Origin of the sequence: Eubacterium sp. AF16-48, from assembly GCF_003479405.1 — a bacterium.
In the GTDB taxonomy this organism is placed as follows: domain Bacteria; phylum Bacillota; class Clostridia; order Lachnospirales; family Lachnospiraceae; genus Eubacterium_G; species Eubacterium_G segne.
Genome location: NZ_QUHB01000013.1, coordinates 1 through 45206, shown reverse-complemented (window position 1 = coordinate 45206; position 45206 = coordinate 1). Strand labels below are relative to the sequence as shown.

25 protein-coding genes and 1 other annotated feature are annotated in these 45206 nt (G+C 36.4%); of the genes, 4 read left to right on the top strand and 21 right to left on the bottom strand.

The features are described from left to right. Positions 1-287 precede the first annotated feature (287 nt). The 5 genes from purB to gatC all read right to left on the bottom strand — a co-directional run bounded on the left by purB (position 288) and on the right by gatC (position 7063). Positions 288-1718: an adenylosuccinate lyase gene (purB, locus tag DWW68_RS11810; protein ID WP_118589875.1), complete on the bottom strand. Its 1431-nt coding sequence runs from the start codon at positions 1716-1718 to the stop codon at positions 288-290. Positions 1719-1745: 27 nt separating this feature from the next. Continuing rightward, a complete protein-coding gene (gene purF, locus DWW68_RS11805) occupies positions 1746-3188 on the bottom strand; it encodes an amidophosphoribosyltransferase (RefSeq protein WP_347497913.1) in 1443 nt (480 codons plus the stop codon). A 633-nt stretch (positions 3189-3821) separates the two neighbouring features. Further along, positions 3822-5252 (bottom strand): Asp-tRNA(Asn)/Glu-tRNA(Gln) amidotransferase subunit GatB, encoded by a 1431-nt coding sequence (gatB, locus tag DWW68_RS11800; protein ID WP_021952125.1) that lies wholly within the window; start codon positions 5250-5252, stop codon positions 3822-3824. Positions 5253-5263: 11 nt separating this feature from the next. Continuing rightward, a complete protein-coding gene (gene gatA / locus DWW68_RS11795; RefSeq protein ID WP_118589877.1) occupies positions 5264-6736 on the bottom strand; it encodes an Asp-tRNA(Asn)/Glu-tRNA(Gln) amidotransferase subunit GatA in 1473 nt (490 codons plus the stop codon). Between the two features lie 30 nt (positions 6737-6766). Further along, a complete protein-coding gene (gene gatC / locus DWW68_RS11790; protein ID WP_021952127.1) occupies positions 6767-7063 on the bottom strand; it encodes an Asp-tRNA(Asn)/Glu-tRNA(Gln) amidotransferase subunit GatC in 297 nt (98 codons plus the stop codon). 236 nt (positions 7064-7299) lie between these two features. Here gatC and DWW68_RS11785 point away from each other — a divergent pair, with 236 nt between their 5' ends. The 4 genes from DWW68_RS11785 to DWW68_RS11770 all read left to right on the top strand — a co-directional run bounded on the left by DWW68_RS11785 (position 7300) and on the right by DWW68_RS11770 (position 12340). Continuing rightward, positions 7300-8265: a glycosyltransferase family 2 protein gene (locus DWW68_RS11785; RefSeq protein ID WP_118589879.1), complete on the top strand. Its 966-nt coding sequence runs from the start codon at positions 7300-7302 to the stop codon at positions 8263-8265. Then, a complete protein-coding gene (locus DWW68_RS11780; protein ID WP_118589881.1) occupies positions 8266-10575 on the top strand; it encodes a polysaccharide pyruvyl transferase family protein in 2310 nt (769 codons plus the stop codon). It abuts the gene before it with no gap. Positions 10576-10584: 9 nt separating this feature from the next. Continuing rightward, the gene (locus DWW68_RS11775; RefSeq protein WP_021952130.1) at positions 10585-11541 is read left to right on the top strand and encodes a lysylphosphatidylglycerol synthase domain-containing protein; all 957 of its coding nucleotides are present in this window, start codon (positions 10585-10587) and stop codon (positions 11539-11541) included. A 151-nt stretch (positions 11542-11692) separates the two neighbouring features. Then, entirely contained in the window at positions 11693-12340 is a 648-nt protein-coding gene (locus tag DWW68_RS11770) for a phosphoribosyltransferase (protein ID WP_021952131.1), read from the top strand. Between the two features lie 208 nt (positions 12341-12548). Here the strand turns inward: DWW68_RS11770 and DWW68_RS11765 are convergent, their stop codons facing one another. The 16 genes from DWW68_RS11765 to DWW68_RS11695 all read right to left on the bottom strand — a co-directional run bounded on the left by DWW68_RS11765 (position 12549) and on the right by DWW68_RS11695 (position 44863). Beyond that, positions 12549-13094 (bottom strand): TIGR01440 family protein, encoded by a 546-nt coding sequence (locus tag DWW68_RS11765; RefSeq protein WP_021952132.1) that lies wholly within the window; start codon positions 13092-13094, stop codon positions 12549-12551. A 107-nt stretch (positions 13095-13201) separates the two neighbouring features. Further along, on the bottom strand, positions 13202-14692 hold the full coding sequence (glpK, locus tag DWW68_RS11760) for a glycerol kinase GlpK (RefSeq protein WP_118589883.1): 1491 nt from the start codon (positions 14690-14692) through the stop codon (positions 13202-13204). A gap of 232 nt (positions 14693-14924) precedes the next feature. Further along, positions 14925-15710, bottom strand: a complete 786-nt coding sequence (locus tag DWW68_RS11755) for a peptidoglycan DD-metalloendopeptidase family protein (RefSeq protein WP_021952134.1) — start codon at positions 15708-15710, stop codon at positions 14925-14927. Between the two features lie 55 nt (positions 15711-15765). After that, positions 15766-16740 carry a SpoIID/LytB domain-containing protein gene (locus DWW68_RS11750; RefSeq protein ID WP_158576900.1) on the bottom strand — a complete coding sequence of 325 codons (975 nt, stop codon included), beginning with the start codon at positions 16738-16740 and terminating at the stop codon, positions 15766-15768. 141 nt (positions 16741-16881) lie between these two features. Beyond that, entirely contained in the window at positions 16882-17403 is a 522-nt protein-coding gene (locus DWW68_RS11745; protein WP_118589887.1) for a hypothetical protein, read from the bottom strand. Between the two features lie 425 nt (positions 17404-17828). Further along, positions 17829-20306: a glycogen/starch/alpha-glucan phosphorylase gene (locus DWW68_RS11740; protein ID WP_118589889.1), complete on the bottom strand. Its 2478-nt coding sequence runs from the start codon at positions 20304-20306 to the stop codon at positions 17829-17831. An 81-nt stretch (positions 20307-20387) separates the two neighbouring features. Next, a complete protein-coding gene (gene ileS, locus DWW68_RS11735) occupies positions 20388-23546 on the bottom strand; it encodes an isoleucine--tRNA ligase (RefSeq protein ID WP_021952138.1) in 3159 nt (1052 codons plus the stop codon). A 351-nt stretch (positions 23547-23897) separates the two neighbouring features. Next, positions 23898-24126, bottom strand: a binding site (T-box leader). Between the two features lie 602 nt (positions 24127-24728). After that, positions 24729-25517, bottom strand: coding sequence for a hypothetical protein (locus DWW68_RS11725; protein ID WP_021951901.1), 789 nt, complete (start codon positions 25515-25517; stop codon positions 24729-24731). Positions 25518-25633: 116 nt separating this feature from the next. Continuing rightward, a complete protein-coding gene (locus DWW68_RS13520; RefSeq protein WP_021951900.1) occupies positions 25634-25807 on the bottom strand; it encodes a hypothetical protein in 174 nt (57 codons plus the stop codon). A gap of 380 nt (positions 25808-26187) precedes the next feature. Next, complete coding sequence (locus DWW68_RS11720) at positions 26188-28443, bottom strand: NPCBM/NEW2 domain-containing protein (protein WP_118589891.1); 2256 nt, start codon at positions 28441-28443, stop codon at positions 26188-26190. A gap of 43 nt (positions 28444-28486) precedes the next feature. Beyond that, positions 28487-28657 (bottom strand): hypothetical protein, encoded by a 171-nt coding sequence (locus tag DWW68_RS13510; RefSeq protein ID WP_158576898.1) that lies wholly within the window; start codon positions 28655-28657, stop codon positions 28487-28489. A 21-nt stretch (positions 28658-28678) separates the two neighbouring features. After that, complete coding sequence (locus tag DWW68_RS11715) at positions 28679-35506, bottom strand: carbohydrate-binding protein (RefSeq protein WP_118589893.1); 6828 nt, start codon at positions 35504-35506, stop codon at positions 28679-28681. A gap of 258 nt (positions 35507-35764) precedes the next feature. Further along, on the bottom strand, positions 35765-39217 hold the full coding sequence (locus DWW68_RS11710) for a glycoside hydrolase family 76 protein (RefSeq protein WP_118589895.1): 3453 nt from the start codon (positions 39215-39217) through the stop codon (positions 35765-35767). 80 nt (positions 39218-39297) lie between these two features. Continuing rightward, complete coding sequence (locus DWW68_RS11705; RefSeq protein WP_118589897.1) at positions 39298-42912, bottom strand: CotH kinase family protein; 3615 nt, start codon at positions 42910-42912, stop codon at positions 39298-39300. A gap of 221 nt (positions 42913-43133) precedes the next feature. After that, entirely contained in the window at positions 43134-43703 is a 570-nt protein-coding gene (locus tag DWW68_RS11700; RefSeq protein ID WP_118589899.1) for a hypothetical protein, read from the bottom strand. 20 nt (positions 43704-43723) lie between these two features. Next, on the bottom strand, positions 43724-44863 hold the full coding sequence (locus tag DWW68_RS11695; RefSeq protein ID WP_118589901.1) for a hypothetical protein: 1140 nt from the start codon (positions 44861-44863) through the stop codon (positions 43724-43726). Between the last annotated feature and the right edge of the window lie 343 nt (positions 44864-45206).

Below are 45206 nucleotides of genomic sequence, written 5' to 3'. Positions count from 1 at the left end.
AGGTTTCATTTTGTTTCCTCTCTTTCATTTTATATTCTGCATATCGTGTAAATCCACGAATTGCTTCGTTGCTTCGCAACTTGCGCAATTCTGCACACACTCTGTCTTTTACATATCGTGTAAATCCACGAATTGCTTCGTTGCTTCGCAACTTGCGCAATTCTGCACACATGCGGATTTTCAAAATTTTCTTGCGAAAATTTTTTCATCCTTATGTGTTTGCAGGTTGTTAATAAAATAACTTTTCTCAGCGAGCTGGAAAAGTTATTTTATTTCAACCTTTGGATTTACACGTTTATTTCCGCGCTCATTCCAAGTATGTCTTTGTTTGCCTCTAAAATAGGATTTATTTCATTGGCAAGGAATTCGTCTACCTGTTCAGGTGAACGTCCCACATACTTACTTGGATTCATGGTTTTCTGAAGGTCTTCTAATGACATATTGAAAGCTTCATCATTAGCAATAAGTTCAAGGAGGTTGTTATCAAGCCCCTTCTGCTTAACGTTAGCTCCTGCCTCCATTGAAAGTTCACGGATTTTCTCGTGAAGTTCCTGTCTGTCTCCTCCTGCCTTAACTGCATCCATCATAATATTTTCTGTTGCCATAAACGGAAGTTCACTCATAAGTCTCTTTTCAATAACCTTATCATAAACAACCAATCCATCCACAACGTTTAAGTACAAATCTAAAATTCCATCAATTGCAAGGAATGATTCCGGAACACTAAGTCTCTTGTTAGCTGAGTCATCTAATGTTCTCTCAAACCACTGTGTAGCTGATGTAATGGCAGGATTTAATGCTGTAACCATTACATAGTTAGCCAATGAAGCAATTCTCTCGCTTCTCATTGGATTTCTCTTATAAGCCATAGCTGATGAACCAATCTGATTTTTTTCAAAAGGTTCCTCAATTTCCTTTAAGTGCTGTAATAATCTGATATCATTTGAGAACTTGTGAGCACTTGCTGCAATACCTGCTAATATATTAAGAACTCTTGTATCCATTTTTCTTGAATATGTCTGTCCTGATACAGGGAAGCACTTCTCAAATCCCATTTTCTTTGCAATTTTCTTTTCTAATTCTTTAATCTTTTCATGGTCACCCTCAAAAAGTTCAAGGAAACTTGCCTGTGTTCCTGTTGTTCCCTTACTTCCTAAAAGCATCATTCCATCTAATACATAATCTAAATCATCTAAATCAAGCTTTAATTCCATAAGCCATAATGTTGCTCTTTTACCAACTGTTGTAGGCTGTGCCGGCTGAAAATGTGTAAAGGCAAGTGTAGGCTGTGATTTATATTTATCAGCAAACTTAGCTAATTCATTAATTACATTTATAAGTTTCTTTCTAACAAGTTTAAGGGCTTCAGTCATTACAATAATGTCTGTATTGTCCCCAACATAACATGAGGTTGCACCAAGGTGAATAATTCCCTTAGCTTTAGGACACTGCACACCATATGCATACACATGTGACATTACATCGTGACGTACGATTTTTTCTCTTTCCTTTGCAACATCGTAATTAATGTCTTCTGCATGTTCCTTTAACTCGTCAATTTGTTCCTGAGTAATGTTGAGACCTAACTCCATCTCTGATTCTGCAAGGGCAATCCATAATCTTCTCCATGTTTTAAATTTCATGTCAGGTGAAAAAATGTACTGCATTTCTTTACTTGCATATCTCTCTGATAATGGACTGTTATATCTGTCGTTCATAAATCCTCCTTGTTGCGCTTTGCGCTGTTATTTCTGATATACGCCTCTAATATCTTCAGTAGGCGGTTCTAACGGATATTCTCCCGTAAAGCAACCTTTACATATAGCCTGTCCTCCGGACAGTTCCTCTAATCGTTCAACCTTTAAATAACCAAGGCTGTCACAACCGATTACATCTCTTATTTCATCTATGGTTCTATGATTTGCAATAAGCTGATCCTTAGATGGAATATCTGTTCCAAAGTAACATTCACTGATAAATGGCGGTGAACTGATACGCATATGAACCTCTGTAGCTCCTGCATCTCTTACCATCTGCACAATTCTGTCACTTGTGGTTCCTCTTACAATTGAGTCATCAATCATAATAACTCTCTTGCCTTTTACTACTTCCTTTAACACATTTAATTTAACACGTACACTTGACTCCCTGCTTTTTTGCTGTGGCTTAATAAATGTACGTCCCACATAACTGTTTTTAACAAATGCTGTTCCATAAGGTATTCCTGACTGCATTGCGTATCCCATTGCTGCAGCATTTCCTGATTCCGGAACACCAACTACTATGTCTGCATCCACCGGACTGTCCATTGCCAAGAACTTACCTGCCATAATTCTTGAGTCGTAAACATTTACGCCATCAATATATGTATCCGGTCTTGAAAAATATATATATTCAAAAACACATCTTGCCTGTTCATCCGGTTTAAGACACATAGACTTGTCAGAACGTATTCCTTTTTCGTCTATGGTTACTACCTCTCCCGGTTCAACGTCTCTTACAAATTCTGCACCAATAGTATCAAGGGCACAGGTTTCTGACGCAAGAATGTAAGCGTTATCTCTTTTTCCAATGCAAAGGGGTTTAAATCCATATGGGTCTCTTGCACCAATTAATTTTCTAGGGCTGGATACAACTAAAGCATAGGCACCTTTAAGTTTTTTCATTGCATTTACTACTGCCTGCTCAGCTGTTTTGGTTTTGATTCTTTCTCTTGCTATAAGATAAGCAATAACTTCTGAATCGATGGTTGTTTGAAAAATAGCTCCTGTATATGCTAATTCTTCACGAAGTTCATTGGCATTAATAAGATTTCCGTTATGGGCAAGCATCAATGTACCCTTTACATAGTTAAGTACCAATGGCTGTGCATTACCTGGAATGCTGTCACCTGCTGTGGAATATCTGCAATGTCCCACGCCTATATTTCCCTTTAGACTGCTAATATTATTCTGGTCAAAAACTTCATTTACAAGTCCCATTCCTTTTAACAGGTCTACTTTTCTCGGGCCTTTGGTGTCTGATACTGCAATACCACAGCTTTCCTGTCCTCTGTGCTGGAGTGCAAATAATCCATAGTAAATAGTGGAAGCAACATCATTGCCATCAAAATCATAAATACCGAACACTCCACATTCTTCATGAGGCTTATCCGGTTCCCAAGTCATACTAACATCTCTCTGTTCCATTATTTTCTCCCTCAAAAAATAAAAGAGAAGAATGAAAATAAATCTATTTATTTTTCACCTTTCTCCTTCATAAGTCTAAAATATTTTTCAGTTGCGGCTTTGACACCACGCATACATTATAATTCTAAGGTGAAAGAAAATCAATACTGATTTTGAAGGTGAAGATGCATGCGTAAGATGCGTGTTTTTGAAGCGCTTTTGAAGTGGAAGATGCGTGGAAGATGCAAGGGAAATACAAAAGTAATGCTTGATGTGAGGGTTCTGTAATAGTTGAAATTAACTCTAGTGAGGTGTACCGGGCTACTATTGTAGCTGAAATTAACTCTAGTGAGGTGTACTGGGCTACTACATAATAAATAAAATATGAATTTCTACCGGGATTTAACTATAAAATTGCTATTTTCCTGGTTAATTGTCTTGCCCATAACTATAAACAAAAAAAGGATCAAATCCTGCCTAATCGCAGAACTTAACCCTTTTATGTTTTGAACTTAATTCTTTTATAGTCATCCGGGAATGATACAATTTAAAATTCCTATAGATTTTTTAAATTGTCCCTGGCATGGGTTCAATCCAAAACACCTATTACCAGAACACCCTTTCCCTATTCCTCTATTTAATTTGCTGTCTTAATTATAAAAGTTCCTTTAATAATTTATTTACCACTGCCGGATTTGCCTTACCCTGAGTTGCCTTCATAGTCTGACCTACTAAAGCACCAATTGCCTTACCTTTTCCGGAGCGTACATCTTCCACTGCCTTTGGATTTTCCTCAATAACTTTCTTTACTATTTCTCTTAAAGCATCCTCGTCGTTATCCTGCTTCATGCCATGTTCTTCCACGTACTTTTCAGGATCAACGTCTGTCTTAAACATTTCTTCAAAAACTTCTTTTGCAGCGCCTCTGTTGATAACACTATCTTCAATAAGCTTAATAAGCTTTGAGAGATTTGCTGCTGAGAACTTTATCTGGTCAGGATCAATGCCTTCCTCCTTGCAAAGTCTCATTGTTTCGCCCATAATCCAGTTACTTACTTCTTTAGGCTTGTTGCCAAGGGCAACTGTTTCTTCAAATAAATCAGCTAAAGGCTTATACAATGTGATAATATCCGCATCATATTCAGGAAGTTCAAACTCTTCCACATATCTTGCCATTTTTTCGTCCCTAAATTCAGGCTCGCGGGATTTTACTTCCTGAAGCCACTCTTCACTGATAATTACAGGAACTAAATCAGGGTCAGGGAAATATCTGTAATCCTGAGCATCTTCCTTCGAACGCATTGCGTAGGAATACTCCTTTGTATCATCCCATCTTCTTGTTTCCTGAATAACCTTCTCACCTGCTTCAATTAAATCAATTTGTCTTTCCGTTTCATTTTCAATGGCACGGGCAATTGCCTTAAATGAGTTAAGGTTCTTCATTTCAGTTCTTGTACCAAATTCCTTAGCTCCAACCTCTCTGACTGATAAGTTTACATCAGCTCTCATGGAACCTTCATTAAGCTTACAGTCAGATGCTCCAAGATACTGAATAATCAGGCGAAGCTTTTCAAGATAAGCAACAACCTCATCTGCACTTCTCATATCCGGTTCAGATACAATTTCAATAAGAGGCACACCTGAACGGTTTAAATCCACTAATGAGCAATCGTAAAAATCGTCATGAATTAATTTTCCCGCATCTTCCTCCATATGAATTTCATGTATCCTAACCTGCTTAGTTTCTCCATTATCACCTTTGATTTCAACGTATCCGTTAGTACAAATAGGCTTGTACAACTGGGAAATCTGATAGTTTTGTGGATTGTCCGGGTAGAAATAATTCTTTCTGTCAAATTTTCCGTTTCTTGTAATGTCACAATTTGTAGCAAGTCCTACTGCCATTGCGTACTCAACCACCTGCTTATTTAAAACAGGGAGTGAACCCGGCATACCTGTACAAACAGGGCATGTATGTGTATTTGGTGCTCCTCCAAATTCCGTTGAACAGGAGCAGAATATTTTTGTTTTCGTTGCTAACTCTACATGAACTTCAAGTCCAATGACTGTCTCGTATGCTTTCATTTTGCTCCCTCCTAATCTCTTTCTTTGGCAATATCACATCTGTTGTAGTCTCTTGACTGTTCAAATGCATATGCTGCTCTTATTATATTATTTTCCTTAAAGCAGTCTCCAATAATCTGCATTCCAATTGGAAGTCCCTTACTATCCATGCCGCAAGGAACCGAGATTCCCGGAAGACCTGCTAAGTTGACGGAAATAGTATATATATCTCCAAGGTACATTTTAATCGGGTCTGACAAACTATCCCCTAACTTTGGTGCTGTAGTAGGTGCCGCCGGTCCGATAATCACATCATACTTAGCAAACGCCTCATCAAAAGCTTTCTTTATTAAGGCTTTTGTTCTAAGTGCCTTTAAGTAATATGCATCATAATATCCTGAACTTAAAACAAATGAGCCAAGCATTATTCTTCTTTTTACTTCCTCACCAAATCCTTCAGAACGTGTTTTTTTGTACATATTGTGAAGACCGTTATATTCCTTAGTTCTATAGCCATATTTTACTCCGTCAAATCTTGCAAGGTTTGAGCTTGCCTCTGCTGCCGCAATAACATAATATGCAGGAATGGCATATTCAACCAGACTTAAATCAAACTCTTCAACTATGGCACCTTTTTCTTCTAATACCTTTACGGCATTCATTATGCTTTCTTTAACTTCTTTATCAAGACCTTCTCCAAAGTAATCCTTCGGAATACCAATCTTCATTCCCGCCACATCATCAACAAGGGCTGATGTAAAATCATATTTTTCTCTTTTAACTGATGTAGAATCCTTTGAATCATATCCTGCTATTGTTTCAAGAATGGTAGCACAGTCAGTAACATCCTTTGCTACCGGTCCAATCTGGTCAAGAGATGAACCATAGGCAATAAGTCCGTAACGGGAAACTGTTCCGTATGTTGGCTTAATACCTGTTACTCCACAGAAAGAACTTGGCTGTCTTATGGAACCACCGGTGTCTGAACCTAAAGCATATGAACATTCCTCTGCTGCAACTGCCGCACAGGAACCACCTGAAGAACCTCCCGGAACATGTTCCGTATTAAATGGATTCTTTGTTACTCCATAATAGGATGTTTCCGTTGTACTTCCCATGGCAAATTCATCCATGTTAGTCTTTCCTATTATAATGGCACCGGCTTCTTCTAACTTCAAAACCGCTTCTGCCGTATATGTGGGATAAAAATTTGAAAGAATCTTTGAACTACATGTAGTTAAAACATTCTCTGTACACATATTATCCTTTATTGCCACAGGTACACCTGCAAGAGGTGATGTAAGTTTTCCTGCATCAATCTTTTTCTGCACTTCTTCTGTTTTTTTTAAAATCTCTTCCTTATTTAAAACAGTAACATAACTGTTAATGTTTTCCTCCACTGCTTCAATCTGGGCGAATGCATCAAGAACCGCATCTTTAACCTTAACTTCGCCGCTCTTAATCTTCTTTCCCAGTTCAACAGCTGTTAAACTCATTAAACTCATATACAAATCTCCTAATGTTTATAAAAACTATTATTCTTCAAAAGTTTTTGGAACTACAAAAGCACCATCTCTTTCTTCCGGTGCATTCTTTAATATATTGTCCCTGTCATCGCCATTTGTTACAACGTCTTCCCTGAATACATTGCTAACAGGAAAAACATGACTCATAGGCTCAACACTGCTTGTATCTAATTCATTTAACTTATCAATATAGTCAAGCATTTTTCCCATATCTGCTTTTGCTTTTTCCTTTTCTTCGTCAGACAATTCCAGCTTTGCCAAAATTCCAACATACTCAATTGTTTCATCTGAAATGATATTAGCCATCATTACCTCCTTGTACTATGCCCTCCACACAAAAAGGCATAATTTTTACACTTAACTTATATCTTAAAAAATATCTAATCAAATGTCAATTTTAATTAGAAAGAAGTTAATAATAATTAGTAGCATATTCACATCATAATTAAAAATTTGTTACATTGACATTTTTCGTCACGGGACTTATACTAACTCTATCTATGTGATTATGGATAAAAGAAACTATTAATAAGGAGAAAACAATGAAACTTATTATTCAGGTGCCTTGTTATAACGAGGCAGAAACTTTGGAAATCGCTTTAAATGATTTGCCTAAACACATCGACGGTATTGACACAATAGAATACTTAATTATCAATGACGGCAGTGCGGATAATACTGTAGAAGTTGCAAAGAACTGGGGAGTAAACTATGTAGTAAACTTCAAACAGAATAAAGGTCTGGCTAAGGGATTTATGGCAGGACTTGATGCATGTCTTAGAAATGGTGCAGATATTATTGTAAACACTGATGCTGATAATCAGTATTGCGGAGATGATATTGAGAAACTTGTTCGTCCTATCTTAGACGAAAAAGCTGACATTGTAATAGGTGAACGTCCTATTGATAACACGGCACATTTCTCACCTTTAAAGAAAAAACTTCAGCATTTAGGAAGCTGGACTGTAAGAGTTGCATCTCATTCAGATATTCCTGATGCTCCTAGCGGATTTAGGGCATACAGCCGTGAAGCTGCTATGAGACTTAATGTTGTAAATGAATACACATATACTTTAGAGACTATTGTTCAGGCAGGAAGAACAAAGATGGCAATGACATCTGTTCCTATCAGAACTAACCCTGAACTTAGAAAATCAAGATTATTCAGTAGTATGTTTGGTTACGTTAAGCGTTCCACTGTTACTATTGTAAGATCATTTATGATGTACAAGCCTCTTAAGTTCTTTGGAATTATAGGTGGAATCCTTTTTCTTTTAGGTGTTACCCTTGGAATAAGATTCCTTGTATATATGTTTATGGGAAGTGGAAATGGTCACATCCAGTCGCTTATATTAGCAAGCACATTCATTCTTATGGGTGTTCAGACATTTATTATTGCACTTCAGGCTGACAACATTGCCGCTAACCGAAAGATTCTTGAGGATGTACAGTATCATGTACGTAAATTAGATTATGATTCTGAAAAAGACAAACAGGAGCAGAAATAAATGAGAGACGTTTTTATCGGCATTACTGCAGCTTCATACAGTGGTAACAAGGGAGCTGCCGCAATGCTTCAAAGTTCAATAAAGCAGTTGCATGATATTTACGGCGACAGACTTAACATTAATCTTATGTCTGTGTATCCGGGCGAGGACAAAAAGCAGTTGCCTTACGACTTTATTAATATAACTTCTACCAAACCGGAACAGCTTCTATTTATAGCTTTTCCTTTGGCCGTTTTATATAAGCTTTTAAAATGGTGTCCTCCTATAAAAAAACTTATTGCAAAAAATAAAATAATAAAAACTTACTTAAAAACCGATTTGGTTGTAGACGAAGCAGGTATTTCTTTTGTAGACAGCCGTGGATTTGTAATGAACACATACGCTTTTGTATGTGCCGCTGTTCCTATGCTTGTAGGAACTCCCGTTGTTAAATATTCACAGGCTCTTGGTACTTTCAAAAATCCATATAACAAATTTCTTGCTAAATGGATTTTGCCAAAGTTAAAACTTATCTGTGCCCGTGGTCAGAAAACCTATGATAACCTTATGGGCATCGGCGTTAAGGATAATGTAAAGCTCTGCGCCGACGGAGCTTTTTCCATGGAAGACAGTCCATATTGGAATGAGGAAGTAAACAGGGTTTGCAGTGAAGATTCTTTTTACAATGACAATGTTGTGGGGCTTTCCATTAGTTCAGTTGTGGAGAAGAAATGTACAAAAATGGGAATTGCCTACAAGGATACCATGGTTTCTTTTATTAACTGGTTAAATTCTAAAGGATATAATGTTGTTCTAATTGCCAATGCTGCAAGAGTTAACAGTGAAAAGTCAAGAAACAATGACCTGATGGTGGGAGATGCCATTTATGCTGATGTAGCTGACAAGGATAAGGTTCGCTGGTATCACAAGGAAATGGATGCAGAAGAAATCAGGGCATATATCGGAAAATGCCGTTTTCTGGTAGCTTCAAGATTCCATGCCATGATTGGTTCCCTTGAGCAGAAGGTTCCTGTACTTCTTATTGGCTGGAGTCATAAATATCAGGAAGTTCTTGATATGTTTGAGCTGGGTCAGTACGCCATTGACTTTTCTAAATTGGAATTGTCAGAGCTTGAAAAAAGCTTTAACGACTTTGTTTCAGCAGAAGATGATATTCGTAAAAAGCTTGACAAAAATCTTGACAGTGTTCTTGCAAGTTCAAGAAATAATATTAAATACATTAGCGAAATCATTGACGAAATTATGGCAAAGCCTTACAAAAAAGCTAAACTTCTGGATTTTAAAAACCCTGATAAATATATCGGTCCTCATATAGGATGTAAGAAGGGATATGGAACCAATGAGGGAATCAGAGCCAATGCAGCTTCCGGCGGTATGGTTACATCATTACTTTGTAATCTGTTAAAGCACGGAGACATTGATGGTGCATGGGTAACTAAAACTGATTTTGTAAACGGTGAATTATCATACAAGACTTATGTTGCAACTACAGAAGAAGAAATACGCGATGCTTCATCTTCTGTTTACATGACTATTCCTCTTCTAAAACATATTGATGTAATAAAGAATTTTAACGGAAAAGTTGCGGTTGTTATGACACCTTGTATGCTTCGTGGATTAGATGCCATACTAAAAAAGGACGATGCTTTAAGAGAGAAGGTTGTTCTTAAACTTGGATTATATTGCAGTGGTACCCACTCACCAAAAGCTACTACTCTTTCCATGGAGAAGTCAGGCATTCCATCTGAGGATGCTACCCGTCTTTATTACAGACGTGGACATTGGCGTGGTACCTCAAGTGTTATATACAAAGACGGCAGCGAAAAGCAGTTTTCATATTCAAAAACTATTTGTGCTTACAAAAATGCCTACTTTTTTGAAAAAGACAGTTGTATGTACTGTCAGGATCACTATGCTAATTCCAGTGATATAAGCTTTGGTGATATTTGGCTTAAAGAAATGAAGGGCAATCCTATTAAACACACAAGCTGTGTTATCAGAACTCAGAAGGCTTATGATTTTCTTGAACGTGCCATTAAAGACGGTGACATTTATGCAGAGCATATTAGCGACAGAGATATGGTAAGAAGCCAGAAACGTGCTTTAGTATTTAAGTTTAATGCTGCTAAGGCTAAGATGAATGCCGCACTTGATACCTCTGATAAATGTAAATGGAATCACAGGCTTGCCTTCCGTCTTGCAGAAAAGAACAAAAAGTATTCAGAAAAGCACTACGATAAGCTTGCTAAAAAACCAACCTGGTTTATTTACTACTATATGTGCTTTATAAGGGTACTTCTTAGTTTTTAGGAGATTATAATGAAACAATATTTTAAAAATAACAAAGATAAAATTCTCAAAATAAGTAAAATTGTTTTCCTTATTCTTGTAGTGATTTTTCTTGCAAAATATTTTGCCACAAACATTGATGACATTAAGAAGCTTGATTTTAAAATGAACTGGGGTGTTTTTGCCCTGTCAATGATTTTCTATTTTATTTACAAGATAACTCTTGCGTCACTGTGGCATTATATAACTTATTTAAATGATTCATCTATTAAATATAAGGATGCGGTAGTCAGCTATCTTTACTCCATTCTTGGGAAATACATTCCGGGGAAGGTCTTTATGTTAGCTGCACGTATTCCGGCATACGAAAAAGCCGGAGTTAAAATGAGAAAAGTTACTATATGCTTTTTCCTTGAAAACATATGCACTCTCTTAGGAGCTGCTTTTCTCTTTCTTATATCTCTGTTCTTTTTCCCTAATGCAGTTTTAAAGGATTACATGTGGGCAGTTGTTGCTCTTATTGTTGTTTTCTTTATCTGTATTAATCCAAAGATTATTAACTTCTTTTTAAGAATCCTTGGAAAAGCCATTAAGAAGGATGATATGGAAATTCCAATGACATATCTTCAGATGATTAAGGTTGTTGTTTTATTTATTGGTAACTGGCTCATAGTGGGAATGGGATTTTACATGCTTGTTTATTCCATTTATCCGGTTCCAATCAGTGAAGCCCTTTACTGTGGTGGAATTTATGGATTGTCTGCAATAATCGGTATTCTCGCCATTTTCACTGTTTCAGGTCTTGGGGTAAGAGAAGGTATCATTGCTGTTGGACTTGCTCTTATAATGCCTAACAGCTACGTTGTAATCGTATCTATTATTTCAAGATTATGGGCAACTGTGGCAGAGCTTATACTTATTTTCATTGCCTTTATAATAACTAAGATTATGGCTTTTAGGGAAAAGAAAAACATTGCAAGCAAATAAAATTATTTAATACAGATTATATAAAATACTGAAGTGGAATTTTCTCATTTCAGTATTTTTTTCATTGAAAAAAGCTTCTCTTGTATGTATAATATCCTTATAGTTATGGTCGGAATAAAACTAAATATTTACAAGCAGGGAGGACAATTCTATGATTAAAAACAAGATTGTTAAATATTATGCCAGAAAAGACAGAAATATTGCCATTAAGGTAATTAACGGTCATTTTGTTACTACACATTCACACTTAAATTATTATCTGGATATGACTACCATGAAAACCCGTCAGAACGAGGCTGAACGTATCGCCATTGCTCTAAAGGATTACTACAATGTTATGGGAAAACCTATCGATACTATTGTATGCCTTGACAATTGCGAAGTCATAGGTGCATTTCTTGCCAGTGAACTAAGCCGTTCCGGAGTATTATCCATGAACGCCCACAAGACTATTTATGTGGTTACTCCTGAGTTTAATGCCAACGGTCAGATGATTTTCAGGGATAATTTAAAGCCTGAAATTTACGGAAAAAATGTACTGCTTCTTTTAGCTTCTGCCACTACCGGCAAAACAGTAAGAACCAGTATTGAATGTATTGAATATTACGGTGGTATTCTTCAGGGGATATCCGCCATTTTCAGTGCTGTAGATTCCATTGACGGACACAGAATCGATGCTTTGTTCAGAGCTGAGGATATTCCAAACTATGAGGCATATCCATCCCATGACTGCCCTATGTGTAAAGCCGGTCAGTCTGTTGATGCCTTAGTAAACGGCTACGGATATAGCGAAATATAAAGTAAATAATTGTGATAATATAAAAATGCCCAGGTTGTATAAGGCATTGCAATGATAGAAAAAAAGACTTTGACTGTAATCAGACAGAGTCTTTTTCTATGTCTAAAGTCCGCACAATAAAAAATGATGTAGCCCGTGTTATTCGGATTACATCACTCTTTTTAAATATGATATTATTAACTCCCGGAAAAATATATTTTTTATATTTCTACATTAATTTGTCATCATAAACAGCTCTTTCACCGCCAATATATTTTGGTCTTACTCTTGCTGCCAAAACCAGGGCTTCTCCTAACTTATTGTTTTCCAGACGTACCGGAACTGCAACCTTCTTTAAATGCATTCCTATAAGAGTGCCGCCAATATCAATTCCTGCATCAGCCTTTATTTCTTCCACCACAACAGGATTCTTAAATGTCTTATACGCCGTAGTTCCAAAAGAACCACCTGCCTTTGGCTGTGGCACAACGTTAACAATTTCTGCAAAAGGAACTGCTTCTCTCTCCACTACTATTGCCCTGTTAAGATGTTCACAACACTGTGCTGCTAAGTATATTCCCTTTTCTTCCAGCACACTGTACAATCCTTTAAACAATGCCTTGGCAACTTCCAAATTAGAATTGCTTCCTATTTTGTCACCACAAACTTCACTAGAGGAGCATCCCACCACAAGAATCTGTCCTTTTTTTAATTTTGCCTTTTCTATAATTTCATTGGCAATATTTTCTGCCTGCTTTGTAATTTCTGAATACATAATAGCCTCCTCTTTTAATGTATAAAATTCTTCCACATCAAAATACATTATAGCAGTGAATGGTATTATTAATATGCCCAATTTATGCAAAAATTATATTATCAGTTTTAAGATTCTGCGTAGAAAATAGCACAGTCTACAGCCTTTTTCCATCCTGCAATTTTCTTTTCCACAATATTTTCATCCATTTTTCTCTGGAATCTTCTGTCAATTTCCATATTCTCCACTATCTCCGCCTTACTACTCCAATATCCTGTAGCAAGTCCTGCAAGATATGCCGCACCAAGGGCTGTAGTTTCTATTACTTTAGGTCTTGCAACGGTCTTTCCTGTAATGTCTGACTGAAACTGCATTAAAAGATTGTTTGCACAGGCTCCACCGTCAACCTTTATGGAGGTTATTTCATCTCCGAAATCCTGTTCCATTGCCTTTAATACATCATATGTCTGGTATGCAAGAGATTCCAGGGTTGCCCTTACAAAATGCTCCCTTTTAGTGCCTCTTGTTATTCCCACTACCGTTCCTCTTGCTTCCTGTTTCCAATATGGAGCTCCCATACCGGTAAATGCCGGAACTACATACACTCCTCCTGAATCTGAAACCTTTGAAGCCACATCCTCACTGTCTGATGCATTGTCAATCATTCGCATTTGGTCCCTTAACCACTGAATGGATGCACCTGCCACAAACACACTGCCTTCTAAAGCGTACTCTGCCTTATCTGTAGATGCGGCAATGGTAGTAATCAAACCGTTTTTTGACTCTACCGGAGTATTGCCCGTATTCATTAACAAAAAGCATCCTGTCCCATATGTATTTTTTACATCTCCCCTGTTAAAGCACCCCTGTCCGAAAAGTGCTGCCTGCTGGTCTCCTGCCACACCGCTTATAGGAATTTTTTTGCCCAAAATATCCTCTTTAGTATATCCGAAGACTCCGCTGGAAGGCTTTACCTCCGGTAACATATTTTGGGGAATATCAAGAATTTTTAGCAAATCTTCATCCCACTTTAACTGTTTTATGTTAAAAATCATGGTTCTTCCTGCATTGGTGTAATCTGTAGCATGAATTTCACCGCCGCTTAATTTCCACATAAGCCATGAATCAATTGTTCCAAATAAGAGCTGCCCTTTTTGCGCCTTAACCTTTGCTCCCTTAACGTTGTCTAGTATCCATTTAATTTTTGTTCCTGAAAAATATGCATCAGGCACTAAACCTGTTTTTTTTCTTATTTCGTCCTTATAGCCTTTAGCTATTAAATCATCAACTATATCTGCCGTTCTTCTGCACTGCCATACAATTGCATTATATATAGGTTTTCCTGTATCTTTGTCCCAAACCACTGTGGTTTCACGCTGATTCGTTATTCCTATGGCCTCTATATCCTCTCCTGTGGCCCCTGATTCCTTCATTACCTCTTCCATGGTGAGAAGCTGTGTCATCCATATTTCCTCAGGATTGTGCTCAACCCAGCCGGGATTAGGAAAAATCTGTTCAAATTCTTTATTTGCCTGGGCTATAATTCTGCCTTTTTTATCAAATAAAATAGTTCTTGAGCTAGTGGTTCCCTGGTCTAATGCCATAATATATTTTCCCATGTTCATCCTCCGTACATTAATAATCCGTAACAGAATAATTGTAATTCATTTTAATTAATTTGGCAAACTTTAGGCAATAGAAAAAAGCTGCCATATTTGCTTTTTTGCATCTATGACAGCCAAATCTATTTAAAGCAACAGGTAAATACCTTATTGCCTGCTGCACCCTATAAATACAGCCAATAGACTTTTCATAATCTTATTCTATTCAGTTTTTAGTTAAGTGTTACTGTTAATCTTCATAATTAATAAAATTTAACGGGTCAACAGTTTCACCATCTTTAGCTATTCCAAAGTAGACATTGTCTCCTTCTTTTGTGTAATATCTTGTAGGAGAATTAACATAAGCAATTGTCTGACCTGCCTCAACATAATCTCCGGCTGCCACCTCAGGATTTACTATCTGTCCATAGGTTGCAATATACCCATTACCAATTGCCTGATTTATGCATACTCCCAACTCGTCATCTTCATCAATAGCAGTAATAACTCCGGCTGCTGCCGCTTTAATTGCAGTACCCTTAGCACTTTGGATTACAATGCCCGGATTACACTTGTATTCATTTAATGTTGAATAATATACAGTGCTTTCCATATCATAAGGGATTAATATGCTTCCCTCTACCGGCCACAACAACTTACTGTTTTTGTCAAATTTAAGAGATTTTATTTGTGCTGCAGCAGCTTCTGACAAGCCATACATATAATCATCACCTTTGGCATTTGATTCAGTGTTTTCGTCTACTACCTTATTTGCATCTGCTACATTAGTGTCATTTTTTACCGTTCCAAAGTAGCTTTCTAAATCTGCCACACGGTCCCCTTCTGTTGTTGTTTCTTCAACTACATTCTGTGCTGCTTCTACATTTTTATCATCTGCAGTAGTTGCAACGTTTTCTGCTTTTTTTAAATTAACGACATTTCTCTGACCTTTCTGTCCTATAAAATATGTTCCTGTGGCCACTACTGTTAATGCCATCACGCAGACAACGATTGCTGCAATAAATTTCTTATCCATACTCATCACCTCATTGATAGTATGACCGCTATATTACAAATTTATGCAATTAATTTTAATTTTCCACTATAGAAGCATCATAAAACCTTTCCAAAATCTCCTTCCAGGTTTTTCCTTCCCCTGCAAGGCCTGCACCATATGTAAGACTCATTCCAAAGCCATGACCTACACCTTTTGTGGTAATTCTTATCCCCTTTTCATATTCTTCAATAGTCATGTCAGTGGATTGCAATCCCAGAGCCTTTGCAAAAACACCTCCTTCCACAACCGTATCTCCGATTTTTACAATTTTCACATAGCCGCTTTTGTCCCTGTTGCTAATATCAATAAGCCCTAACAGCTCCTTTGTACTAACATTTTTGTCCACAAAAATTTCCTTCTTATCTTTATAGGCTATAATTCCCTGTTCCTTAAGCACATTTCCAAACTCCCCGGTTTCAAAATATTTTATTCCTATGTAATTTTCCTGCTGAATATCATTCCCGCATTTTTCTCTTTTTAAGTATTCATATTTTTTTCCCAGAACTTCACTGCCACTTCTGGTTTGTCCGTTACTGGTTTGATGAAATAGAGGAAGTATTATCTCACCATTACTTTTTAACACCATGCCATTTGTTTTTTTAATAATTCCATATAAGTATTGTGTATTTTCCCTGTAGGGTATGCTTTTTCCCATTCCTGATATGTTACATAATATTCCCCTTATATTTCTCAAATTATTCTTTTTATATTTAGCAAACCACATCTCCCTCAGCTTTCCATAGCTTATATAAGGTAAGGACAATTCCTTTGCATTTATTGAGTCCTTCTTTCCCATTTTATTTATAATATATGTTCTTATTACCACCGCCTGTGCCTTTAATAGCTCCTGAGGGCTGTCAATAGGTAACTGCGCCATTAATACACAGGGAATAAAATATTCTACATCTATTTTTTTTGTAACTGTATCATCAGATAAGATTACATACTTACCTGACAAAACTATATTATTATCATTTTCCGGTTTGCTATTAATCCTGCCTAAAAGCATTGTAAGTATCACCGGAAATAATATAACTAAGGTTCCATACAAAATTACATATTTATTTTTTACTTTAATCTTTTTTCTCCCATATATGTGTTCTTTATAATATATTTGTAATAATGTCAAAAAAGACGTGTACATATTACATTACAAAAGATACTTATTTACCATTTTTTCTAAAATAATCATATTGAGCGGTGAATCTGATGCCTCTAAGGTTATCAGCAGTTTTTCCCCGGGATATATCTCATTTTTCTGAAAACATTCTATTTTCTTTATTGCATTTTTCGCATATTCATAATCATCCATCATTCCAAAATGCTCCAGATAATATTCTTTTTTTGTTCTTACATTGAGTATTTTGAAATCCGGCACCACATATCCATATCCCTTTAAATACAAGGGTTGCTCGTAAACATATGGTATTTTCTTCATATATAATTTATCAGCAATTATCTTTTCAGACTTTGAGCGAACCGCCTCCCCTTTTTCAGTTATTATTGCATTATCTCCACCAATTAAAATATACTTTTCACTTACTTTACTCATGTTTTGTTCTTTTAATTCATTCTGCTCCTGTTGCCATGTAACAGCATATTCTTTATCTGATAATACATAAGGGGTTATAAACATTTTTTTCTTGTGAGAAATATCTTCATACGCCTTCATTGTCTCTTTAAACTCATATTTGTTTAGCATATTCTCTATACAATTCCGATTATTTTGAATAATTGTCCATACCCTTTTTTCATATTCTTTCTGAACAAGCTTCGGAATTATGTCCTTATTACTTTTATTAATATATTGTCGGGTTCCGTCCTCTCTTTGCCAATAATACTGATATGTATTTTTATTTTCAATAGCATAAATACTGCCCTTAGGAGCATATCTTAATTTCTTTTCACATTTACAAAATCTAGAATCCTGTAATTATCCTTATTTCACTTAAAATCAACAGAAACCGGCAGGTAAGCCTCTCATAACACATTTGCCCCAGTATGTAGCATCTCCTCAACCTGCCTTAGCTCACAAAAAAAGATATATGCAGCCCTTAAACACTGCATATATCTTTTTTTATAATTTCATATATTCAATTAGTCCATCTTTACTTCAACTTTTTGAAGATGCCATATATCATCAACATATTCTTCAATTGTTCTGTCAGATGTAAACTTGCCTACATTTGCAACATTAAGTATAGCTGATTTAGCCCAGCCTTCTTCGTTTCTGTAAGCTTCTTCTACCTTCTTCTGTGCTTCTGCATAAGAACGGAAATCCTTTAAGATGAAGTATCTGTCAGCAACACCTGTCTCTTCTTTTGTAAGAAGTGAATTGTAAATAGGTCTGAACAATTCAGGATTCTGTGGTGAATAGAAGCCGTTAATTAACTGCATAAGCACTCTTCTAATATCCATATCTGAATTGAAAATTTCCATTGGATCATATCCGCCGTTATTTTCATAACTAATAACTTCATCAGATGACATACCGAAAATAAATGCATTCTCTGCACCAACTTCTTCAACAATTTCCACATTAGCTCCATCCATTGTTCCCAATGTTAAAGCACCGTTTAACATAAACTTCATATTACCTGTTCCTGAAGCTTCTTTAGATGCAGTAGAAATCTGTTCGCTGACATCAGATGCTGCAAATATAATTTCTGCATTTGATACACGGTAATTTTCAATAAATACAACCTTAATTTTTCCGTTGATTGATGCATCATTATTAATAACATCAGCAACACTGTTTATTAATTTAATTGTAAGTTTTGCAATCTTGTATCCTGCTGCTGCTTTAGCTCCGAAAATAAATGTTCTTGGATAGAATTCCATTTCCGGATGATCTTTAATCTGATTGTACAAATACATAACATGCAAAATATTAAGTAACTGACGTTTATATTCGTGAAGTCTCTTAACCTGTACGTCAAATATTGATCTCGGGTCTACTTCAATTCCGTTATGCTGTTTAATATATTTAGCCAGACGTAATTTATTCTGATATTTAATATTCATAAACTCTGCCTGTGCCTTTTTATCATCAGCATAAATTTCAATTCCCTTAATCTTTGGAAGGTCTGTTATCCAGTCATCTCCCACCTTATTTGTAACCCAGTCAGCTAAAAGTGGATTTGCATGAAGTAAAAATCTTCTCTGAGTGATTCCGTTTGTTTTGTTATTAAACTTCTCCGGCATCATTTCATAGAAATCTTTAAGCTCCTGCTTTTTAAGAATTTCAGTATGAAGCTTTGCAACACCGTTTACTGAATAACCTGCACAAATAGCAAGATGTGCCATTTTAACCTGACCATCATAAATAATAGCCATCTTTGCAACCTTTTCGTGATTTCCAGGATACTTCTGCTCAATTTCCTGACAGAATCTCCTATTGATTTCCTCAATAATCTGGTAACATCTTGGAAGAAGTCTTGAGAACAATTCAATTGGCCACTTTTCAAGAGCTTCGCTCATAATTGTATGGTTAGTATAAGCTACGCACTTTGTTGTAACTTCCCATGCGTCATCCCATCCTAAATAATATTCATCCATTAACAGTCTCATAAGTTCTGCTACTGTAAGAGTCGGATGTGTATCGTTCATCTGGAAAACTACTTTTTCATGTAATTTCTTTATATCATCATGATTTTTCAAATATTTCTTAATTGCTGTCTGAAGTGAAGCAGAAACAAAGAAATACTGCTGTTTAAGTCTAAGTTCTTTTCCTGCATAATGATTGTCATTAGGATAAAGAACTTCTGTAATTGTCTTTGCCAGATTTTCCTGCTCAACTGCTGCCATATATGCACCCTTGTCAAACTCTTCAAGGTTAAAATGTACAACAGGCTCTGCATCCCATATTCTAAGGGTATTTACTACATTATTTCCATATCCAACTATAGGCATATCGTAAGGAACAGCCATTACTGCCTGATATCCTTCCTGAACAAAGAAGTTTCTTCCATCCCTGTATTCAATATTAACGTGACCACCAAATCTTACTTCACATGCATATTCTTCACGTTTAATTTCTAACGGATTAATATGTCTTAACCAATCCTCCGGAATTTCCTTCTGGAATCCATCTTCAATCTTCTGCTGGAACATTCCGTATTTATATCTGATTCCACATCCATATGCCGGATAATTAAGTGTAGCAAGGCTGTCAAGGAAACATGCTGCAAGTCTTCCAAGACCACCGTTTCCAAGAGCCGCATCAGGTTCCTGATCCTCAATAACATTAAGGTCAAGTCCTAATTCCTCAATTGCTTCCTTAATTTCATTTCTGCTTGATAAATTGATTATCATATTGCCCAATGCTCTTCCCATGAGGAACTCCATAGAAAGGTAATAAAGTGTTCTCCCATCCGCTTTATCATATGCCTTCTGTGTAGCAATCCACTGGTCAATTACAATATCCTTTACTGCGTAAGCAACACATACAAACTTATGTCTGTCACTTACTTCGTCTAAAGTCTTACGATAGAGCATTTTTGCCTCATCCTTAACTCTACGCTTAAACTCTGACTTGAATTCTTCCTCTTTACTAACTAAATTCTTACTTGCCATTTTCTCTCCATTTCCAATTAGGGGAACGGTATGCTTTATACACCGTCCCCCTTAATTATAAACAATTTACTGCTCTTTTATTTAAGAGATCTTCTCAACGCCTAAACTTACGTTTTCACCGTTGATATTCCACTCTTTACTATACCCACTCATTTTACCAAATTCTACCTTTTCTGCCAACACTTCTAATTTAATTTCGTCAAGATTGTTGTTAATAATGTCCTCAATTTTAGCATTTTTATCTACATTCACTATAATCTTATCCATTACTTCAAATCCGGCTTCCTTACGCATTGTCTGAATCTTACTGATAACTTCTCTTACAAAGCCTTCTTCAATAAGCTCTTCTGAAAGATTTGTGTCAAGAACTACTGTTACATTGCCATCACTTTCTGAAACGTAGCCTTCAACCTGTGCCATATCTATAAGTAAATCCTCTTTCTCAAGAACCACTTCATTTCCGTCAAAATCAAAGGTCAACGGTTCACCGGCATTTATTTTATCCATTGCTGCATTTCCGTCAAGGTTTGCCAATGCTTCCTTAATCTTCCCTAAGAATTTACCGTATTTAGGTCCTACTGTTCTAAGCTGTGGTTTAAATGAGTAAGATGTAAACGCTCTTACATCCTCAGTAAACTCTACTTCTTTTATATTCAATTCTTCTGTAATTATTTCCTTAAAGAATTCAGGTAATTCAAATCCTGCCTTTACAAACATCTTTCCAATAGGCTGTCTGTTTTTGATATTTGATTTATTTCTGCAGGCACGTCCAAGAACTACTATCTTAAGAACTCTTTCCATGTTTTCTTCTAATTCTTTGTCAATGTGAGCTTCATTAACCTTCGGGAAGTCACAAAGATGAATTGATTCTTTAGCACTCTTATCCACGCTTCTAACTAAGTTCTGGTAAATATCCTCTGTCATAAACGGAATCATAGGTGCTGCTGCCTTTGCCACAGTAACTAAAGCTGTATAAAGTGTCATGTAAGCATTAATCTTATCCTGTGGCATATCCTTTGCCCAGAATCTTTCTCTTGAACGTCTTACATACCAGTTTGACATTTCATCAACAAAATCGTCTAGTGCTCTTGCAGCCTCAGGGATTCTGTAATTTCCAAGATTGTCATCTACAGCCTTAACCATAGAATTCATCTTTGACAATAACCACTTATCCATTACTGATAATTTATCGTAATCAAGAGTGTACTTAGTTGGGTCAAATTGATCAATTTCTGCGTATAATACATAGAATGCATATGTGTTCCAAAGTGTACCCATAAATTTACGCTGTCCTTCTTCCACTGCCTTACCATGGAATCTGTTTGGAAGCCATGGTGCTGAATTAATGTAGAAGTACCATCTGATTGCATCTGCGCCATATTTTTCTAATGCCTCAAAAGGATCAACTGCGTTCCCTTTTGACTTACTCATCTTCTGACCGTTTTCATCCTGAACATGTCCTAAAACAATTACGTTTTTGTATGGAGCCTTGTTAAATAACAATGTTGACTCTGCCATAAGTGAATAGAACCATCCTCTTGTCTGGTCTACAGCCTCTGAAATAAAGTCTGCCGGGAACTGCTGTTCAAATAATTCCTTATTTTCAAACGGATAATGATGCTGTGCAAATGGCATTGCACCACTGTCAAACCAACAGTCAATAACTTCCGGTACTCTCTTCATTGTGCCGCCACATTCTTTACACTTAAAAGTAACCTTATCTATATATGGTCTGTGAAGTTCAACCTTTGCGTCATCCGGATTTCCACTTTTTTCTGCTAACTCTGCCCTGCTACCAATTGATTCCTGACATCCGCAGTCACAGCATTCCCAAATATTAAGTGGTGTACCCCAATAACGGTTTCTTGAAATACCCCAATCCTGAACATTTTCAAGCCAGTTTCCAAAACGTCCTTCTCCAATTGATTTTGGAATCCAGTTAACTGTATTATTATTTGCAACTAAATCATCTTTAACTGCTGTCATCTTAATAAACCATGATTCTCTTGCATAGTAAATAAGTGGTGTATCACATCTCCAACAGTGTGGATAATCATGTTCAAATTTAGGTGCATCAAAAAGCTGTCCCTTAGCATCAAGGTCTTTTAAAACCTCAGGGTCTGCTTTTTTAACAAACAGACCTGCAAAAGGTGTCTCTTCTGTCATTTCACCCTTATCATTTACAAACTGTACAAATGGCAGTTCGTATTTACGTCCTACATTGGCATCATCCTCACCAAATGCCGGTGCAATATGAACAATTCCTGTACCATCACTCATTGTAACGTATGTGTCACATGTTACATAGAAGCCTTTCTTTCTCTGCTTGTCTGCCACCTGCTTAGCGCAATCATATAATGGCTCGTATTCTTTTCTTTCTAAATCAGCACCCTTCATAGTTTCAAGAACTTCGTATGCCGGTGCATCATCTGTAGCTAATTTTCCAAGTACGTTATCTGCTAAAGCTTCTGCAATATAATATGTGTAACCGTCATTAGCCTTAACCTTAATATATGTGTCGTTAGGGTTTACACACAATGCAACGTTAGATGGAAGTGTCCAAGGTGTTGTTGTCCATGCAAGGAAATAAGCATCCTCTCCTACCACCTTGAACCTTACTATTGCTGAACGCTCCTTAACACTCTTATATCCCTGTGCCACTTCCTGTGATGAAAGAGGTGTTCCACATCTAGGACAATAAGGAACGATTTTAAATCCTTTATATAATAATTTTTTATCCCAGATAGTTTTAAGAGCCCACCATTCTGACTCAATAAAATTGTCATCATATGTTACATATGGGTTATCCATATCTGCCCAGAAACCAACTGTTCCTGAGAAGTCTTCCCACATGCCTTTATATTTCCAAACGGATTCCTTACACTGTTTAATGAAAGGTTCCATTCCGTATTCTTCAATCTGTTCTTTTCCGTTAAGTCCAAGTTTCTTTTCTACTTCTAATTCTACTGGCAATCCATGGGTATCCCATCCGGCTTTTCGTGGTACCATATGACCCTTCATAGTCTGGTAACGTGGAATCATATCTTTAATAACACGTGTTAATACGTGACCGATATGTGGTTTTCCGTTAGCTGTAGGAGGTCCGTCATAGAATGTATATGTTTCTCCTTCCTTACGGCTATCCATACTCTTCTTGAAAATGTCATTATCTCTCCAGAACTTCTCTGTCTGTTTCTCCCTCTCAACAAAGTTAAGATTGGTTGATACTTTCTTGTACATTTTGTACTCCTTTCATTTCTATTTTACATAAGACCGTAATGGTCAGCTTTGCTTGGTTTCGGCATTGAGCCTTGCGTACTCATAGACCTTCGGTCTATTTCGCCTGGGGCTTTGCCTCGTTTCTCCAGCATTGAGCCTTGCGTACTCATAGACCTTCGGTCTATTTCGCCGCGGGCTTCGCCTCGTTTCTCCAGCATTGAGCCTTGCGTACTCATAGACCTTCGGTCTATTTCGTCGCGGGCTTCGCCCTATTCCACAGAATAAATAATCAGGGCATTATGCAAGCATATGCCTTGATTATTTATTCTGTGGAGCAAGGCTCATTGCCAACGCGTAAAAGGCTTCCGTCCTGCAAAGGACGAAAGCCTGTAATTTTCGTTTAACCACCTTTAACAGCATACTCGGAATAACCCTTTATATGTGCTCCCTTTAACGGAGGATACCGTCAACGCCTACGAAAATACTTCGGGTTGCAACTCCAGAGTGATTTTCATATATCAGCTACTCATATCCGCTCTCACCATCAACGGACTCTCTTTGATTTTTACTGATAAATTACTGTCTCTATCAAAGTCTTTTTTATTCATATATCAAACTTTATTTTATGATAAAGTTTGATGGTTGTCAACCATATAGTAATATAATTTATTATATATATCAAACAATTAAAACACCCACATAATAAATAATGCAGCAAACCGGGAAAAAGTGATTTTTCGTAAATGTCCCGGTAGGAATCGATACTTCACAGGCTGTAATCAGTGAATTGAGCCAGGAAATCATTGATTTCATGAAAAATTCCCGGTAGAAGTCGCTTCTTCACAGGCTGTAATCAGTGAATTGAGCCAGGAAATCATTGATTTCATGAAAAATTCCCGGTAGAAGTCGCTTCTTCACAGGCTGTAATCAGTGAATTGAGCCAGGAAATCATTGATTTCATGAAAAATTCCCGGTAGAAGTCGCTTCTTCACAGGCTGTAATCAGTGAATTGAGCCAGGAAATCATTGATTTCATAAAAAATTCCCGGTAGGAATCGACACTTCACAGGCTGTAATCAGTGAATTGAGCCAGGAAATCATTGATTTCATAAACATTTTCTGGTAATTTTCATAAAGATTTGCCCATATAATCTTAAGCCCACCTGAACATACACATAACTCTTAACCAAAATCTTATTTCCCCTTAAGGATTTACAACTCCCCCATTCCAGCCATATTCCACAGGTTGCTTTAAATAATAAGGATTTTTCCTGCTTAAAACTTCTGTATTATGAAGTATGTTATTGTATATGTAATTATGCTGATTTTGATTATTTGCCATGTTATTTAAATAGAAATAATTTGCTATTTGTGCTACTGATATGGAACGTACGTTTTCGCTGTATATAATAGCTGTTTTAGCTTCGCCATCGGTATTATATTCTGCCGTAACAAAGGTTCTTATATGAATACTGTTAGCCACAAAATCATTCATCATTTCCATTGTACGCACATAATATGTATTTTCTTTATCATCAATATTCCAGTTTATGGCTATTCCTTTTTCCTCCATATACCCAAATGTAGGACTTAAATTATTTCCATTAAAATTATATTTTTTTATTCCTCTGTACCTAAAGCCCATATTAAGGGATGAATAATCCGTAGGGTCAAGTAATGTATATGTATTATTTAACTTATCTTTACTTTCGTAGCCTGTTGTATTAGGGTCAAGTGTGTATATGGTTCCATATTCCTTTACTTTGTAATCCACACCATTTAAAGTTATAATACTTCCCTTGTTCGGTGCATTTCCCACTACCCTGAAAGCAATGTTTAACTCATCTGTATTGTTAGACATTCTTATTTGAAAACCGGTTATTCCTACTTTAGAGCTTATAAGGGTTTCCTCTGCCTTTACACAATTTCCCATAATTCCACCTAAAGCAATAAATGCTAATATAATAAAAATATTTCCCGCTTTCTTTAACATACTTTATCCTTTCATAAATCCTGTTTTTACAAATTGCGCACCGACATTAATAAAAACATCGATGCGTAATCTAATTGCCTGTTATATATTATATATCACTAAAATATTTTAGTTTATTACATTCCTCCACCTGAATGTGGTAAGTTAGGTAATGTGGTAACTTCCGGAATTGACAAATCCTGATCTGATTTTGTAACAACATCACCATCAATTATATCTACCATGGTTCTTGTATTAACATCAAATCTATTGACAACAATTTCCGGTGTTTCATATTTATTACGTTTCATAATATCATTCTCCTATCATACTATGTACCGCCCCCTCCCTTCGGTCAGCGGCAACTCGTCGGAAACATTTTTATTTTTTTGCTTTTTAAATCAAAAAAACGCACCGGCCTCGTAAAAGTCCAATGCGCTTTCTTTTTAACTTTTTAGTTTATATTCCACTGAGAACATATCCATTCATTTCCTGATGAATCCTTTTTCGTATAGAATTTAACTGAACTATAGCCAAAATCCACGGTTTTAAACAACTCATTAACTATATACATATCCACAAAGGAATCTGTATCAATATATTTAAGAGCGTCATCTGAAGATGTATTTTTCAGTGCTGTTTCAAAATTTGTAAGAGTATTTACCCAATTAGTATATTTAGTAGTTTACTCCTAATAGTTTTTATCAACCAACCATCCGGCATTTCCCATGGAAGCTCTGTCGCAGGTGATTCCATCTCCTGCATCATTAAATTTAATTGTCACCTTAGTGGCACCCTGTGGAACTTCCACTTTAATGTATTGTGACTTTCCGTAGGTTAATACACCTGTAGTTATTGCAGTAGAACCGTCAAAAGATACTTCACATTTAACTGATGCCTTGCCATAGTTAGCATCACTTACCACACTATCATCTATACCTGCAATTCCCATAAAGTATTTTGCATTCTTAGGAACGCTATATTCAAAGTAACCATTGGCATTTGTGGAAATACCATTATCATATTTAACACCTGAAATGCTTATAACCCCACCTCTGGTATTTTTATTTACACTAGCCGGATCACCACTATAGCCTGTAGTAGCACTTAGATAGTCTTTTCCCAAAAATACATCCGGTTTTATATTCATATAATCGTCACCATCCGGTGTATACAGATTGTCATTCCATCCATACACAACCTTAGAATCTCTGTAATATGGATTACCTTTAGTTGTAAAATATCCCGTATACTTTTCTGCCGGAACAAACTGTGCTACGTTTAGAATACTTTTATAAAGATATTCATGGCCTCTGTAATTAGATGCCAGACTCTTTTGATACATGTATGATGCCACCCTTGCAATACATGTAGAAACAGATTTTGTACTGTAAATTATTGTTCCACCTGTTGTTACCACAAAAGCTCTTACATGTATTTTATTTCCCGGGTGAAGGTTATCAATTGTATCCTGCATTGTCTGTACATATGATGAATATGTATCGTCCTTCTCCTTAATGGCATTTTCCGTAGCTGTAGCTGCAAGAGTAAAAGGATTAACAGTTTCTGCTGTTTCATCATTTAAATTGTAACTTTTTAATAATGTTCCTGAAGCTGTAAAGGATGTTCCATCAGGAATACCCTGGTCCGGCTCTATTGTATAAAGAGTTCCAAATTTAGCAACTGTGTAGGAAACCTTTCCAACTGTAATTCTACCGCCAATGTTTGGTGCCTTACATACTGTTCTAAATCCCACTAATCCCTGATTTTCATCTTCCTCAGACCAGTTAGTTTTCATCTGAAAGCCTGATACTGAAACATCATCACTGGCAAGTAAAACAGTTTGTGTTCCGCTAATTTGCTGTTCATCGTTATACACCTTAAGGCTTACATTCTCAATTGTAACATTGGCTGCTTTACTGGCACCATTAATGTAACCCATCATTATTCCGTACAATACATTAGCTGCTGTGCTCTGATTTGCCTGAAACTGTATCTGAACTGTTTTAGTTTCCCCTGCCGAAACATCAACATCCTCCTTAGCAAATACTGTCCAGTCACCACCATTGTTTCCATCACTCTGAATCAAAAGCTGAAATGACTTATCCACATCAGAAGTGATTTTAAATTGCGCCACATACCATTTACCTTCATACAACTGAATATTCTTCTGAACTAACTGTGTTGCCCAGTTATCACCACTTTCATAAGCCGGAATTTCAACTTTTAACTTTCCATTGCCCTGATTAGTGTATTTATTTCCACCATATTCATCCCAATGAGTAACATTGCCTTCCTCAAATTCCGTGTCCTTAAGCAATTCTGTTCCGTCTTTAATTTCCGGCGTTGTAACCGGTTCCGAAACTGTAGTTGTTTCTTCACTTTCCTCTACAACTGAAATTGATGTAAAATCCACTATACATCCATTCGGCATACCACATAATGCAAACACCGCCGTAAAACCTGTCACTCCCGTAATTGTATCTGTTATAGTGTTTTCACCTTCAACTGCCGGATAAATATTATCATTCCTACCTGCTATTCCATCAGGTTTATATAACATATTTCCTGCCTTTGTTGATGTGTACTTTATGGTACATTTATATGTTTTTGCCGGGTCAAGTCCTGACACAGGATAGTGTACCTGTATTGCCCACCTATCATCACCTGTTGTAGCCCCATTTGAGGAGTTAATTTTGATTGCTAAATCATCAAAAGAAGCTCCTTCTCCTTTTATGGATACATCTGTAGGCTGTGCCCATGTACTTGCCTTATATATCTTTGACCATTTTCCCAATGCCTGTTCAACGTTTTTTGTTGTTGAAAGCTGAGTGAATCCGTCTTCATCAGTACCTGCACTTACAGTACCGGGATTCATTGCAAAAGTTGATACAATCATTGATAGCACACAGATAAATGCAATTATTTTTTTATATATTACTTTCATATTTATCTCACTTTCCTATACGTCTTATATGCTAAAAACCGCACTAACCAAGCAAATCTAAGTCCGGAGGAACGTAATTACCACTTATTATATCCACTCCGGCATTCCATCTGTCTCCCGGCTTTTCGTTTCCTGTTTCTAATTCCACCATAACCCTTTTATTAACATCAAACTTGGTAACCAGGATTTCAGGTGTTTCGTATAATTTTCTCATTTTTACTACCTCCGTATCTGATTACTCTTCATCCACATCATAATCTGTTATTATTCCGTTGTTCCAGGAATATTGTGACATTCTGTAGTATCCTGTATAGTATTTGCCCGGTGATTTGTTTACCTCTGTTTTTTCAACTTCGTAGTAAATCCACTGGGACAGAGTATCATATTTTGTGCCTGAAGCCGTATTTAACCTTTCAAGAAGCTCTTTATTATAATCACCAATACTTCCGTCTGTATTGTACTTCTTCATGGCAAAATCTTTATTTGGCACTGAACTTTCCCTCTGACTATACTTATATCCTCCAAGACAATGTACATAATCATACATACTTTTGTAGCATGCATTTACAAGATTATAATCATGACCTTTAGATTTAATATTAAGTTTAACCATCATGGCATTGGCAATTTGTAATCTGTTTTTGTCCATATTTACTATGTTAAGAACGTTATTGTACAGATAGTTATGAGCAGTCTGTGTACTCATTTTCTGATTCTCATAAAGGTTCCGGGCAATTTCGTACATATTAATTGTATATATGTCATTGCCATACTCATACTTATAGTATTTGCCATCTTCCTGATAATCATAATTATCTGCCGTTCCCTCTACAACTGCATATGCACGGTATGTTAAATTCTGTGTCAACATTCCATACATATAGGATGTAGCATAGAAAGTAAGAGCATAATAATTCCAATGTGTATATGGATGTGGGTCGTCCTCTCTTGTTGTCCAGTCTCCATAATATCCACCTGTGGTCTCTTCGTGATAATATATATTATCCTTTATTTTTCCATCTACACCGTCCTTTTCTGCTCCTGCTGTTCCGTCATTGTTCAGATTTGAGGATTTAGGAATCGTCAGATTCTTAACTGCATCTGCTCCTGTTCCCACTGCGTTGGCTGTTCCAAAAATAACTCCTGCCTTTACAACTTTTCTTCTCTTAATTGTATTTTTGCTTACACGGCAAACAACTCTGAATGATGGCGAGAACTCAGCCGGTGCTCCCTTTACATTGCTGACGTTCATCTGATATCCCTGTACTTCTACATCACCTAAGTCTTCACTTGTATTTGTACATAAGATATTTACATCTTTATTAATTGCATTTGTTGTCACTAATGGGTCGAAATTATCTTCAACCTTAGCTTCTTTATTTATTGAAGTATCCACTCCACCCACTGTATAAGTAGTAGAATACCATTCCTCTTTCGTTTCAGTAACTGTTATGGCACATCCGTCATATACAATAAATGAAATACTTTCTCCATCTTTCAAGCTAAATTTGTACTTTCCTTTTTCACTGTTTGTAACAGAAGTATCTGTACACAATACAGCATTTACGCTTTCCATTCCTAATGCAATACCTGCCGTAAAGCTAAAACTCTTTGATAGCTTTTCCTGTTCCCCCATATTTCCTGCAACCTTCTTCTCAATGGTTACTTTGTGGGTTGGCTTATATGTATTTACAAATAACTCGCTGTTATCAGTATTTGGGTTATATACAAAAGCTGTACCACTATATGAAACAGAGGTTTCTGATAATTTAGAAACAGGAACACTATTCACTGTTTTTCCGGCTGTTACCTGTGACAGATAGAATGAAGTTCCAATCATCGTTTTAACCTCTTCCTCTGTTACCGTATATGTCTTTCCTGAATCTAAAACACCTGCTGCTTCAAAAGAAACTGTTGCAAAGAAACTATCTGATGTCTCACCGTCTGCATTATCAATTGCAGTAAAATCACTTTTTGCAAAAGTCTTTGAATACTTTTCAGTATCTCCATCTTTTACGGTAAGTTTTACCTTATAATCATCAGGTATTTCCGTCAGTCCCTCCACTCTTTTGGTAAGGGTAACTATTCCACTTTGATAGTAAAGAATTAATGTATCATGGTCATACGCTACAGTAAATCTTCTGTCATTATTATCAATGTAATATCCCTTTTCTTCTGTACGAGGAGTTGTTCCATCATATATAATGTTTCCTTCTGAATCCCTCTTATATTTTAATATGTTGCTTTCTTTTAACGTGTATTCTGAAAGATTAATGTGATTTCCATCACTATCCTTAACATCTTCCGGAAGAGTATCCGGTATGTCTACTCTGTCATAAGGGGCAACAATACCTGTTGTTGTATATACTTCTTCCCCGTTTACAACATACTTAATCTTGTACTGCTTCTTCTGTTCAAAAGTTACATTGTCAAGAAGGTTACCTATTGTTCTGTTTCCATCTGTACCATCAATAGATACAAAGAAAAATCTTGTTAAATAGTTCTTGTCAGCAACAGGTACTGTATATTTACCACTATTATGTTTCCACTCACCTGCTGTAGCGGTGCTGGTAACTTTCCAAACTGTAGCCTGTACTCCATTATCTAAAGTAATTACCTTTCCGTTCTCGTATTCAGTTGATACTGCATCTGTAACTCCCTGATTTGTAGCAGCAGTAACAATTTTTTCAATTTCAGTATCCTTTGTGTAATTTAAGGCATCATTAGTAGACATTGCCACAACAAGCATGGAGTTTGTTGCTCCATTTGATACCCTTCTTGCTGCATGGTCTAAATCCCAGTAACATTCTGAACCCGGTGTTGTAAGTATATCCTGATATAATGCTCCCTGTTCCTCACAGTTTAATTCTGCGAACTGGTCGCCATGGGAATTATCACCATACATATCTTTTTGTGAAACCGAGAATCCGACCTGCTGTTTTGTCTCACTGTCAGTTCTTAAGTTTCTTCCATTTACAATTTCAATATCATGAGTTGTTTTATGGCGGTTACGGGTGTTGTAATATCCCGGTCCTGTTGTTTTCCAGAATAATCCGTCAAATCCGTTAGGATACTGCTGCTCATCACCATTTGAGTTATATGGGAATCTTGCATCCATTGACTTATCTTTTTCCTCATCATGTGAAAACATTGCAGGAAACTCAAAATCACCGTTTTGAACATCGTTATAATACTGAACATGATAAGGCTGTGACCACTTGCCATTTTCGGCTTTAACTCTATAGTAGTATCCTCCACCTAAGTCATCAGCAACATTTACCCTCGCTCCATTATTACTTATAACCTGTACATCTTTTCTCTTTTCTGATACTGTCTGCCAATTTTTACCATCTTCACTTTTTTCCCATGAATAAGTTGTATCTGAACCTGCATTCTTTACATTAAGGGTACCATTTTTCATAATTGAATCCTCAATGTAAATTCCATGGGAGTTTAGTATTTTAAGATTAAATTTTATTGAAAATACCGGTTTTGCTCCACTTACAGGATATCCGTCAGTTCCAATATCCGAACGATTATATATTCTGCATCCAATCTGTGTAGTTACATAATCACTGTCACCAAAATCCAAATTTTCCGGTAACTGATATTGTACCGTTGCCTGTTGTTTTGCAATATATTTTGCAATATTTTCATCGTGGTTGTCAGCTCCCCACAGAGATGCTCCGCTATTACCATTAGACCAGAATACTTCCTGCTTGTCGTAATCTACGTTTATGTCTCTTGGATTAACATAGAAGAACACATTTCTGTTGCCTGAATCATACACAACCTCATATGTGTCACCTGATAACAGGATATCTCCTGTTACAAGGGATGAATCTATAACGCCTAAAGGATATGTATCACTTACTGAATTTTCGTATTTTGTATCCTGTAATTTTGATACAGGGTAAACACCAAGGGATTTGCTGCCTACTTCATTCCAATAATCAGACTTCTGATTATCCTTAGCCCAAACTTCAAATTCATATAATGATATTCCAAGGGAGGTGTCTGCACATTCATCAACGTACAGTTTAACATACCGTGCTTTAACCTCATCAAAATGAAAACTATATCCTAATATCTTGTCTCCACCTAATCCTGATGCACTACCCGGCTCAGTCCATTGAGAAACATTTTTTAAATCCTTCCAATTTGTTCCATCATTAGATGTTGCAATTTTAAATGACTTAGCATAAGCATTAGAATACTTTAAATCTATACTGCGTAATCCATATTCCCTGCCTAAATCAATTGTATATTCAGGGTGTGTGCTGCCTGCTGTCCATTTAGTTGTATCTTTTCCATCTGTAGCATACTTTGCAGGATTTACGGTACTTGCACTATCACATGTTATATCCTTATTTACTGCCACATCTGTCAGATAACCCGGAACTTTTGTACCATATACCTTTAACTCATATATAGACATTTTCTTATGATAAGAATTCATTTCATTAGCTTTAATTCTTACATATCTTGCCTTTCCAAGGCATGTGTCTTTTGATGTGTACAATACTTTTCCATTATAAGTCCCGTCATTTTTAATATTTTTATCCCCTATAAAATCCTCCGATGAAACTGTTTTTGATGTAACCCATGTTTTTCCATCCTTTGAAGTCTGTATTTCAAAACTCTTTGCATATGCTGTTTCAAACAATACCTCTACACGTTCTATTTCATAAAGGCTTTCTAAATCTACATAAATCCATCCGCCTTCGTTATTATTTGCCCATCTTGTAGAACTGTCTCCATCAACTGCATTATCTGCCGGATAAACTGTTTCGCCCTCTTTTTGTTCACTTTCAGCGTATGCCTTTTTTCCTTTGGCAATGTTGTCATCCTCTATGTCAAAGTAATCAATATTTACCTGCTGCCATGCATTATCTTTGTTGTACAAGATATTTGAAGCACCGGTAATATCAATATAATTAACTCCTGCTTTTAATTCTACAGTTGCTTTTATTTCACCTACACTGTTCCAGCCACCTGTCTTTGGTGCAGAAATACTTTTCCATGCACTATCATCAGAACTGTTTACACGAACATCAATGTTGGTATCGTATTCTCCACCATTTGCGTATCCCACAACTATGTTATAACAACCATCTTCTTTTACATTTACATACTGTGTAAGATATGCACGTCCGTCCTTTGGCCATGTATTCATGCCACCTATAGCTGTTTTTCCTGAATAATTTGAAAATACTTCAAGGCTATATTCACCTGATGCCGAACCTTTAGTATATGCATGGGCATTTTCTGCTTCATGTCTTATATTCATTTCTTCCGGAGTATATGCAAACTTAAACCATCCCAGGTTTACTGAATAACTGTTGGCAATTCTAGGTATTACCTTAAAGTAAATTTTATGGTTTCCATCAGGTATATTTACATCCACCGTTTTGGTTACATAAGCGCTCCAACCTCCTGTAGTGTCGTTACAGTCAAAGGTTGTAACCGGTGCTCCACTCATGGAATCCACATACATTTCAACAGTTCCACCACAATCCGTTGCAACAGAATATGACAGGGTTACTCCTGATGCCTTTCTGTCAAAATATACATCATATTCTGCATATCCTTCGCCTTTTATACCTGTAAGTTTTCCCCCTTCATCTCCTCCAATGTTGCCTGAGGATTTAGGGCCTGCATCTAACTGTACTCCGTTTAATTCTACATTTTCCCTTGAACTGAAAGCTTTTTTGCTGTAATTATTTTCAGAAACATATGAAAGTTCAAAGTTATCTAAACGTACCCATTTCCAATCAGTACCGGTATTAACGGCTCCTGTAATATCAATGGCATTTATTCCCTTTTTAAGTGAAACCGTAGTTGTAAATTCCTTTACCTCATCCCATGAAGAACTGTGGTCTTTTAAAGTCCATGATCTCCAATCTCTGTCAGTATCACCATTTATCCTATAATCAATTCTTGTGTCCTTTCCACATTCTAATGAATACTTTAATTTAAATGTGTATGTACCTGCATTTTTGGCATTAACATATGTGGTAGTGTAGGCTCTGCCATCTGCCTCCCATGTATTTAAACCTCCAATGGCTGCTCCATTTGAGAAATTACCACTACTACTTACTTCCCTGCCATTAGCCGGACCTAAAATTGTCTCATGAGCATTTTCTATTTCATGAGTTCCTACTGCATCCACATAAGGTGATTCAAAATAAAAACAATCTACATTAGCACACCAGTCCTTAGATGTGGAATATTTAAGGTACACCTGATGAATACCTGACGGTATGTTGGCATCTACTGTTTTATATACAAAATTACTCCATTCTGAGCCTGTCTCTGTTACTTCAACAGTTGCCACAGGTGTGCTGTCCATACTGTCTAAATATACATTGACAGTTCCCCCTGCAACTGTACTTTTTGCAGAATATCTTATTGTAAACTTTGAAGCTGCACGGTTAAAGTTAACATTATACATAGTCCAGGTTCCGTCATTTACATGGGCTATATTTCCTGTACCACTTTGACCGTAATCTGTGTTTGTTTCATTATTAATATCTGCATGTTTATCGTCATTGTCCTCTGCCTCAATAACATTACCTGCTATTTTTGTTCCTGAAAAAGCATTCTTAACCTTGGAACTTCCTACCTTTCCTAAAGCCACCTCTGTTGCAAGCTTAGAACAATACTTGGCACCATTCATGGAAAAATAAACATACTCTCTGTCATTTACCTTACATAGGCTTCTATGTGTAGCATGATCTCCTTCCGGGTCACCCTTATCAAAGAATATAACATCAATATAATTTTTAGATACATCTGCATTAATTTCATATTTATACCAGCCTGTATCTCCATCCTTTTCCATAAATGTCGTGTTCCAGTCTCCTGTGTACTGACCGCTTACACTGTCATTGTACCCATGTATTCCTACTCCACTCCAATTTGAAGCATTGTAAAAATACACTGTGGTCTTTACATCTTCTGCAAAGACTTTAGTTAAATCTGTTGGTGTTACTGATGTGAATACCATACAGACTGAAAGGAACAACGTTAAAAATGTTTTTACCCTTTTTAATCCTTTCACTTTTTTCCCTCCTTTAATGATCCAAATTTGTTATCTGCCTATGGCAAACATTTATACATGTTAATTATAAACTTAATTTTTTATTATTTAGAGTGACATTTTTTTATTTCAGGTGTCCTTTTTTTTATGTGTTTTTATTCGTTTTTTAGGTTTAACGTTCAACTCTATTAAGATAGTTTGTAAACTAAATCAGAAAAAAACTGCCATACCGGCTTTGATGTTATCCCGTATGGCAGCTTCATTAAATTATATTAAATTTTAATTTGTTCCTACTAAATCATTTCCCCAGCTGTAATCAACCTCAGCATAATTTGGATTTACAACTTTCAAAATGCTGTTGTAAAGATACTCATGTGCAGTGATTGTATTCATCTTAACATTCTTATACAAAACATCTGCAATATCATATACTGAATAACTCTTAACAGTGCTGTATCTGTAAGTTCCGTCTGACAATTTTGCATAGGCTCTGATTTTGTATTCTGCCGAATACTCTACCGAAGTAAATGAACCAAATAACGTTGTCCTTACAAAATATGTAGCTGTGTCTGAGCTTCCAAATACAGTATCTGTTGTTCCCTGCGATGTGGAATCTAAAGCTGCAACATACTTACTGTCACTGTTTACACGCATATCATCATCAGAGATATTAAAGGTGTTTCCACCTGCTTTATTTACTCCGTAAATTAATCCCCATCCTACAACATTCTTTCCGTCTATTGTCGGTTCTACTGAACCGACAACCCTGCTGCCTTTGCGGGTAGCACTTATCTGATATCCTTCTATTTTAATGCTTCCACTTTCCATAGTCGGTTCCACATAAGCTTCATCGCTAAATAAGAAATAGTCAATATTTCCTACATGTGTCTTTCCACTGTCCGGTGTAAATTTAAGATATACATTATGTACTCCGGCGCTTATTTCAGTTTTCAGCGCAAACTGTTTTTCAACATATGCATCCCAACTGTCCTCAGCTGTTTCTGTAAGATAAAATTCACCGACAGGTGTTCCGTCTAAACTGTCTAAATACAATGAAACCTTTCCGGTAGCAATCTTACCTCTTACTGAATATCTCATTATGATGCTCTTTGCAGTTTTAGTAAATCTTACACTATCGTATCTTGCCCACTCTCCATCATTGGTATTTCCAAGGTATGTATCATAATTAATTGTTCCGTTGAAATCGTCTGTTTTCTCAGCTTCTATTTTTGAGAATGCATCTTTATATGCGCTGTCTACCAAAATAGTTCCATCCGGTACTATCCATTCACCGTTTACAGTTTCCATATGGAATGTCTCCCATGAACCTCCTATACTGTCGGAAGTTGAAAGAATTGCCTTATCTCCACTTGGATCAACTGCCAGATATTTTCCATTGGCAATGGATTTAATGGCAAACTGTTTACTCTTACTTGTATCTGATGCATATCTTTCTATAACGAACTTTTCTCCGTTATAAATTGCTGATGTACTTGCAGTAAGATATGAACCTTCACTTACCATGCATATATATTTTCCGGATATTAATGACTTAAAGGAAACTGTTCCGTCACTGTTCTTAATTATCTTAAACTGTTCCCCTTCATCTCTCTTGTCGCTGGACGCCACAATTGTTGTATCGCTGCTTCCATTTTTACACTTTGCATACTGATTAGATGAATCTGACTTTAAGAAAAAGTATCCCTGGTCATCATTTGTTGCCTTTGCAAATTTAAAATAGTCAAAATTGCAAACATGAGTAGTATCCGCCTTAAATACTACATATACATTTTGTACTCCTGTAATACGTGCCGTATCAATTGTAACTTCTTTCCAATTCTGCCATGTTCCCGTATTTTCAATACTTGCCTTTGCTATAAGAGGACCTGTTGTACTTCCCAGTCTAAATTCAATGGTTCCATTTGCACCTTCTTTTTCGGTACTTCTTGAATACTTGAAAGTCAACTTTGATGCTCCTGCATCTCCAAAATCAATGTTATAGTAAGCAGCATAGTTTCCGTTCATTACGCCTCCTAAACTTCTGCCACCACTAGTTCCACTGGAATTTTCTGAAATAAGTCCCTTACAGTAATCCAAATCTTCCGCTTCAATATTTGAATATGCATCTCTCTCTAAACTATCTGCATATGTAGGAATATTTGCCATAAGTGAAATAGCATTATATGCTGCAAAAGAATCCCATGTAGCATCTTCTGCTGCCTTTTTCTGCCATGAACACTGCATAATTCCCTTTGAATTACTATTCATCCATGCTACTTTTGCATTGTCCTTAAAGAATGAAAGATACTCGCCTTTATTAAAATCTACAATGAACTTTCTCATATATCTCATAAGGATACCACGCATACCTGAAAGGTCACCGGAGTTTGTGTTCTCTTCCTTAAGAATATTATTGTAACAAAGGCCTTTTACCGTATTTGCCATTACATTACATGCATCATCATAATACTGCTGTGTTCCATATTTTTCATAAAGCATAATTGCAGCTCCAAGGAAAGTTCCCTGATTATATGTAGAACGCCAGTTGTTTCCTGGACTATCCCATACATGTCCTGCATCATCACCTTCTCTTACATACAATGAACTGTTTCTCCATGCATCAAATACGCTTTTTGCCTTGGTATAGTAACTTTCATCACCTGTTGCAATTGCAAGATAACAAGCTCCTACTGTGGCAGGACCATTAATACATGATGTGGTTCCGTCACCTCTTCCGCTTTCATGAGACCATCTGATAAGTCCGTCTGTTCTTCCTTCTGTTCCTCTTTTATACATAAAGTCCCAGTTTTTCTTTGCAATATCTAAGTAACTCTGGTCTCCAAATAATAAATATGCTCTTACTGAATCAAGTACAGCCCAGGCTATATCATCATTAAAATCATTATTTGACCAGTAATCTCCGTTTCTTGCTATGAAATCTTTATATGTATTTTGAAACATTTCTTTATAAATAGATTTACCTGTAGTTTCATAACCATCAAGCATAGCTTCCATAACTTCGGCAATTCCCCAGAAACCGCCACCTAAACTGTTATATCCTGTGGTTGAATTTTTTACATAATACTTATTTTTAAATGCCTCTAATGCCTTATCAGCCATTGCCTCTGTAAAGGTTGCATCCTCCACGTCACTTTTCTGGATTCTCCATATCTGACGTGGCTCATAATCTACGCTTTTTGCCTTTGTCCATAATCTGACCTGGGCACCGTCGGTATCCTTTTTATCATCGTCACTAATAATTTCAGCATATTCTTCCTCACCGCTATCATTCTTTACCGCTGAAACAATATAATAACATCCTGCATAGGTTCCTGATGTAATAGGCACCAGTTTCCATCTGTAGTTATCAGAATTATCATTACCGTTTAAATCCATATTATCCCCATTATTTTTTCCGGTTATTTTTATGCTCTTACCGGATACTGCATTGGTAATATTGTAATAATCTCCCGTTTCCTTTAATGTCCATCTTGCTAAATTACTCATTGCATCTGTATTCCAAACTACGCAATTTGCATAAAATGTTGAAAGGTCAGTCTGGGTTATTGCCTTTCCATTATATGCAGATACAATTGTGTAAGTTGCACCATTAGTTATTCCTGAAGTTGCGGCTTTTACTTCAACACTTTGTCCTATGCTAACATTAGGGCAAAATGTAACAATCATGGTTGCAACAAGCAATAATGAAATAAATTTCTTAAACTTATTCATTTTGTACCTCCTTTTTTTATTTTAAAAGAGCCAAATACCCTCCTTCGTATTTAGCTCTTTATGTACTATTTGTGTGCCATTTATTTTACCACTATGTTTCCCCAGTCGTAATCTCCCTCTTTATAACTGCTGTTTACATATTTCAATATTTTAGTATATAAATAGTCATATGAAGACTTGTTGCTTACTAACTGATTCTGATAAATATAATCTGCAATATCGTATACAGTATATGAATCCACATTACTGTAAACTATGGAGCCATCTGCTAACTTTGCATATGCTCTTACATAGTATTTAGCAGTAAATGCATTAGCTGTTACATTATCTGTTCCATCTCCTGCATCACAGCTCATTGTCATTACATAGTATGATGCTGTTTCTGAATCTCCTAACTGAACACTTGACTTTCCTGCATCGGTAGCCATATATCTCTTTACGTAATCGCTGGATGAATCATATGTTAAATCTGATTCACTTATTGGATTGTTTCCATAAACCAGTCCGTAAATAAGTCCTTTTTCGGAAACTTCCTTTCCATTAACTGTAGGCTCTACCTCATATACAACACGCATACCCATATTTCCTGCTATGCCGTTTAATGAAGAGGTCATCTGATATCCTGTAATATCAATGTCTGTACTGATTGTTTCACTTCCCGCTGTATTATAATTAATATTCCACTGGCTGCACATCCATTTATTTCTTGTTTCTAACCAGTTAGTGAGATATTCAACATGTTCATCATATGTATAATTAATGTATGGTGACAATGTACTATATCCATATGGGTAATATTTGTATTCAGCCGAATCCGGTGTTGATTGGCTCCAGCCTGCACCGCCTTCACTTATTGCCGAATAGTTTCTGTCTTTTGATTTTCCCATATAATTCAAGTTAGCATTTATTCTGCTAATTCCTAAAGAATTTTCGCTGTAAAGATTCTGAATCTGTGGCTGCATTGACCTAAATTTTGAAATAACCTTATTTTTAAAGGTACTATTCTTCATTAAGTATCCAAACCACGTATTTACCTGCTGACATCTGAAAGCATCTGTCTTTCTACATTCTTCCACAGATGAATTTCCTGATGACAAATCAAAATCCCACAAAGGCCCTGCATATATAATTGTATTTCCCTTTGCATCTTCCTTTGTATAGAACTTAACTGAACTGTAACCAAAATCAACCGTGTTAAATAATTCATTTACAATATACATATCCACAAATGAATCTACATTTATGCAGTCTAACACTTTGTCTGAAGACGTATCGGTTAATGCCGTTTCAAAAGCTGATAATGTGTTCACCCAGTTTGAATACTTAGCAGTGTCTGTTCCTAAGCCTTCCGGATCCTCCACTACGAATCTTACACCAAGATTTGTTGTATAATATGTAGCTCCTGCTTCTTCTCTGTCAGCCTCTAACTCAAACATCATTTCCTTATCATTTGTTTCATCATAAGAAACTCCTGATCTTCCATTGTCTGCCGGCTCACTTACCAGATATGTTCCCTTAAGCTGTCCGTTAATGTATAGGTCTGCATAATGTTCCTCCGGTGTTGCCACCATTCCCAATTCTTTTCCAAGTTCCATTGCAAGTTTATTTCTGATAAGGGTCTTATCAAATGCATTTGCCAAAAGGCACCACTTTTTAGCTGCCTTAGCACCACTAAATAATGTCTGCTTAGAACTAAAGGATATATTGTAAGCGGCTTTATCTGCCAAAGATGTTGAATTTCCTCTTAATTTAATTGTTCCTGTATCACTTACGGAATTCACACCGTCTTCTCCACCTATAACGGTTATTGTACCCGGTGTTTTACTTTCCTTTGTGATTGTTGGATTAGCATCATCTGTAACTACATAAATTCTTGATATATCGTCCGGGTCTTTACTCATGTCATGAGTTTCCCTCTCTGTAGTAGCTTCTGTTACAGCCTCAGTTGTTTCAGGTACGGTTTCATTCTTTTTAATGTTAACGCTTCCCAGTAAAGTTCCATCCTGTGCATAATATGCCACTGTTGATGTCCCTGAAAGTGCTGTTAAATATACAACCGCTCCTGCACCGTCAATTGCCACTGATTCATTTCCTACTTTATTTCCATTAATTGTAACGTAACCTATGGCTACCTTTGTACTCATGTATATTCCATCTGCATTGGCAAATCCCGGGTGCTGTACATTTACAACAGTAATGTTATCTGCACTTGCATATGAATACATGTTATTTGAATTGTCTACTGTTATCCATTCTTCATCACCTGTAACCGGCTTAACAGTTGTCGGTTCAGGTGCTTTCGTTGTTTCAATTACTGAAGGAGTAGTATCCGTAAGAGTTACATTCTTAAAGTTTAATGTAGTTCCTGCGGCAACTTTTCCTAAATCAAACATAAACTGTACCGTGTCATTGGTAGGTTTAAATGTTCCTGAATAAACATTATCTCCTGATACTAATGTTTTTGTGCCAAAATTAATATCTCCAACTTCATCCTTCATGAAGACCGAAGCTCCTGCCTGATTGGAATTAACTGTTACACTATATGAATATGTGTGTCCCGGTGTAACACTTAATTTCTTTGTATGGGCATTCATTCCCCATTCCTGTCCGCCGCTTGCCGTAACTTTCAATGAAAAATCATTTAAGTCTGAACCACCTTTATATCTTGCTGCAGTTCCTGCCCAAGATGAACCTACATAGTAATTCCAGCTTCCAAGGTTTACAGTATTATCTGATGCACATGTTGTGTATCCGTCATCTACCTGTGTAGGCTGAGTAACGTTTTCTGTCTTTTTATTTATTACAAAGTCAGAATCTGAACCCTGATATACTCTTACGTAGTCAACGTACATAATCGCATTGGAAAAGCTGTCACTTACAGTCTGATACTGGGTAAACGGTGTATTTGGACCTCCAATGGCAAGGTTTAACAAAATATAATGATTTCGCTGAAATTCTTCCATTGCTGCACTTGAAATACTCATGGTTTCATAGCATGTATCATCTACAAACCATTTCATTACATCTCCATACCATTCCACTGAATATCTGTGCCACTGTTCAATACTTCCTATGTAACCAAACTGACCGTTTGTTTCACTTCCTGCATACACATGATTATATGAATCCCATAATGAAGTACCCGGATTCCAATGTAATGTACCAATTGCAGTGTTTTCCGTGTTTCTGTGTTCCATAATGTCAATTTCGCCACAATTAGGCCAGTTTCCATTTTCACCCATCATCCAGAATGCAGGCCACACTCCTGACTGACTGCCATTTTGAACTCGCATTTTGCACTCAATTTTTCCGTATCTTGCAAACTGCTTTCCCTTTGTTGTCAGTCTTCCTGATGTAATCTGTCCATTTTCTCTCTGTGCCTTAATTGCAAGACATCTGCCGTCACTAGACTCCGAATCCCATGATGTATCTGCAATATAAACGTTATTTGTACTTGTTGTGTAATTCTGAATTTCGTTATTTCCCCATCCGCTGTTTCCGGTATCATAATTCCATACAGAAGTATCAACGCCACTTCCTACATTTCCGTTGAAATCCTCAGACCATACTAATTTCCATGATCCGCTTCCCCCTGATGATGTTACCGCCGCATTGACTTTATTAGCCGGTGTAAACTGTATTCCTGCTATTATAACAGCTACAGCAGTAAGCAATGACATAACCTTTTTAAACATATGCCCCCTCCTATTTACATTCTTTTTTATAGATTAACATTTTACAATTTAATACTCAATGTAATATGAAATTTGCTTACCTATTCTAAAAAAAACTTCCCCTCCGAAAATATCTGTTCTTTTTCGGAAGGGAGATTTTACTTTATTTTACGATTGTATTTACCCAATCATAATCTTTTTCTATGTAGTTGTTATTAACATACTTCAAGGTACGATTTTCATTACTTTTTTATTTTCACTTTTTTCACTTTAGACCATTTGCTTGTGTATGTCTTCTTTCCGACTTTCTTCAAAGCTCTTGCTCTTACATACAATTTCTTTTTGTTCTTTAATTTTTTGCTCTTTAGTGTAAAACTTGTTTTCTTTACTGTCTTCTTCAAAACAACTTTTTTGAATTTTTTGCTTTTTGAAATCTGAACCTGATATTTTGTTGCTCCCTTTACTTTTTTAAGAGATATTTTAATCTTAGCTGCCTTTTTAGATTTCTTAGCTGATTTTACAGCAGTTGCCTTAACCTTAACTTTTGTATCATTCTTTTTAGTGGTTGCCTGATTGTTGTTTTTTGTAGGTACAACTGTTGGTAAGTCTCCTCTGTTATGTGTTGTGGTTTCATCTACCGGCAAGTCTCCTGTATTGGATGTTGTGGTGAATAATTCATGCCACGGATTTGTTATTATATCTCCATCATAGTCGCCATTTGCTCCTTTGGCACTTAAAGATAACACTCCAAATGTTCCTAAGGATAAAGTTGCAACTAATGCATACATTGCTATTTTCTTATACAATTTCATTCTATTACTAATCCTCCTGTTTATTTCTTAATTTTTACTCTCTTAGCCTTTGACCATTTTCCTGTGTATACTTTTTTGTTTACAACTTTAACAGCTTTTGCTCTTACATATAATTTTTTCTTATTCTTTAATTTTCTGCTTTTTATAGTAAATTTTGCTTTCTTAACAGTTTTCTTTACAAGAACTTTTTTAAACTTCTTTGATGTTGAAACCTGTACTTTATATTTCTTTGCTCCCTTTACTTTCTTAAGGGATATTTTTACTTTTGCAGATACTTTTTTCTTTGAAGCAGATTTAACCTTTACTCTCTTTACTGTAACCTTCTTAGTAGTTGCCTGCTGTGTAGGCTTTACTGTCGGCTTATTTGTTGGAACTACCGTTGGTTTGTCTGTCGGTACTACTGTTGGTGCTTCCGTTGGTGCCTCTGTTGGGGCTTCCGTCGGTGCCACTGTAGGTGCTTCCGTCGGTGCCACTGTTGGGGCTTCCGTTGGCGTTACTGTTGGGGCTTCCGTCGGTGCCACTGTTGGGGCTTCCGTTGGCGTTACTGTAGGTGCTTCCGTTGGTGCCTCTGAAGGATTTCCTCTTTTAATAACAAATATAAGTTCTCCCTCTGTTTCAAGTTTAATCTTAACTATTGTATATGCATTATCAGGTAATAATGTTGGATTTAACTTAATAATGCCTGTGCCTAACATAGTAATTACACCATCTGCCGGAGCCTGTCCATTAATTGTTACATCTGCATTGGCACCTTCACCCTTAGGGTCATAAAATGAAATCTGTAAAGTTGTTCCTACATCTCCGTACCAGAATGACGCCCCTGTAATAGTTGATTTTACTATTGAATAACCTATTTTAAAATCCGAATTTTCTGCACATATTAAATCCTCATATGTAAGACTTCCAGGATCAATTTTATCTGTATCGTACTTGGTAGTAACTTCCGGCTTACCAGAAGTTGTTGTTTCACCAGGTGTAGGGGCTTCTGTAGTTGGGGCTTCTGTCTCCGTAAACAATTCTCCCCATGGATTCTTTATAATATCACCATTAAATTCTGTTTCAGTTTCTGTTTCCACTGCTTTGGCTGTATAATCTGCCATAGCCGGCATTGAACCTGCCAATACGGTAACTGCACATAATATCGCAATTGTCTTCCTCATTCTTTCCCTCCTGTAAAATATGTAGTGCCTCCTCCCTCCGGTCAGCGGCATTTTATCGGAAACATGTCTATAAGCGAACTTCGTTCGTTTAGTTTCCTATCTGTTCAAAATAATCACATTCATTCTACCATTATGGAATTTAAATAACAAGGTATATTTTTACCATATTATCATTATATATATTGTCCAAATCCACTAAAGAATTACTGCTAATCAGATTTTCTCCGACAAAAAAACAGAGGCAGAAACCCACCTCCGTTTTTATGTAAAGAAACTATTTCAGTTATTTAACTTTAACCTTTTTAGCTTTTGACCATTTTCCTGTGTAAGACTTCTTTCCTAC

Excerpts from the sequence above, each read along its gene's own strand:
- purB (WP_118589875.1), bottom strand. The coding sequence starts at position 1,718 with ATGAACGACAGATATAACAGTCCATTATCAGAGAGATATGCAAGTAAA.
- purF (WP_347497913.1), bottom strand. The coding sequence starts at position 3,188 with ATGGAACAGAGAGATGTTAGTATGACTTGGGAACCGGATAAGCCTCAT.
- gatB (WP_021952125.1), bottom strand. The coding sequence starts at position 5,252 with ATGAAAGCATACGAGACAGTCATTGGACTTGAAGTTCATGTAGAGTTA.
- gatA (WP_118589877.1), bottom strand. The coding sequence starts at position 6,736 with ATGAGTTTAATGAGTTTAACAGCTGTTGAACTGGGAAAGAAGATTAAG.
- gatC (WP_021952127.1), bottom strand. The coding sequence starts at position 7,063 with ATGGCTAATATCATTTCAGATGAAACAATTGAGTATGTTGGAATTTTG.
- DWW68_RS11785 (WP_118589879.1), top strand. The coding sequence starts at position 7,300 with ATGAAACTTATTATTCAGGTGCCTTGTTATAACGAGGCAGAAACTTTG.
- DWW68_RS11780 (WP_118589881.1), top strand. The coding sequence starts at position 8,266 with ATGAGAGACGTTTTTATCGGCATTACTGCAGCTTCATACAGTGGTAAC.
- DWW68_RS11775 (WP_021952130.1), top strand. The coding sequence starts at position 10,585 with ATGAAACAATATTTTAAAAATAACAAAGATAAAATTCTCAAAATAAGT.
- DWW68_RS11770 (WP_021952131.1), top strand. The coding sequence starts at position 11,693 with ATGATTAAAAACAAGATTGTTAAATATTATGCCAGAAAAGACAGAAAT.
- DWW68_RS11765 (WP_021952132.1), bottom strand. The coding sequence starts at position 13,094 with ATGTATTCAGAAATTACAAAGCAGGCAGAAAATATTGCCAATGAAATT.
- glpK (WP_118589883.1), bottom strand. The coding sequence starts at position 14,692 with ATGGGAAAATATATTATGGCATTAGACCAGGGAACCACTAGCTCAAGA.
- DWW68_RS11755 (WP_021952134.1), bottom strand. The coding sequence starts at position 15,710 with ATGGATAAGAAATTTATTGCAGCAATCGTTGTCTGCGTGATGGCATTA.
- DWW68_RS11750 (WP_158576900.1), bottom strand. The coding sequence starts at position 16,740 with ATGCTTTTAGGCAGGATTAATAGCAAACCGGAAAATGATAATAATATA.
- DWW68_RS11745 (WP_118589887.1), bottom strand. The coding sequence starts at position 17,403 with ATGAAGGCGTATGAAGATATTTCTCACAAGAAAAAAATGTTTATAACC.
- DWW68_RS11740 (WP_118589889.1), bottom strand. The coding sequence starts at position 20,306 with ATGGCAAGTAAGAATTTAGTTAGTAAAGAGGAAGAATTCAAGTCAGAG.
- ileS (WP_021952138.1), bottom strand. The coding sequence starts at position 23,546 with ATGTACAAGAAAGTATCAACCAATCTTAACTTTGTTGAGAGGGAGAAA.
- DWW68_RS11725 (WP_021951901.1), bottom strand. The coding sequence starts at position 25,517 with ATGTTAAAGAAAGCGGGAAATATTTTTATTATATTAGCATTTATTGCT.
- DWW68_RS13520 (WP_021951900.1), bottom strand. The coding sequence starts at position 25,807 with ATGAAACGTAATAAATATGAAACACCGGAAATTGTTGTCAATAGATTT.
- DWW68_RS11720 (WP_118589891.1), bottom strand. The coding sequence starts at position 28,443 with ATGAAAGTAATATATAAAAAAATAATTGCATTTATCTGTGTGCTATCA.
- DWW68_RS13510 (WP_158576898.1), bottom strand. The coding sequence starts at position 28,657 with ATGAGAAAATTATACGAAACACCTGAAATCCTGGTTACCAAGTTTGAT.
- DWW68_RS11710 (WP_118589895.1), bottom strand. The coding sequence starts at position 39,217 with ATGAATAAGTTTAAGAAATTTATTTCATTATTGCTTGTTGCAACCATG.
- DWW68_RS11705 (WP_118589897.1), bottom strand. The coding sequence starts at position 42,912 with ATGTTTAAAAAGGTTATGTCATTGCTTACTGCTGTAGCTGTTATAATA.
- DWW68_RS11700 (WP_118589899.1), bottom strand. The coding sequence starts at position 43,703 with ATGAAATTGTATAAGAAAATAGCAATGTATGCATTAGTTGCAACTTTA.
- DWW68_RS11695 (WP_118589901.1), bottom strand. The coding sequence starts at position 44,863 with ATGAGGAAGACAATTGCGATATTATGTGCAGTTACCGTATTGGCAGGT.